General features: G+C 69.0%; 40 protein-coding genes and 10 pseudogenes. 14 read left to right on the forward strand and 36 right to left on the reverse strand.

What is annotated here, in order from left to right; translation table 11 throughout:
- The 18 genes and pseudogenes from ftsZ to A6302_RS04790 form a co-directional block, all read right to left on the reverse strand.
- Nucleotides 1-1,130, reverse strand: a pseudogene (gene ftsZ, locus A6302_RS04715) (cell division protein FtsZ); the annotation flags it as partial.
- A 165-nt stretch (nucleotides 1,131-1,295) separates the two neighbouring features.
- Nucleotides 1,296-2,579, reverse strand: coding sequence for a cell division protein FtsA (ftsA, locus tag A6302_RS04720; protein WP_210183259.1), 1,284 nt, complete (start codon nucleotides 2,577-2,579; stop codon nucleotides 1,296-1,298).
- A gap of 29 nt (nucleotides 2,580-2,608) precedes the next feature.
- The gene (locus A6302_RS04725; protein ID WP_141703412.1) at nucleotides 2,609-3,514 is read right to left on the reverse strand and encodes a cell division protein FtsQ/DivIB; all 906 of its coding nucleotides are present in this window, start codon (nucleotides 3,512-3,514) and stop codon (nucleotides 2,609-2,611) included.
- On the reverse strand, nucleotides 3,511-4,437 hold the full coding sequence (locus A6302_RS04730) for a D-alanine--D-alanine ligase (RefSeq protein ID WP_069306085.1): 927 nt from the start codon (nucleotides 4,435-4,437) through the stop codon (nucleotides 3,511-3,513). Before A6302_RS04730 ends, A6302_RS04725 begins: the two co-directional genes overlap by 4 nt.
- A gap of 40 nt (nucleotides 4,438-4,477) precedes the next feature.
- On the reverse strand, nucleotides 4,478-5,431 hold the full coding sequence (murB, locus tag A6302_RS04735; RefSeq protein ID WP_069306086.1) for a UDP-N-acetylmuramate dehydrogenase: 954 nt from the start codon (nucleotides 5,429-5,431) through the stop codon (nucleotides 4,478-4,480).
- A gap of 112 nt (nucleotides 5,432-5,543) precedes the next feature.
- Nucleotides 5,544-5,831, reverse strand: a complete 288-nt coding sequence (locus A6302_RS21045; RefSeq protein WP_083255523.1) for a GIY-YIG nuclease family protein — start codon at nucleotides 5,829-5,831, stop codon at nucleotides 5,544-5,546.
- Between the two features lie 114 nt (nucleotides 5,832-5,945).
- Nucleotides 5,946-7,363, reverse strand: a pseudogene (gene murC / locus A6302_RS04740) (UDP-N-acetylmuramate--L-alanine ligase).
- A gap of 67 nt (nucleotides 7,364-7,430) precedes the next feature.
- A complete protein-coding gene (locus tag A6302_RS04745; RefSeq protein ID WP_069306087.1) occupies nucleotides 7,431-8,525 on the reverse strand; it encodes a UDP-N-acetylglucosamine--N-acetylmuramyl-(pentapeptide) pyrophosphoryl-undecaprenol N-acetylglucosamine transferase in 1,095 nt (364 codons plus the stop codon).
- A gap of 14 nt (nucleotides 8,526-8,539) precedes the next feature.
- Entirely contained in the window at nucleotides 8,540-9,706 is a 1,167-nt protein-coding gene (locus A6302_RS04750; protein ID WP_069306088.1) for an FtsW/RodA/SpoVE family cell cycle protein, read from the reverse strand.
- Nucleotides 9,706-11,109 carry a UDP-N-acetylmuramoyl-L-alanine--D-glutamate ligase gene (murD, locus tag A6302_RS04755; RefSeq protein ID WP_069306089.1) on the reverse strand — a complete coding sequence of 468 codons (1,404 nt, stop codon included), beginning with the start codon at nucleotides 11,107-11,109 and terminating at the stop codon, nucleotides 9,706-9,708. Before murD ends, A6302_RS04750 begins: the two co-directional genes overlap by 1 nt.
- 7 nt (nucleotides 11,110-11,116) lie before the next feature.
- Nucleotides 11,117-12,199 (reverse strand): phospho-N-acetylmuramoyl-pentapeptide-transferase, encoded by a 1,083-nt coding sequence (gene mraY / locus A6302_RS04760; protein WP_069306090.1) that lies wholly within the window; start codon nucleotides 12,197-12,199, stop codon nucleotides 11,117-11,119.
- A gap of 162 nt (nucleotides 12,200-12,361) precedes the next feature.
- Nucleotides 12,362-13,834, reverse strand: coding sequence for a UDP-N-acetylmuramoylalanyl-D-glutamyl-2,6-diaminopimelate--D-alanyl-D-alanine ligase (locus A6302_RS24105; RefSeq protein ID WP_245293923.1), 1,473 nt, complete (start codon nucleotides 13,832-13,834; stop codon nucleotides 12,362-12,364).
- A pseudogene (locus A6302_RS24110) lies at nucleotides 13,814-15,258 on the reverse strand (UDP-N-acetylmuramoyl-L-alanyl-D-glutamate--2,6-diaminopimelate ligase); the annotation flags it as partial. The gene A6302_RS24105 and the pseudogene A6302_RS24110, both read right to left, overlap by 21 nt.
- A gap of 92 nt (nucleotides 15,259-15,350) precedes the next feature.
- A complete protein-coding gene (locus A6302_RS26035) occupies nucleotides 15,351-15,812 on the reverse strand; it encodes a penicillin-binding transpeptidase domain-containing protein (RefSeq protein ID WP_425349114.1) in 462 nt (153 codons plus the stop codon).
- Nucleotides 15,809-17,110: a peptidoglycan D,D-transpeptidase FtsI family protein gene (locus tag A6302_RS04775; RefSeq protein WP_425349115.1), complete on the reverse strand. Its 1,302-nt coding sequence runs from the start codon at nucleotides 17,108-17,110 to the stop codon at nucleotides 15,809-15,811. The genes A6302_RS26035 and A6302_RS04775 overlap by 4 nt, the downstream gene beginning before the upstream one ends.
- Before the next feature lie 5 nt (nucleotides 17,111-17,115).
- A complete protein-coding gene (gene ftsL / locus A6302_RS04780; protein ID WP_069306092.1) occupies nucleotides 17,116-17,514 on the reverse strand; it encodes a cell division protein FtsL in 399 nt (132 codons plus the stop codon).
- Nucleotides 17,515-17,521: 7 nt separating this feature from the next.
- A pseudogene (gene rsmH / locus A6302_RS04785) lies at nucleotides 17,522-18,540 on the reverse strand (16S rRNA (cytosine(1402)-N(4))-methyltransferase RsmH).
- Nucleotides 18,537-19,013, reverse strand: a complete 477-nt coding sequence (locus tag A6302_RS04790; RefSeq protein WP_069306093.1) for a division/cell wall cluster transcriptional repressor MraZ — start codon at nucleotides 19,011-19,013, stop codon at nucleotides 18,537-18,539. Before A6302_RS04790 ends, rsmH begins: the two are co-directional and overlap by 4 nt.
- Before the next feature lie 495 nt (nucleotides 19,014-19,508).
- On the opposite strand from A6302_RS04790, the gene A6302_RS04795 reads away from it, so the two are divergent.
- From A6302_RS04795 to A6302_RS25160, 3 genes are read left to right on the forward strand one after another with little or no spacing between them, the layout of a single operon-like run.
- Nucleotides 19,509-19,982, forward strand: coding sequence for a MaoC family dehydratase (locus tag A6302_RS04795; RefSeq protein ID WP_069306094.1), 474 nt, complete (start codon nucleotides 19,509-19,511; stop codon nucleotides 19,980-19,982).
- Nucleotides 19,972-20,445 (forward strand): MaoC family dehydratase, encoded by a 474-nt coding sequence (locus A6302_RS04800; protein ID WP_069306095.1) that lies wholly within the window; start codon nucleotides 19,972-19,974, stop codon nucleotides 20,443-20,445. The genes A6302_RS04795 and A6302_RS04800 overlap by 11 nt, the downstream gene beginning before the upstream one ends.
- A gap of 34 nt (nucleotides 20,446-20,479) precedes the next feature.
- A complete protein-coding gene (locus tag A6302_RS25160) occupies nucleotides 20,480-20,608 on the forward strand; it encodes a hypothetical protein (RefSeq protein ID WP_280938832.1) in 129 nt (42 codons plus the stop codon).
- A gap of 34 nt (nucleotides 20,609-20,642) precedes the next feature.
- Here the strand turns inward: A6302_RS25160 and efp are convergent, their stop codons facing one another.
- Nucleotides 20,643-21,212 (reverse strand): elongation factor P, encoded by a 570-nt coding sequence (gene efp, locus A6302_RS04805; RefSeq protein ID WP_069306096.1) that lies wholly within the window; start codon nucleotides 21,210-21,212, stop codon nucleotides 20,643-20,645.
- Between the two features lie 111 nt (nucleotides 21,213-21,323).
- Here efp and epmA point away from each other — a divergent pair, with 111 nt between their 5' ends.
- The 3 genes from epmA (at nucleotide 21,324) to A6302_RS04820 (ending at nucleotide 23,425) form a co-directional block, all read left to right on the forward strand.
- A complete protein-coding gene (gene epmA / locus A6302_RS04810; RefSeq protein ID WP_069306097.1) occupies nucleotides 21,324-22,373 on the forward strand; it encodes an EF-P lysine aminoacylase EpmA in 1,050 nt (349 codons plus the stop codon).
- Between the two features lie 236 nt (nucleotides 22,374-22,609).
- Nucleotides 22,610-22,939 carry a hypothetical protein gene (locus A6302_RS04815; protein WP_069306098.1) on the forward strand — a complete coding sequence of 110 codons (330 nt, stop codon included), beginning with the start codon at nucleotides 22,610-22,612 and terminating at the stop codon, nucleotides 22,937-22,939.
- 153 nt (nucleotides 22,940-23,092) lie between these two features.
- Nucleotides 23,093-23,425 (forward strand): Rdx family protein, encoded by a 333-nt coding sequence (locus tag A6302_RS04820; RefSeq protein ID WP_245293920.1) that lies wholly within the window; start codon nucleotides 23,093-23,095, stop codon nucleotides 23,423-23,425.
- Nucleotides 23,426-23,452: 27 nt separating this feature from the next.
- On the opposite strand, the gene A6302_RS04825 is transcribed toward A6302_RS04820, so the two are convergent.
- On the reverse strand, nucleotides 23,453-24,682 hold the full coding sequence (locus tag A6302_RS04825; RefSeq protein WP_069306100.1) for an MFS transporter: 1,230 nt from the start codon (nucleotides 24,680-24,682) through the stop codon (nucleotides 23,453-23,455).
- Nucleotides 24,683-24,837: 155 nt separating this feature from the next.
- Between A6302_RS04825 and A6302_RS04830 the strand changes: the two genes are divergently transcribed.
- Nucleotides 24,838-25,671: an AraC family transcriptional regulator gene (locus tag A6302_RS04830; protein ID WP_069306101.1), complete on the forward strand. Its 834-nt coding sequence runs from the start codon at nucleotides 24,838-24,840 to the stop codon at nucleotides 25,669-25,671.
- Here A6302_RS04830 and A6302_RS25625 read toward each other — a convergent pair.
- From A6302_RS25625 to A6302_RS04840, 3 genes and pseudogenes are all read right to left on the reverse strand, one after another.
- Nucleotides 25,664-25,936 (reverse strand): peptidoglycan-binding domain-containing protein, encoded by a 273-nt coding sequence (locus A6302_RS25625; RefSeq protein ID WP_342586214.1) that lies wholly within the window; start codon nucleotides 25,934-25,936, stop codon nucleotides 25,664-25,666. The two genes, A6302_RS04830 and A6302_RS25625, sit on opposite strands and share 8 nt — an antisense overlap.
- Before the next feature lie 2 nt (nucleotides 25,937-25,938).
- Nucleotides 25,939-26,853, reverse strand: a pseudogene (locus tag A6302_RS04835) (lytic murein transglycosylase); the annotation flags it as partial.
- A gap of 123 nt (nucleotides 26,854-26,976) precedes the next feature.
- Nucleotides 26,977-27,504: an adenine phosphoribosyltransferase gene (locus A6302_RS04840; protein ID WP_069306113.1), complete on the reverse strand. Its 528-nt coding sequence runs from the start codon at nucleotides 27,502-27,504 to the stop codon at nucleotides 26,977-26,979.
- Nucleotides 27,505-27,724: 220 nt separating this feature from the next.
- Between A6302_RS04840 and A6302_RS04845 the strand changes: the two genes are divergently transcribed.
- Nucleotides 27,725-28,897, forward strand: coding sequence for a sensor histidine kinase (locus A6302_RS04845; RefSeq protein ID WP_069306102.1), 1,173 nt, complete (start codon nucleotides 27,725-27,727; stop codon nucleotides 28,895-28,897).
- Nucleotides 28,898-28,904: 7 nt separating this feature from the next.
- On the opposite strand, the gene A6302_RS04850 is transcribed toward A6302_RS04845, so the two are convergent.
- From A6302_RS04850 to A6302_RS24125, 8 genes and pseudogenes are all read right to left on the reverse strand, one after another.
- A complete protein-coding gene (locus tag A6302_RS04850; protein ID WP_069306103.1) occupies nucleotides 28,905-29,783 on the reverse strand; it encodes an S-methyl-5'-thioadenosine phosphorylase in 879 nt (292 codons plus the stop codon).
- Between the two features lie 155 nt (nucleotides 29,784-29,938).
- Nucleotides 29,939-30,820, reverse strand: a complete 882-nt coding sequence (locus tag A6302_RS04855) for a cytochrome c1 (protein ID WP_069306104.1) — start codon at nucleotides 30,818-30,820, stop codon at nucleotides 29,939-29,941.
- A gap of 24 nt (nucleotides 30,821-30,844) precedes the next feature.
- A pseudogene (locus A6302_RS26040) lies at nucleotides 30,845-32,114 on the reverse strand (cytochrome b).
- A gap of 26 nt (nucleotides 32,115-32,140) precedes the next feature.
- The gene (gene petA, locus A6302_RS04865; RefSeq protein WP_069306105.1) at nucleotides 32,141-32,704 is read right to left on the reverse strand and encodes a ubiquinol-cytochrome c reductase iron-sulfur subunit; all 564 of its coding nucleotides are present in this window, start codon (nucleotides 32,702-32,704) and stop codon (nucleotides 32,141-32,143) included.
- A gap of 360 nt (nucleotides 32,705-33,064) precedes the next feature.
- The gene (locus A6302_RS04870) at nucleotides 33,065-34,942 is read right to left on the reverse strand and encodes an ABC transporter ATP-binding protein (RefSeq protein ID WP_069306106.1); all 1,878 of its coding nucleotides are present in this window, start codon (nucleotides 34,940-34,942) and stop codon (nucleotides 33,065-33,067) included.
- Between the two features lie 55 nt (nucleotides 34,943-34,997).
- Nucleotides 34,998-36,847 (reverse strand): annotated as a pseudogene (locus tag A6302_RS04875) (ABC transporter ATP-binding protein).
- 416 nt (nucleotides 36,848-37,263) lie between these two features.
- Entirely contained in the window at nucleotides 37,264-37,347 is an 84-nt protein-coding gene (locus tag A6302_RS26045) for a hypothetical protein (protein ID WP_425349116.1), read from the reverse strand.
- Nucleotides 37,314-38,054, reverse strand: a complete 741-nt coding sequence (locus tag A6302_RS24125; RefSeq protein WP_069306107.1) for a hypothetical protein — start codon at nucleotides 38,052-38,054, stop codon at nucleotides 37,314-37,316. Before A6302_RS24125 ends, A6302_RS26045 begins: the two co-directional genes overlap by 34 nt.
- A 226-nt stretch (nucleotides 38,055-38,280) precedes the next feature.
- On the opposite strand from A6302_RS24125, the pseudogene A6302_RS04885 reads away from it, so the two are divergent.
- Both A6302_RS04885 and hemF read left to right on the forward strand, forming a co-directional pair.
- Nucleotides 38,281-38,750 (forward strand): annotated as a pseudogene (locus A6302_RS04885) (tRNA (cytidine(34)-2'-O)-methyltransferase).
- Between the two features lie 79 nt (nucleotides 38,751-38,829).
- Nucleotides 38,830-39,734: pseudogene (hemF, locus tag A6302_RS04890) on the forward strand (oxygen-dependent coproporphyrinogen oxidase).
- 118 nt (nucleotides 39,735-39,852) lie between these two features.
- Here hemF and A6302_RS04895 read toward each other — a convergent pair.
- The 5 genes from A6302_RS04895 to A6302_RS25640 all read right to left on the reverse strand — a co-directional run bounded on the left by A6302_RS04895 (nucleotide 39,853) and on the right by A6302_RS25640 (nucleotide 42,905).
- Complete coding sequence (locus tag A6302_RS04895) at nucleotides 39,853-40,242, reverse strand: I78 family peptidase inhibitor (RefSeq protein WP_069306108.1); 390 nt, start codon at nucleotides 40,240-40,242, stop codon at nucleotides 39,853-39,855.
- Nucleotides 40,243-40,614: 372 nt separating this feature from the next.
- Nucleotides 40,615-41,637 (reverse strand): CCA tRNA nucleotidyltransferase, encoded by a 1,023-nt coding sequence (locus A6302_RS04900; protein WP_141703415.1) that lies wholly within the window; start codon nucleotides 41,635-41,637, stop codon nucleotides 40,615-40,617.
- A complete protein-coding gene (locus tag A6302_RS04905; RefSeq protein ID WP_083255526.1) occupies nucleotides 41,637-42,290 on the reverse strand; it encodes a CoA pyrophosphatase in 654 nt (217 codons plus the stop codon). Before A6302_RS04905 ends, A6302_RS04900 begins: the two co-directional genes overlap by 1 nt.
- Nucleotides 42,283-42,459 (reverse strand): DUF1285 family C-terminal domain-containing protein, encoded by a 177-nt coding sequence (locus A6302_RS25635; protein ID WP_342586216.1) that lies wholly within the window; start codon nucleotides 42,457-42,459, stop codon nucleotides 42,283-42,285. Before A6302_RS25635 ends, A6302_RS04905 begins: the two co-directional genes overlap by 8 nt.
- Nucleotides 42,417-42,905, reverse strand: coding sequence for a DUF1285 domain-containing protein (locus A6302_RS25640; RefSeq protein WP_069306110.1), 489 nt, complete (start codon nucleotides 42,903-42,905; stop codon nucleotides 42,417-42,419). Before A6302_RS25640 ends, A6302_RS25635 begins: the two co-directional genes overlap by 43 nt.
- A 291-nt stretch (nucleotides 42,906-43,196) precedes the next feature.
- Between A6302_RS25640 and A6302_RS04915 the strand changes: the two are divergent.
- The 4 genes and pseudogenes from A6302_RS04915 to A6302_RS04925 form a co-directional block, all read left to right on the forward strand.
- Nucleotides 43,197-44,203 (forward strand): annotated as a pseudogene (locus A6302_RS04915) (AAA family ATPase).
- A 71-nt stretch (nucleotides 44,204-44,274) separates the two neighbouring features.
- Nucleotides 44,275-44,946, forward strand: a complete 672-nt coding sequence (locus tag A6302_RS04920) for a DUF58 domain-containing protein (RefSeq protein WP_342586217.1) — start codon at nucleotides 44,275-44,277, stop codon at nucleotides 44,944-44,946.
- Nucleotides 44,880-45,152 carry a hypothetical protein gene (locus A6302_RS25645; protein ID WP_342586218.1) on the forward strand — a complete coding sequence of 91 codons (273 nt, stop codon included), beginning with the start codon at nucleotides 44,880-44,882 and terminating at the stop codon, nucleotides 45,150-45,152. Before A6302_RS04920 ends, A6302_RS25645 begins: the two co-directional genes overlap by 67 nt.
- On the forward strand, nucleotides 45,149-45,688 hold a 540-nt coding region (locus A6302_RS04925; protein WP_210183261.1), incomplete at its 3' end, for a BatA domain-containing protein. The genes A6302_RS25645 and A6302_RS04925, both read left to right, overlap by 4 nt.

The raw sequence follows: 45,688 nt of genomic DNA on the forward strand, positions 1-45,688 counted from the left end.
CACCGTGGCCTGCACCGGCTGCGGCGCGGGGCGCGCAGCCGGCTGGCTAGGGCGGATGTCGGCCACCGCCGCTGCGGCCGGGGCCGCGGCGCCGCCGCGCATCTGGCTCAGGCGCTGGTTGACGTCCGCCATGCGCGCTTCAGCATTGCGGGTGATCTGGCTCGCCTCCTGGTCGATGCCGGTGGCGACCACCGACACGCGGATGACGCCCTCGAGCTCGTCGTCGAAGGTGGCGCCGAGGATGATGTTGGCGTCCTGGTCGACTTCCTCGCGGATGCGGGTCGCGGCCTCGTCCACCTCGAACAGGGTGAGGTCCTTGCCGCCGGTGATCGAGATGAGCAGGCCCTTGGAGCCCTTCATCGACACTTCATCCAGCAGCGGGTTGGCGATGGCGGCCTCGGCGGCGAGAATCGCGCGGCGCTCGCCGGAGGCCTCGCCCGTGCCCATCATCGCCTTGCCCATGCCGCGCATGACGGAGCGGACGTCGGCGAAGTCGAGGTTGATCAGGCCTTCCTTGACCATCAGGTCGGTGATGCAGGCGACGCCCGAGTAGAGCACCTGGTCGGCCATCGCGAAGGCGTCGGCGAAGGTGGTGCGCTCGTTGGCGATGCGGAACAGGTTCTGGTTCGGGATGCAGATCAGCGTGTCGACCGCGGCCTGCAGCTCCTCGATGCCGGCATCAGCGATCCGCATGCGGCGCTGGCCCTCGAACTGGAACGCTTGGTGACGACGCCGACGGTGAGGATGCCATGCTCGCGGGCCGCACGGGCCACGACAGGAGCAGCGCCGGTGCCGGTGCCGCCGCCCATGCCGGCCGTGATGAAGACCATGTGGCTGCCGGCCAGGTGGTCGTTGATCTCGTCGATCACTTCCTCGGCGGCCGCGCGGCCGACCTCCGGCTGCGAGCCGGCGCCGAGCCCCTCGGTCACGGCCACGCCCATCTGGATGATCCGTTCGGCGCGCGACATCATCAGCGCCTGGGCGTCGGTGTTGGCCACGACGAACTCGACGCCCTGCAGACCGGCGTTGATCATGTTGTTGACGGCGTTGCCGCCGGCGCCGCCGACGCCGAACACCGTGATGCGCGGCTTCAGTTCCGTGAGGTCGGGTATCTTAAGGTTGATCGTCATGGCACCCTCGTCATCCTCGGCCGGAACGTCGTCACCGGACCGCGTGCAGTCTCAAGATTGATGGCGGTTCATCACCGCCGATTCGCTCGCCGCGACCCCGAATCATCCTTATGACTCATCGGGCTCGCGGTAAAAAGATCCTCGGGTGCCGATCGCGCGGAACCGTCAGAAACTCTCCCGGATCCACTGGCCGACCCGGGACAGATACCCGCCGTTGGCGGAATAGCTGCCACGGTGCCGTGACCGGCCGACTTCCATCTGCGCGACCTGCGGATAGATCAGCAGGCCGACGCCGGTGGCGAACGCCGCCCCGCGCGCCGCGTCCGGCAGACCGGCAACTCCCATCGGCCGTCCGAGACGGACGTTGCGGCCGAGGATGCGCCGGGCAAGCTCGCCGAGGCCGGTGAGCTGGCTGGCGCCACCGGTCAGGACCACGCGGCGCCCGACCCGGGCGGCAAAGCCGCTGGCGTTGAGGCGGTCGCGGATCAGTTCCAGCATCTCTTCGACGCGCGGCCGGATGATCTCGACGATCTCGGCGCGCGGGATGTGGTTCGGAACGTCGTCGTCGCCGACCGACGGCACCGCGACGATCTCGCGCTCGTCGGCATCGGTCTTGATCACGCTGCCATGCAGCGCCTTGATCCGTTCGGCATCCGCAAGCCGGGTCGAGAGGCCGCGGGCCAGGTCCATGGTCACGTGGTGGCCGCCAAGGGCGAAGCCGTCCACGTGGACGAGGCTGCCGTCGGCGAACACCGAGACGGTGGTCGTGCCGCCGCCCATGTCGACGCAGGCGACCCCGAGCTGGGCCTCGTCGTCGACCAGCGTCGCAAGGCCGCTGGCGTAGGGGGTCGCAACCATCGTCTCCACCTCGAGGTGGGCGCGGTTGATGCAGATCTCGAGGTTGCGCAGCGGCGCGGGGTCGGCGGTGACGATATGGGTGTCGACCGACAGGCGCTGGCCGAGCATGCCGCGCGGATCGCGGATGCCGCGGTTGCCGTCGAGGGCATAGCCGATCGGCAGGGCGTGAACGACCACCCGGTCGTCGCCCTCCACCGAATGCTGGCTGGCCGCGTCGAGAACCCGCTGGATGTCCGCCTCCCCGACCTCCTTGCCGGCCAGATCGAAACCGGCACTGAACGTCTCGCCGCCGAGACGGCCGCAGGACAGGGACACGATAAGCGATTCGACCGTGAGGCCGGCCATGCGCTCGGCGGCATCGACCGCAAGACGCACAGCTTTCTCGGCCTGTTCCAGATCGACCACCTGGCCGGCCTTGATCCCGCGCGAACGCTGGTAGCCGAAGCCGAGCACGTCGACGTGGTGGGTGCGGCCGGGCAGCACGTCGCCGACCGCGCGCGGCGTCAGCCGGGCGATGATGCAGCAGATCTTCGAGGTGCCGACGTCCAGCACGGACACGATGGTCGCCCGGCGGGCGGGCATCGGCCGCATGGGAGGAATCCGGGGTTCGCCATGCCGGGTCATGCGCGGCGCTCCTTCTTGCGGGCCTTGGCCTGTTCGGCGAGGAGCTTGTCCCGCGCCGTCTTCGCCTCGTCGGTGAGGCGGACCACCATGCGGTCCGCAAGCCGCATGTCGACGATGGTGATGTCACGGCCCAGAAGACCGCTTTCGGCATCGAGCCGGGCAATCTCGGCCAGCGCCCGGCCGGGCTCCTTCTCCGGCAGCATCAGCCGCACGCCGTTGTCGAGGAACACGTCCCAGCGCAGGCCGGACACCAGCACCGCCGCCTTGACCTTGTCCTTCAGCGCCGGCGCGGCCTCGACCAGATCGACCGCCTCGTGCGCCCGGCTTTCCGACCCGACGCCGATCACCCGCGGCAGGCGGGCAAAGCGCGGGTCGACGCCGGTGGCGACGATGTCGCCGCTCTCGTCGACGAGGGCGGGACGCACGGTCGCGTCGGGCTGCCAGATGGCATAGGGCACACGCTCGGTGATCTGCACCGACAGCTTGTCGGGAAACAGCTTCATGATCGACACGTCGGAGATCCACGGGATCGCCTTGAGGCGGTCACGGGCCTTGTCGACGTCGTAGAGCAGCAGCGAGACATGGCGCGAGACGCCGAGAAGGTCGAGGACCTCCTGCTCGTCGGTCTCGCGCTGGCCGGAGATGCGGACCATCTGCACGCCGAAGCCGAGGCTGGTGGTCACTTCGTTGGTCACCTCGGCCGTGCGGCCAGAGATCACCATGCCGTAGGCGGAGAAGGCGGCGAGATAGAGCACGGAGGCGACGATGCCGGCGCCGCGCGGCAGCCGGCCGATCCAGCTCTCCTGCCGCCAGGCCGGTTCGAGACGCAGGCGCGAGACGCGGCGCGAGAAGGGCCAGGTCCTGCGACCAGCCTCCGCAACGTCTCCGAATCCGCGTCTCACGATCGACCGCAACTCGCGTCCTCCACCATCCAGCTCACAAGAGCGGGGAAATCGTGTCCCGCGTGCGCCGCCATTTCAGGCACCAGCGACGTCGGGGTCATGCCGGGCTGGGTGTTGACCTCGAGGCAGATCAGTTCGCCTTCCCCGTTGCCGCGGTCGTCGAACCTGAAATCCGCCCGGGAGACGCCCCGGCAGCCGAGCGCCTCATGCGCCCGTACAGAGAGCTTTTGTATAGTTTGGTAAATAATCGGTGAAAGCGGAGCCGGGAGCAGGTGCCGCGATCCGCCCGGCGCGTATTTCGCCTCGTAATCGTAGAAGGCGTTGCCCGTCGGCACCACTTCGATGACGCCCAGCGCCGTGCCGCCCATCACCCCGCAGGTGAGCTCGCGGCCGGGCACGTAGCGCTCCACCATCACCTCGTCGCCATAGGGCCATTCGGCCGTGCCGACCGACTGCGGCGGATGCGGCGCGCCCTCCGGCACGATGACGACGCCGAAGCTGGAGCCCTCGCGCGGCGGCTTCACCACATAGGGCGGCACCATCGGATGCGCCTTGGCCACGGCGAAGCGGTCCGCCAGCACATGCTCGGTCACCGGCACGCCGGCGGCCTTCATCACGGCCTTGGCGCGCGGCTTGTCCATCGCAAGTGCCGAGGCGAGCACGCCCGAGTGGGTGTAGGGAATGGCGAGCAGTTCCAGCAGGCCCTGGATCGTGCCGTCCTCGCCGAAGGGCCCGTGCAGCGCGTTGAAGGCGACATCCGGCCGCAGCGCGGCGAGCACCTCGGCGATGTCGCGATCGACATCGACCGGCGTGACCCGGTAGCCGGCGGTCTCCAGCGCCGTGACGCAGGCCTTGCCGGAGTTGAGACTGACGGGGCGCTCGGACGACCATCCGCCCATCAGCACGGCCACGTGTCTGGTCATTCCTTGACCTCCTCATGCTTGTCGGTGCTGCCCGCGGCGGTCAGCGACCCAGGAATTCCTCGATCTTCACGCTCTCGGGGAACACCCCGAGGCGCTTGATCTCCCATTCGAGCCGGATGCCGCTCGCCTCGACCACCCGCGCCCGCACCATTTCGCCGATCATTTCCAGATCGGTCGCGGTGGCCTCATCCACGTTGAGCAGGAAGTTGCAGTGGAGTTCCGACACCTGCGCGCCGCCGAGGCGCAGGCCCCGGCAGCCGGCAGCATCGATCAGCTTCCAGGCCGAGTGCCCGTCCGGATTCTTGAAGGTCGAGCCGCCGGTGCGCGCCTTGACCGGCTGGGCCGCAAGGCGGTGCGCCTCCACCGCGTCCATGTCGCGGCGGATCGCCTCGCGCTCCTCCGGGATGCCCGCCATCACCACCGAGGTGAAGATCAGGTCCGGGGCCGCCGACGAATGACGGTAGGCGTAACCCATGTCGGCCGGCGACAGCGTCACCTCTTCGCCGGCACGGGTCACGGCCGTGACCTCGACCACCCGGGCGGCGGTGTCGGTGCCATGGGCGCCGGCGTTCATGCGCAGCGCGCCGCCGATGCCGCCGGGGATGCCGTGGTAGAAGGCAAAGCCCGACAGGCCGTGCTCCAGCGCCGCCGCCGCAAGCCGCTTGTCCGGCACCGCCGCGCCGACCTTCAGTCGCGTGGCGCCGACCGGCTCGACGCCGCCGAAGCCCCGCGCCGACAGCCGCACGACCACGCCCGGCAGGCCGCCGTCGCGCACCAGCAGGTTGGAGCCGAGGCCGACCACCGTCACCGGAATTTCGGCCGGCAGGCGCTGGAGGAAGGCGGAAAGATCGGCGGCATCCGCCGGCTGGAACAGCAGCTGCGCCGGCCCGCCGACGCGGAACCACGTGAGGTCCGCGAGCGGACGGTTGACGTCGATCGCGCCGCGGATGGCGGCAAGCTCGGGAATCTGCGGGCGGAGGTCGGGGAAGGTCATGGCTGGGGCCTTACGACGAAAGCCTCGCCGTGCATGGCGGCTTCGCCATGGCGTTCAGCCATTCCACCGTCATCGCCGGGCTTGACCCGGCGACCCATTGGCCTTGCGGCATCTACATGTTGAGCGTGTCGAAGAGATCGGTCCAATGAGGATTGTCGCGCTCGACAAGCGCGAGCTTCCAGGCCCGTGTCCATTTTTTTAAGGATTTTTCCCGACTGATCGCCTCTGTGATCGTCGGGAATTCCTCGGTCCAGACCAGACGCCTGCAGCCGTGTCTTGAGGCGAAACCGGGCGTAAGACCTTCCCTGTGCTCGTAGGCACGACGCGGGAGATCGCTCGTCACGCCGATGTAAAGCGTGCCGCGCATTCGGTTCGCCATGATGTAGACCCAGCCCGCCATTTGCCGGATTGCACTGCCAATGGGTCGCCGGGTCAAGCCCGGCGATGACAGTGGATGGTCCAACTCTTCTCGACCCACCCTCTGCATCTGCCGCAAGATCGCATACCACGCCCATCACCCCTGCCCTCCCGCCAGCGTCTCCAGCTGGCCGGGGAGCGCGTAGGCCCACTGGGTGATGTTGCCGGCGCCGAGGAAGACGACGAAGTCGCCGGGCTTGGCCATGGCCGAGATCATCGGCGCGAGCCGGTCCGGACTTTCGAGGGCAATCACGTTGCGGTGGCCGGCCGCGCGGGCGCCGCCGACCAGCGTGTCGCGGCTGACGCCCTCGATCGGGGCCTCGCCGGCGGCGTAGACGTCGGCGACGATCACCGTGTCGGCGTCGTTGAAGGCGACGCAGAAGTCGTCGAACAGGCTGGCGAGCCGCGAGTAGCGGTGCGGCTGGACGATGGCGATGACCCGCCCCTCGTTGGCGGCGACCCGCGCCGCCTGCAGCACGGCCCGGATCTCCACCGGATGGTGGCCGTAGTCGTCGAACACGGCGATGCCGTTCCAGGCACCGGTGCGGGTGAAGCGGCGCTTGACGCCGGAAAAGCCCGCGAGGCCCTTGCGGATCGCCTCGTCGGACAGGCCGAGCTGGACCGCGACGGCGATGGCGGCGGTGGCATTCGAGACGTTGTGCTTGCCCGGCATCGGCAGTTCGAGCGCCGCGATCCGGCGCTCCTCGCCGGTGACGCGGTCGCGGATCAGCACCGCGAACTGCGAGGCGCCGGCTTCCGTCTTGAGGTCGACGAAGCGGGCGTCGGCTTGCGGGTTGTCGCCGTAGGTGATGATCCGCCGGTCCTCGATGCGGCCGACGAGGGCCTGCACCTCCGGGTGGTCGAGGCACATCACGCAAAGCCGTAGAAGGGCACGTTCTCGACGAACTGGCGGAAGGCGGCCCGTGCGGCGTCGAAGGTGCCGTAGTGGTCGAGATGCTCGGGGTCGATGTTGGTGACGATCGCGACGTCGGCCGGCAGCTTCACGAAGGTGCCGTCGCTCTCGTCGGCCTCCACCACCATCCAGTCGCCGCCGCCCATGCGGGCGTTGGTGCCGTAGGCGTTGATGATGCCGCCGTTGATCACGGTCGGATCGAGGTTGCCGGCGTCGAGCAAAGCGGCCACCAGCGAGGTGGTGGTGGTCTTGCCGTGGGTGCCGCCGACGGCTATCGCCTGCTTGAAGCGCATCAGCTCGGCCAGCATCTCGGCGCGGCGCACGATCGGCAGCGCCTTCTCGCGCGCGGCGACGAGCTCCGGATTGTCGCGCCGGATCGCCGACGAGACGACCAGCACGGCAGCGCCGTCGATGTTCTCGGCGCGGTGGCCGACGGTCACCGGAATGCCCTTGGCGCGCAGGCGCTCGACGTTGGCGCTCTCGGCGACGTCGGAGCCCTGCACCCGGTAGCCGAGGTTGAGCAGCACCTCGGCGATGCCGCTCATCCCGATGCCGCCGATGCCGACGAAATGCACCGGGCCAATGTCACGAGGCATCTTCATGGTCTGGTTCCAGCCCTTTCTGGTCGTCGCCGCCGGCGCGTCGCGCCCGGGCGGATGTCAACGGATGTCAGGTGTGCGCGCCGGCGGTGCGCTCGGCGAGATCGGCAAGGCGGAGGACGGCGTCGGTCCGTCCGGTGACGGCCGCGGCGGCCGCCATCAGGTCGAGCCGCGAGGGAGCGGCCATCAGGTCGCCGATCAGCCGCGCAAGGCTGCCCGGATCAAGGCTGGCCTGTTCGGCGACGATCGCTCCGCCGGCCCGCTCCAGCCAGCGGGCGTTGGTCCGCTGGTCGTTGTCGAGCGCATGGGGCAGCGGCACGAGGATCGACGGGCGGCCGAGCACGCCGAGTTCGGCGATGGTGGAGGCGCCGGAGCGGCAGACGATCAAGTGACCGGCGGAAATCCGCTGCGGCAGGTCGGTGAAGAAGGGCGCGATCTCCGGGGTCACGCCCATGGCCGCATAGGCCGACGCCACGCGCTCGCTGTCCTCGGCCCGCACCTGCTGGACGATGTGAAGCCGCGCGCGCGTGGCCGCATCCAGCAGCGCGATCGCCGGCGGCACGAGGTCGGAGAACACCCGCGCGCCCTGGCTGCCGCCGAACACCACCAGACGGAACGGCTCGTCGGACAGCGGCGCCTCGTAAGGTCCTGCCGCCTCCAGCACCTTTGCCCGCACCGGATTGCCGGTGTGGACGACGATGCCGGCCGGCTTCGTGTCCTTGAAATCGGTGTCGGCAAATCCGGTCGCGACCGCCGTGACCCGGCCGGCGAGGAAGCGGTTGGCCCGCCCCATCACCGCATTCGCCTCGTGGACGATGGTGGGAATGCGCAGCGACACCGCCGCCGTCAGCGGCGGAACCGTGGGATAGCCGCCGAAGCCGACCACCGCCGCCGGACGCAGGCGCCGCAGCAGGCGCCGGGCCGACAGGTAGCCCTTGCCGAGCCGGAGCGCCGAGCGGGCAAGCCCGAGCGGCGAGCGGTCGCCGAAGGTCGCGGACGGGACCACATGGATGGTCCGCGCGGGGAAGTCGCGGCCATAGTCCGCGACGCGTTCGTCGGTGGCGAGTTCCACCGCGTGGCCGCGGCGCGCAAGTTCGAGCGCCAGCGCTTCGGCCGGGAAGAGATGCCCGCCGGTGCCGCCGGCCGCGAGGAGGAAGGTGGCCATCGTCTCCCTGCCCCTCAGGCCGCGCCGTGGGCGACGCGCGGCGCGCCGAAGCCGATCGGCGCGACGTAGCGCGTCTGGTCCGGACGGCGGCGGGTCAGCGCCAGCAGCATGCCCATGGTCAGCGCCGCCGACAGCAGCGACGAGCCGCCGTAGGAGATGAACGGCAGCGTCATGCCCTTGGAGGGCATCATGTGCAGGCTGACGGCCATGTTGATGCAGGACTGGATGCCGAACAGAACCACCAGGCCGGCGGAGGCGAGGCGGATGTAGGCGTCGCTCTCACGCGAGGCGTGGGCCAGCCCGCGCAGGACGATGAAGGCATAGATCGACACCAGCATCAGGCAGAGCACGATGCCGAATTCCTCGGCCGCCACCGCGAAGATGTAGTCGGTGTGGCTGTCCGGAAGGATCCGCTTGACGATGCCCTCGCCCGGCCCGCGGCCGAGCCAGCCGCCGCCGACGACGCTCTCGATCGCGGTGTCGACCTGGAAGGTGTCGCCGGATTCGGGATTGAGGAAGCGGTCGATGCGCGAGCGCACGTGGTCGGCGAATTCGTAGGCCGCGAGGATGCCGACGACGCCGGTCGCCGCGATGCCGCCGATCCAGATCCAGCTCATGCCCGACATGAACAGAAGGGCCGCCCAGACGATGCTGACGAGCATGGTCTGGCCGAAGTCCGGCTGGAGGACCAGAAGACCCGCGAGAGCGGCCAGAAGGCCGAATGCGAGCAGCCGGCCCGGCACGTCGCGCCGGCGCATGCCCTCGGCAAAGAGGAAGCCGCAGACCACCGTGAACACCGGTTTCACGAATTCGGACGGCTGGATCGACACGCCGGCCAGGCTGATCCAGCGCCGGGCACCCTTGACCTCCGGGCCGAGGAACAGGGTCGCCACCAGCAGGACGAGGCAGATCATCAGCACGCCCATCGAGAAGCGACGGACGGTCTTGGGGTCCAGGAAGGACACGCCGAACAGGATGACGATCGCCGGAACGCAGTAGATCGCCTGGTTCTTCACGAAATGATAGGTGTCGGCGATGCCGATCCGCTCGGCCACCGGCGGGCTGGCGGCCAGCGACAGCACGATGCCGATGAAGATCAGCGACAGGCAGGCGACGAGCAGCAGCTTGTCGACCGTGAACCACCAGTCGGCCAGAAGGCCGCGTTCGGCACGCGATACCATCACTTCGCCTCCGTGAAGGGGACAACGCCGTCCTGGCCAAGCGCGATCGCCCGGAAGGCATCGCCGCGGATCTCGAAATTCCTGAACTGGTCGAAGCTGGCGCAGGCCGGCGACAGCAGCACCACGCCGCCGCTGCCGGTGGGATCGGTGAGCGCTTCCTCGATCGCGGTCGGCACGGCGACGTCGAGCGTGCCGCAGATCTCGTAGGGCACCCGGCCCTCGAGCGTCGCGGCGAAGGCCTCCGCCGCCTCGCCGATCAGGTAGGCCTTGGCGATCCGCGGGAAGAAGGGCGCGAGACTCTCGATGCCGCCGGTCTTCGGCTTGCCGCCGGCGATCCAGCGGATCTGCTGGAAGCTGGCGAGCGCGCGGGCCGCGGCATCGGCGTTGGTCGCCTTGGAATCGTTGACGATGGTGACGTCGCCGATCCGCCCGACCGGCTCCATGCGGTGCGCAAGGCCCGGGAAGGACATGATGCCGGAGCGGACCTCGTCGAGGCCGAGGCTGACCGCGCGCGTGGCGGCGACCGCGGCGGCGGTGTTCTGGGCATTGTGGACGCCGCGCAGCACCGGATGCTGCGACAGGTCGAGGATCACGGTCTGCGCCAGGCCGATCGGCTCCACCACCCGCTGGCCGATCGCCCAGATGCCTTCCTTGACCGAGCCGCGCGTGGAAATGCGCTTCAGCGGCTTGCCCGAGGCTTCCCGGCGGTCGGCGATGGCGGTCGAGTATTCGTCGTCGATGCCGATCACCGCGAGCCCGGCGTTCTGGATCAGCCGCTCCTTGACGGCCGCGTAGTGCTCCATAGTGCCGTGACGGTCGAGATGGTCCTCGGTGAGGTTGAGCAGCACGCCGACGGTCGGATCGACGGTCGGCGACAGGTCGATCTGGTAGGACGAGCACTCGATGACGTAGCTGCGGTCCGGGGCCAGCGGATCGAGCTCCAGCACCGGCACGCCGATGTTGCCGCCAAGCTGCACGTCGCGGCCGGCCGCCCGCAGCATGTGGGCGATCAGCGCCGTGGTGGTCGACTTGCCGTTGGTGCCGGTGATGGCGATGAACGGGCTCGCCGGCGAGACCTTGCGGCGCTCGCGGGCGAACAGCTCGATGTCGCCGATCACCTCGATGCCGGCGGCCTTGGCCTTGTCCACCGTCCAGTGCGGCTTGGGATGGGTGAGCGGCACGCCGGGCGACAGCACCAGCGCCACGAAGGCGCTGAAGTCGGCGTCCGTGAGATCGGCGGTGGGGATGCCCTCCGCCGACGCCTTGTCCACGCTTTCCGCATTGTCGTCCCAGGCGGCGACGAGCGCACCGCCGGCGACGAGGGCGCGCGCCGTGGCGAGCCCCGATCCGCCGAGACCGAAGACGGCCACGCGCAGGCCTGCGAAACTGGTGATCGCGATCATGTCGTCCTCACCTCAGCTTGAGTGTTGCGAGCCCGACCAGCGCGAGGACCACGGCGATGATCCAGAAGCGGATCACGACCTGGGCCTCGGTCCAGCCGAGATGTTCGAAGTGGTGGTGGATGGGTGCCATCTTGAAGACGCGCTTGCCGGTCAGCTTGAACGAGGCGACCTGGATGATCACCGACACGGCCTCCAGCACGAACAGGCCGCCGATGATCACCAGCACGATCTCGTTCTTGGTGGCGACCGCGATGCTGCCGAGCATGCCGCCGAGCGCCAGCGAGCCGGTGTCGCCCATGAAGATCGCCGCCGGCGGCGCGTTGAACCAGAGGAAGCCGAGGCCGGCGCCGAGCATCGCGCCGCAGAGCACGGCAAGCTCGCCCGAACCGATCACGTAGTGGATCTGCAGGTAGTCGGCAAAGATCTTGTTGCCGGCGAGATAGGCGATCAGGCCGAAGCTCGCCGAGGCGATCATCATCGGCACGATGGCAAGACCGTCGAGGCCGTCGGTGAGGTTCACCGCGTTGCCGGCCGAGACGATCACGAAGGCGCCGAAGGGGATGAAGAACCAGGAGAGGTCGAGCAGGAAGTCCTTGAGGAACGGAAAGGCCAGCGACGAGGCCAGCGGCTGCTCGCCGATCCGCACCAGCACGTAGCAGGCGATGCCGGCGACCACGAACTCGATGCCGAGCCGGGCGCGCCCAGAGAAGCCCTTGTGCGACTGCTTGGTCACCTTCAGGTAGTCGTCGTAGAAGCCGATCGCCCCGAAGCAGAGGGTGACGAAGATCACCGCCCAGACATGCGGGCTCCGGAGATCGGCCCAGAGCAGGGTCGACACCATCAGGCCGGACAGGATCATCAGGCCGCCCATGGTCGGCGTGCCGGCCTTGAGCAGATGCGACTGCGGCCCGTCGGCCCGGATCGGCTGGCCCTTGCCCTGGCGAAGGCGGAGCGAGGAGATGATCATCGGCCCGAACAGGAACACGAACAGCAGCGCCGTCATGACGGCGGCGCCGGTGCGGAAGGTGATGTAGCGGAACACGTTGAGGACCGAGACCTGTCCTGCGAGTTCTGCCAGGAAGACAAACATGGGTGCGCACCTTTCCGCCGTCCGGCGGTCTCTCCGGATGGGCGCCGGTTCGTCCGTCGCCGCATCCCGTCCGGTTGTCTCAAGTCGGCGCCCCGTTGCGGGTCGCCCATCGATCGTGTTGCCGGCCGGCGCAGGGGGAAAGCCCGGCGCCGGACGCGGCCGTCAGTGGGTCTCGGGTTCCGTGCCGTAAGCCTCGATCAGCGCCTCCACCAGCGGCGCCATGCGGCTGCCGAAGGAGCCCTTGATCATCACCACGTCCCCGGCGCGCAGGCCGGCAAGCAGCGGCTTGCGCAGACGTGCCGCGGCCTCCTCGTGCAGGCCGCGCATGCCTTCCGGCAGCGCGTTGTGAAGGGCGGACATGTGCCGGCCAGCGGTGTGGACAAGATCGATGGCGTTCTCGCGCACGACTGGCGCAAGGCGCCGATGCAGGCGCGGCGATTCCTCGCCGAGTTCCAGCATGTCGCCGAGCACGGCAATGCGGCGGCCCGTGCCCGTCGGCACGGAGAGGCCGAGAAGGCGCAGCGCCGCCCGCATCGAGGCCGGATTGGCGTTGTAGCTTTCGTCGATCAGCGTCGCCTCGCCGGTCGGCAGCCGCAGGCGATGGCGGCGACCACGGCCCTTGGGCTGCTCCAGATCCTGCAGCGAGAGACAGGCGAGGCCGATGTCGGCGCCCGCGAGTTTCACCGCCGCCAGAACGGCAAGGCTGTTGTCCACGAGATGCGCGCCGGGAGCGCCGATCTTGTAGGTCATCGTCTCGCCGAGGATCTCGGCGGTCACCGCGGAGAAGCTGTCGCCGAGCGACGATTTCACGACGCGCGCGTCGCTGCCCTCGGACGCGCCGAAGGAGACGATCCGGGCCCCCGCTTCGCCCGCAACCTGGGCAAGCCGGCGGAAATGGGCGTTGTCCGCATTGATGATCGCGATGCCGCCCGGCTCGAGGCCCGAGAAGATCTCGGCCTTGGCCTCGGCGATCGCCTTGACGCTGTCGAAATGTTCCAGATGGACGCGGTCGACCGTGGTGATGATCGCGATATGCGGCCGCACCAGCTTGGTCAGCGGCGTGATCTCGCCGGCATGGTTCATGCCGATCTCGAACACGCCGAAGTCGTCGGTTTCCGGCAGGCGGGCGAGGCTGAGCGGCACGCCCCAGTGGTTGTTGAACGACGCCGACGAGGCGTGCACCGAGCCGCTTTCGCCGAGGGTCCGGCGCAGGGCCTCCTTGGTGGACGTCTTGCCGACGCTGCCGGTGACGGCGATGATCCGGCCGGTCGAGCGCGCCCGCGCGGCGGCGGCCAGACGTTCCAGCGCCGGCAGCACGTCGCCGTCCACCACCAGCAGCGGGCCGACGCCGTCCGGAATTTCGTGGCGCTTGGCCGCACTCACCACCGCGATCGCCGCCCCGCCGGCCAGCGCGTCGGCGACGAAGGCATGGCCGTCGAAGCGGTCGCCGAGGATCGCGAAGAAAGCCTCGCCGCTGCCGATGCTGCGGCTGTCGATCGAGATGCCCTCGATCCGGGCCGGCACATCGCCTTCCAGCCGTCCGCCGATGGCGGCGACGAAGGCCTCGCCCGTCCACAGCGGCGGCTCCACGACGGAGACCGGCGCCTCCGGCGACCCGGCGATGGCCGCGCGCACCTCGTCGTGGTCGGAAAACGGCAGGACGCTGGCGCCGACGATCTGGCCGGTCTCATGGCCCTTGCCGGCCACGAGCAGCACGTCGCCATGGTGAAGACCCTCGATCGCGGTGCGGATCGCCTTCGCCCGGTCGCCGATCTCCAGCGCGTGCGGGCAGGCGGCGAGGATCTCGGCGCGGATCTCGGCCGGCACCTCGGAGCGCGGGTTGTCGTCGGTGACGATCGCGACATCGGCGATCCGCGCCGCCGCCTCGCCCATCAGCGGGCGCTTGCCGCGGTCGCGGTCGCCGCCGGCGCCGAAGACGACGACAAGGCGCTTCTTCACATAGGGCCGCAGGGTCGTCAGCGCCGTTTCCAGCGCGTCCGGCGTATGGGCGTAGTCGACGAACACCGGCGCGCCCTCCCCGGTCTTGGCGACGAGTTCGAGCCGGCCGGAGGCGCCTCGAGGGTTTCGACCGCATCCAGCGCGTCGTCGGGCGCAACGCCGGTGGCGATCGCGAGGCCGACGGCGACCAGCGCGTTGGAGGTCTGGAAGGCGCCGGTGAGCGGCACGCGCACGCTGCGCGGCCCGCGTCCGAGGTCGACGGTGACGATCTGGCAGAAGCCGTCGCGTTCTACCTCGACGAGGCGGATCGCCTTGCCGTTGCGGCCGACGCTGCGCACGTCGAGGCCGTTGATCCGGGCCGCCGCGGCAAAGGTCTCCGCGTGGCGGTCGTCCATGTTGATCACCGCCGCCGCGCCGTCCTCCAGCACCGTCTCGAACAGGCGCAGCTTGGCGGCCATGTAGGCCTCGAAGGTGCCGTGATAATCGAGATGGTCGCGGGTGATGTTGGTGAAGGCGCCGGCCTTGAGCCGCAGGCCGTCGAGCCGGCGCTGGATCAGGCCGTGGCTGGAGGCCTCGAGCGCCACGTGGTCGATGCCCTCGGCCTTGAGGTCGTGCAGGGTCCGGTGCAGCGTCACCGGGTCGGGGGTGGTGAGGTTGCCGTAGCGGCTCTCGCCCTTGACCACCACGCCGACGGTGCCGACGCTGGCCGCGTCACGGCCGGCGGTCTGCCAGATCTGCCGGACGAAGGAGGCGACCGAGGTCTTGCCGTTGGTGCCGGTCACGGCGACGACAGTTTCGGGCTGCGGCGCATAGAAGCGGGCGACGAGGCGGGCGAAGCGGCGCTGCGGATCGGCGTCGCGCAGCACCGGCACCGGCATGTCGGCGGGGACCTGCTCGTCCAGGCCGACCAGCACCACGGCGGCGCCGGCCCGGACGGCCTCGGTGATGAACTGCGATCCCTTGACCTTGCTGCCTGGCAGGGCCGCGAACAGGCTGCCCGGCGTCACCAGGCGGCTGTCGGCCGTGACGCCGCTGATCGACAGCCGGCGGACTTCCGGCCGATGGGTCAGGATGTCGGGGGCAAGATCGGTCAGGTTCATCACGTGTCCTTTTCGGCCAGTCTGGAAGCGGCGCGAAACTGCCTGCGCTTTACGTCCGAAATCGGTCCGGCGCCCGCATTCCCGCCGTTGTCTCAGAAGCTCGTCTTGATCACCTGGTCGACATCGGCATCCACCCGCGGCATCAGGCCCAGCATCGGCGCCGCCCGCCGGATGATCGCCCCGACGGTCGGAGCGGCGTTCATGCCGGCGGTGGCCGGCAGGCCCGGCTTTTCCGACTCCGGCTCGTCGATCACCACCAGCACCACATACTGCGGGTCGTCGATCGGGAAGGCGGCGATGAAGGCGTTGCGCCGCTTGCTGGACGAATAGCGCCCGTTCACGACCTTTTCCGCCGTTCCCGTCTTGCCGCCGACGTAATAGCCCGCCACCTCGGCGCGCTTGCCGGAGCCGCCCGGCGCCACCGCGTTGAGGCGCATCAGGTAGCGCATCTCCTCGGAGGTCTGCTCGCTGATGACGCGCTTGCCGATCGCCTTCGCCTCCGCCTCGCTGCGCGGGAAGAAGGTCGGCGGCAGCAGGTAGCCGCCGTTCATCATCGCGCTGGCGCCACCGCGGTGGCGAGCGGCGACACCGAGATGCCGTGGCCGAAGGACACGGTGATGCTGGTGAGCTCGGCCCAGCGGCGCGGCAGGATCGGCGCGGCCACCTCGGGCAGTTCCGTCGGCACCTTGTCGAACATGCCGATCTTCTTGAGGAAGGCCTTCTGTCCCTCGACCCCGACCTTCAGCGCTTCCTTGGCGGTGCCGATGTTGGAGGAGTAGATGAACACCTCCGGCACCGTCAGCGGGCGGTACTTGCCGTGGAAGTCGTGGATGGTGAAGCCGCCGACGCGAATCGGCCGGCTGGCGTCGATCACGTCGGTGATGCGGATCGCGCCCGCGTCCAGCGCCATCGCCGTCGTGAACAGCTTGAAGGTCGAGCCCATCTCGTAGACGCCCGCCGACGCGCGGTTCATCCGGTCCGGATCGAGCGCCTCGGCGGGGTTGTTCGGGTCGTAGTCGGGCACCGAGGCCAGCGACAGGACCTCGCCGGTCTTGGCGTTGAGGATGATGCCGACCGCCGACTTGGCGTGATAGCGCGTCAGGGCGCTGGCGATCTCGCTGTGCACCACATGCTGCACCCGCGCATCGACCGCGAGCCGGATCGGCTCCAGATTGCGGTTCGAGGCAAAGCCGAGGCTGTGCAGGTCGCCGAGCCACTGGTCGTCGATGTATTTCTCGATGCCGGCGATGCCCGCGTTGTCGATGTTGACGTGGCCGGTGATGTAGGCGACCTCGTTGCGCGCCGGATAGAAGCGGCGGTTCTCGCTGTCGAAGTAGATGCCCGGGATGCCGAGGTTGAAGATCTTTTCCTTCTGCTCCGGGGTCAGTTCGCGCTTCAGCCACTGGAAGCCGGCGTCGCTCGCAAGCCGCGCGCGGGTCTTGTCGTCGCCAAGCTCGGGAAACACGGTCGCCAGCTTCTCGGACGCCTCGTCGGCGTCGATCACGCGGCGCGGCTCGGCGTAGAGCGAGGCGGTCTTGATGTCGGTGGCGAGGATTTCGCCGTTGCGGTCGAGGATGTCGGGACGCGACGCGGCCACCTGGCCGCGCGGACCCGCGCCGGGCTTGGCCTCCTCGGCGATGCCGAGCTGCACCAGCCGTCCGCCGATCGCGCCGTAGACGAGGATGAAGGCGCACATCGTCAGCACGACGCGGGTGCGCATCGTGTCGCCCGGGCCGCGCGCGCGGCGGGTCGCCATCTTGAACACCGCCGTCGGCGCGGCCTTGCGACCGATCGGGGTGGCGACCGGAGGCTTGACGCGCTTTCGGAAGCGGAAGGCGGACAGGAAGGTCATGACGGTCACTCCACTCCCTCGTAGACGTCCTCGGGCTCCGGTGCGGGGGCGGCGGGCTTTGCCTTGACCGAACCGGTGACGATCTCGTCCTTGTCGCCGGCCAGCAGTTCCTCTTCCGGCTTCTTTTCCGGAACGTCGGCGATGGTGCCGAGCTGGGTCAGTTCCATCGGTGCCAGGTTGAGGTCGGGGGCATGGCGCTCGACGAGATCCTGCATGCGGCGCGGCTGGGTCAGCGCGCTCCACGTGGCCCGAAGCATGCTGATCCGCTCCTGCTCGGCCGCGACCTGGCGCTCGAGGCCGGCGACACGCTCGGCGGCGGCCTCGGCCTCGTATTTCATGTCGTAGACGGCCGCGGCGCCGAGCACCATCAGGCAGACCAGCAGTATGTTGACGAGCCGGGTCATCGACGGGTCATGCTCCTTGGCGGGGCGGTTCGGGCAGCACCGGCACGCCGATGTCCGCAAGGTCGAGGGTGCGCGCCGGGTTGGCGGTGCGCACGGCAAAGCGCAGCCGCGCCGAGCGCGAGCGTGGATTGGCGGCAACTTCCGCCTCCGACGGCTCGGTGCCGGAGCGACGGCCGAGCGTGAAGGTCGGCGGCGCCACGGCGACGTCCGCCATGTGCCGCGAGCCTTGCGCCGTGGTGCGGCTGCGCTCGGCCAGGAAGCGCTTGACGATGCGGTCTTCCAGCGAATGGAAGGAGACGATGGCGAGGCGCCCGCCCTCGGCGAGCATTTGCTCGGCCGCGGCCAGCGCCATTCCCAGTTCGTCGAGTTCCCGGTTCACGTAGATGCGGATTGCCTGGAAGGTGCGGGTCGCCGGATGGCTTTCGCCGACGCGCTTGCCGCCGAGCACGCTCTCGATCACCGAGACGAGGTCGCCGGTGCGCTCCAGCGGGGCGGTGTCGCGGCGGCGCACGATGGCGCGGGCGATCTGCCCGGCGCGGCGTTCCTCGCCGAGCACGGAAATGATGCGGGCGATCTCGCGGCCGTCCAGACGGTTGACCACGTCGGCTGCGGACGGCCCCTCGCGGCTCATCCGCATGTCGAGCGGGCCGTCGAAGCGGAAGGAGAAGCCGCGCTCGGCCTCGTCGATCTGCATCGACGAGACGCCGACGTCGAGCACGATGCCGTCGATGCCGGCAAGTTCCAGCGCCTCGGCGTGTTCTTCCATGTCGCCGAACCGGCCGTGGACGAGGCGCAGCCGTCCGGCCGCCTCGGCAAGCAGGCCGGCGCCGCCGGCGATCGCGGTCGGGTCACGGTCGATGCCGATCACCTGGCCGGCGCCCGCCTCGAGAAGCGCACGGGTATAGCCGCCGGCGCCGAAGGTGCGTCGACGAAGGTGCCGCCCTCGATCGGCCCGAGCGCGGCGATCACCTCGTTCAGAAGGACCGGAACATGACGGCGGGGCGCCGCCTCGAAGGTCGCGGTCACGACGCGCCCTCCCCGGGGTTCGGGTCGGCAACGCGGCCGGTGCCACGGCGCAGGGCGACCAGCCGGCGCTGGGCCGCCTCGCGGTGCGCGGCAAAGCGGGTGGGCTCCCAGATCTGGAACTTGTAGCCGAGGCCGACGAAGGTGAGCTCGTCGCCGATGCCGGCCGCTTCGCGGTGGGCGTCGGTCAGCGCCACGCGGCCCTCGCCATCCATGACGAGATGCGACGAGGCACCGTAGAAGGCGGCCGACAGCAGGTCGTGGTCTTCGCTGAAGGGCGTGAAGGCGGCGAGCTGCCGCTCGATCTCCATGAGAAGACCGTGGCCGCCACAGTCGAGCGCGGAAAAATCGAGCGAGGGATAGCAGTAGAGCCCCTCGAAGCCATCGCGGGCGAGCACCTGACGGAACGGTGCCGGCACCGACACCCGCCCCTTCCGGTCGATCCGGTTGGTGAAACTCGACACGAAGCCGTTCATCGCATCCTTCCTGGAACGCACGAGACGGCGTGACCGGCACTCCGGCGACGCAGATTGCGAGACCGCCGCCATCCGGCGGCGCGACGCCAACACCCTGCCCCTGCGGCGCGAGGCCACGAGAGCGACCCGTTGAAAACACGGGTCAATTCCGTCAATGGAACAGGATGACTTGGGATAACATGGGCATTCATGGGCGTCAATGGAATCGCTCGGGCTGCCGCCGCTGGCACGCGCCGTTACCGCATTGAAACACTGTTAAGCTTAACGATCCGTTGCCATCCGTTAACCGAATGCCCCTCCGGTAAGGCCCTCGGCACGTAGCGCACAGCTTGCATCAAACGCCATGCGCCCGGCGCAGACGAAACCTTGACGTTTTCATGACAGCCTTGCTGCCGCCTTCCCGCGGGGCCATGTCACAGGGGGCGTCGAAGCCCTCGACGCCGTCCATGACCTGCCGGGAGCCCGATACGAGCCGACAGGGGAAAGCGCGCGACGATGAACGACACGGCCGAGTCCAAGCGAGCCTTCGAGGACTTCTCGCCCGGCGAGGCGGCGCTGCTCGGCAGCGTCGACGTCCAGCCCGCCGACATGATCGCCTTCGCGGAGCTCTACGATCCCCAGCCGTTCCATCTCGACGCCGAGGCGGGCGCGGCCTCGCCGCTCGGCGGCCTTGCGGCCAGCGGCTGGTACACCGCAGGCCTCGCCATGCGCCTGCTCGCCGAAGGGCTCCTGAACCGCAGCCTGTCGATGGGGTCCGGCGGCGTCACCGACCTGAAGTGGGTGCGTCCGGTGCTCGGTGGCGACCGGCTGACTGCGGGCTACGAGGTGCTGGCGACCCGCCCCTCCACCTCGCGGCGCGACCGGGGCTATGTCGACATCGCCCTCAGCGTCGACAACCAGAACGGTGAGCGGGTCTTTTCCTATTTCTGCTCGGTGATCATGGGTCGGAGGCCAGCCGATGCGGCTTGAAGACATCGAGATCGGCAAGATCGCGGACATCGGCAGCCATCTCTTCAGCGCGGAGGAGATCGTGCGCTTTGCCCGCGCCTTCGATCCCCAGCCCTTCCACCTCGACGACCGCGCCGCCGCCGCAACCCATTTCGGCGCGCTCTGCGCCTCCGGCTGGCACACCTGCGCGGTCTGGATGCGGCTCACGGTCGACTATTCGCGCACCTACGGCACGCTCGCGGGCATCTCGCCGGGCATGAAGGCGATCCGCTGGCTGCGGCCGGTCCACGCCGGCGACACCATCCGCTACTTCAACGAGGTCCGCGCCAAGCGCCGCCTGCGCAGCCGCCCCGGCTGGGGCATCATCGACACGCTGGCCCGCGCGGAAAACCAGCACGGCGAGACCGTGCTGGAGATGGAGGGCTCGGTGCTTGTGCCGGCGCCATCAACGGGGGATGGGAAGGACAACGGCACGGAACGCTGATCGCCCTGGTCATTTCTCCGACATCGTCGCCCACATGATGGTGGTCGATGCCAAGAACGACGAAGCCGCGGCGTTTTATCGACACCACGGCTTCCGGCAGGATCCGGTCGAGGCCGGACGGCTGATGATCGCGCTTGCGCCTCTGGCTGCCAGCACGAAGTGACCGCGGCCGGCGCGAGCGCCTAGCCGCCGTGTCCTCAGTCCTTGGCGCGCTCCACATAGGAGCCGTCTTCCGTCTGCAGCACGATGCGGGTCCCGGCCGAGATGTGCGGCGGGACCATGGTGCGGGCGCCGTTGTCGAGGATCGCCGGCTTGTAGGACGACGTGGCGGTCTGGCCCTTCATCGCCGGCTCGGTCTCGACCACCTCGAACACCACGCGGGCGGGCAGTTCGACGGAGATCGGCGCCTCGTTGAAGCGGCTGATGCGGACGGTCATGCCCTCCTTCAGCCAGACCTTCTGGTCGCCGATGATGTCTTCCGGCACCTGGATCTGCTCGTAGCTTTCCATGTTCATGAAATGGAAGCCGTCGCCGTCCTCGTAGAGGTAGTTGAAGTCGTGGTCCTCGATGAAGGCCCGCTCGACCTGCTCGGTCGTCTTGTAGCGCTGGGTCGTCTTCACGCCGTCCGAAATTCGGCGCATGTCGATCTGCGTCGTCGGCGTGCCCTTGCCGGGATGGAAGTTCTCGGCGGTGAGAACCACGTAAAGCTGGCTCTCCAGCTCGAGGACGTTGCCCTTGCGGACCTGGCTGGCGATGACCTTGACCATGTCTTGCCTTCGTTTTCTTCTCTGACTATTGCGTGGGGCGGAACCTTGCGCGGGTTCCGGCGCGAATTGCGCTTTTCCTTGCATTTTCGGCCGCCGAAGGGAAGCCCCTAGATGACCCGAGCCTCGCCCTGGTGGTCGAAAGACGTGCACGAGGACCGTCGGCCCTTCCTTCTCGCCCGTGGCCGGATCAAGACCGCGATCCGCAACTGGTTCGAGGCGCGGGGCTTTACCGAGACCGAATGCGCCGCCCTGCAGGTCTCGCCCGGCAACGAGGCGCATCTTCATGCCTTCGAGACTCGCCAGCTCGGACCGGACCTTGCCGCCGCCACGCGCTATCTCCACACCTCGCCGGAATTCTCCATGAAGAAGCTGCTCGCCGCCGGCGAGGAGCGCATCTTCGACTTTGCCCGCGTCTGGCGCAACCGCGAGCGCGGCGCCCTGCACCATCCCGAATTCACCCTGCTCGAATGGTACCGGGCCCGTGCGCCCTACGAGACGCTGATGGAGGATTGCGCGGCGCTGCTGGCGCTGGCCTGCGCGGCGGCGGGGACCGACAGGCTGGTCTATCGCGGCATCGAGGCCGATCCCGCCGTCCCGCCGGACCGGGTGACGGTCGCCGCCGCCTTCCGCGATCTCGCCGGTCTCGACCTGCTGGCAACGCTCGCGCCTGATCCCGCCGCAGCGCCCGACCGCGATGGCCTTGCCCAACAGGCCGAGGCCGCGGGCTACCGCGTTGCCGCCGACGACAGCTGGACCGACATCTACAGCCGCGTCCTCGCGGAGCGCATCGAGCCGGCGCTCGGCCGCGGCCGGGCGACCATCCTCTGCGAGTATCCCGTCTGCGAGGCGGCGCTGTCGCGTCCGACCGCCCACGATCCGCGCGTCGCCGAGCGCTTCGAGCTCTACGCCTGCGGAGTGGAACTCGCCAACGCCTTCGGCGAACTCACCGACCCGGCCGAGCAGCGCCGTCGCTTCGGCCTCGAGATGGACGAGAAGCAGCGCGTCTACGGCGAGCGCTATCCGCTGGACGAGGATTTCCTTGCCGCGCTTGCCCACATGCCGCCGGCCTCGGGCATCGCGCTCGGCTTCGACCGGCTGGTGATGCTGGCCGCCGGCGCGTCGCGGATCGTCCAGGTGGTATGGACGCCGCTGGCGCCCTGATCATGCGGACGCCAGCGAGATTCTCCTTGAAAATCATCCGGCCGTGAGGAACATCGCCCCTGCGGCTGATATCTGGTTTCGGGGGATATTTTGATGTTTCGGATCACGAAGACCATTCTCGTTGCGCTGATGATCGCCGCCGCCTCGCCGGCGGCGCGACCGACTGGCCGGATTTTCAGGCCGGCCTCAAGGCGTCCAAGTCCGCCAGCCCGGTCAAGGCCGGACTGCCGGGCGACGTGAAGATCGCCAAGCCCGCCAAGGACGTTCCGGCCGCGCTCGCCAAGCTCTCCGGCAAGTGGAGCGGCTGGATGTGCGACAAGAAGGCCTGCGACGTGAAGGTTGCGGTCGAAAGCGTCAGCGCCTCGTCCGTCACCTTCGTCTACGCCTTCGCCGACGCCAAGACGGCGCCCACCGCCAGCCGGCTGACCGGCAAGGTCAGCGGCGGCGAGGTCGTCGCCAAGGCCGGCGGCAGCACGATCACCATCCGCCTTCGCCCGGACGGCAAGATGGACATCCTGTGGCAGAAGGGCCGGCGCTGGGCGAGCGGCATCCTCGCCAAGGGTTGAGCCGGAGGCGCAGGGCAAGGCAATGCCGGGGTGGGGCCTTCAGTGTCCCTGCCCCGGCCCCTCGCCTTTCTCAGGCCGGCCGGCCCTTGCGGAGTGCGGGCGTCTTCGACAGTCTGGGCGTACGTCGCGCCCGCCCGCGACCGGAGAAGTGCCATGTCGCCTGAAATGCCTCCCGAATTGCCGCCGGAAATGCCCGTCGTCACCATCTTCTACTGCCGACAGTGCCACTGGCTGCCGCGCGCGGCGTGGATGGCGCAGGAACTGCTCCACACCTTTTCCGAGGAAATCGGCGCGGTCACCCTCGTGCCCGGCACCGGCGGCATCTACGAGGTGCATTGCGATGGCGACCTCGTGTGGGAGCGCAAGCGCGACGGCGGCTTCCCGGACGCCGCCGAACTGAAGCGCCGCATCCGCGACCGCATCGACCCGACCCGCGACCTCGGCCATGTCGACCACAAGGAAGGTCCGGCCAGCAGCCACGCCTGACCTGAAACCCCGGCCCCCTGACCAGCGTCAGCGGCGCTTCCTGCCCTCCACATCCGGCAGGAACACGGTGAGCAGGCCGATCGCCGGCAGGAAGGCGCAGATCTGGTAGACGAAGGCGATGCCGAACGCATCGGCGACCTCGCCGAGCGTTGCCGCGGCAATGCCTGCCACGCCGAAGGCAAAGCCGAAGAACATGCCGGCGACCATGCCGACCCGGCCCGGCACCAGTTCCTGCGCATAGACGACGATCGCCGGGAACGCCGAGGCCAGCACCACGCCGATGACGACGCTGAGCACGCCGGTCCACCAGAGGTCGACATGCGGCAGCAGCAGCGTGAAGGGCAGCACGCCGAGGATCGACACCCAGATCACGATCCGCCGGCCGATCCGGTCGCCGATCGGCCCGCCGAGGATCGTGCCGGCCGCGACCGCGCCGAGGAAGGCGAACAGGTGCAGTTGCGCCGATTCCACCGAGAGGCCGAAGCGCTCGATCAGGTAGAAGGTGTAGTAGCTGGTGAAGCTCGAGGTGTAGACGAACTTGGAGAAGACCAGCAGGCCGAGCACGAACAGCGTCGCCACCACCCGCGCCTTCGGCAGCGCCGCGCGCACCGGGGCCGTGGAGGCCACCGCCGGCCGGTCGAGATGGGTGCGCTTGTACCAGCCGCCGACCTTCCACAGCATCGCCATGGCGCCAAGCGAGATCACCGCGAACCACGCGACGCTCGACTGCCCGTAGGTGAGCACCACCAGCGCCGCGGCCAGCGGCCCGAGCGCGGTACCGAAATTGCCGCCGACCTGGAACAGCGACTGGGCAAGGCCGTGGCGTCCGCCCGAGGCCAGCCGCACCATGCGCGAGGCATCCGGGTGGAAGATCGCCGAACCGATGCCGATCGAGACCGCCGCGACGAGCAACACCCCGTAGCTTGGCGCCGCCGCCAGCAGCAGCAGCCCCGCCGTGATGAAGCCCATGCCGACGAACAGCGCATAGGGCAGCGGCCGGCGGTCGGTGTAGAGCCCGATCACCGGCTGCAGCAGCGAGGCGGTGATCTGGTAGCTCATGGTCAACACGCCGATCTGGCCGAAATCGAGGGCGAAATTGACTTTCAGCACCGGATAGATCGCCGCCACCAGCGACTGCATCATGTCGTTGACGAGATGGCCGGCGGCTAGGACGGCAAGGATCAGGAACGTGGTGCTCTCGGCCGCGGCAGGGGGAGTGGCAACGGGCGAGACCGCAACGGAAGGCGCCGCGGGCATGGCTGTGTCGGACAAGGCGGACGCTCCGGATCTGGCGCCGGCCGCCGGTGGCCGTGCGCGGCGCGTCATCGCGCGTTTCCCATGCCTATCAGCTTGCCTTGCGATCTGCTTTCGGGGGAATATCGATTTTCATCGAGAATGGGTCACGAGAGCGCATGCGTGAACTGGTTCAGAACGACTCGCTGGGCGAGGTTGCCCGGCGCGAGGCATCGACGCGGCCGGTGATCGCCTGGATGAACCGCTATCCGGCGGGCCATGAGGTTCCGCTCCACCGTCATGGCCGCGGCCAGCTGCTCTGCGCCTTCCGCGGCATGGCGGTCGTCGCCGCCGAGGACGGTCGCTGGCTGGTGCCTGCCGGCCACGCGCTGTGGATCCCGGCGGGCGTGACCCATTCGCTGGAGGTGTTCACCGACTTCGAACTCGGATCGGCCTATCTGCGCCCCGAGGCGCTCGCCGCTCCGCCCCGGCCCGGGCGGGTGATGCGCACATCGCCGCTGCTCGGCGCCCTTCTGCCCGAGGCGACCGCCATGGCGCCCGACATCCTGCCGCACGAGACCGAGGCCGGGCATCGCGAGACGCTGATCATGGCGCTGATTCTCGCCGAGATCCCGCGGCTGGTGGAGGCGCCGCTCAGCCTGCCGCTGCCGCGCGAGCCGCGCCTCGCGGCGCTGTGCGCCCATTTCGCGGCCGCGCCCGACGCCCACGACACGATCGACCGCTGGGCGGCGTCGCTGGCGATGAGCCGGAGCACCTTCACCCGCGCCTTCCGCCGCGAGACGGGGCTGAGCTTCTCGGCCTGGCGGCGGCAGGCAAGCCTGCTGGCCGCCCTGCCACGTCTCGCCGCCGGCGAGAGCGTGACGGCGATCGCCCTCGATCTCGGCTATGACAGCGCCGCCGCCTTCACCACCATGTTCCGGCGGCTGCTGGGCGTGCCGCCTCGCGCCTACCGCGCCGAGGCCGCCGCCGCGGTGTCGGCGTTCGTCACCTGACGGCGGCGAGCAGTTCGCGTGTCGGCCAGGCGTCGGCCGGCAGCCCGGACTTCAGCTGCACCTCGCGGATCGCCGCCCGGGTGGCGCCGCCGATGATGCCGTCGACCTTTCCGACCGGATAGCCCATCTCCGCAAGCCGCGCCTGCAGGGCCTTGACGTCCTCCACCGGCAGCACCTCGCATCGCCGCGCTTCAGCTTCGGCGCCCCGGCCAGCAGGGTGGCGTAGTAGGCCGCCGTCGTCGAATAGACCAGCGACCGGTTCCATTCGAGATAGAGGTCGAAATTCGGATAGGCGAGGAAGGCCGGGCCGCTCCGGCCCATCGGCAGCACCAGCGACACCGGAATGTCGTCAGGGGCCAGATCCCGGTCGCGGGCGGTCACGCCCTTGTCCACGAAGAAGGACCGCGGATGCTTGCGCAGCACGTCGGCCTCCTCCCACGGGAAATCCGCCGGCACCGTCACCTCCTGCAGCCACGGCTCGCCGCGCCGCCAGCCGAGGTGGGAGATGTAGTTGGCCGAGGAGGCGAGCGCGTCGGCGGTGGAGCGGATCATGTCGATCCGGCCGTCGCCGTCGAAGTCGACGCCGAATTCGATGTATTTGGAGGGCAGGAACTGGGTCTGGCCGAGTTCGCCGGCCCAGGGGCCGCGCATCTCGACGAGTTCGAGGTCGCCCCGGTCGAGGAGCTTCAGCGCCGAGAGAAGCTCGGTGCGGAACATGTCCGGCCGGCGACAATCGAAGGCGAGCGTCGACAGCGAGGTGAGCGTCGGCAGGTCGCCGATGTTCGCGCCGAAGTCCGTCTCCAGCCCCCAGAAGGCGACCAGCACCGCGGCGGGAACGCCGAACTGCTCCTCGATCCGCGAGAACAGGCCGGCGTTGCCGGCAATCCGGCTGGCGCCGACGCTGAGCCGGTTCTTGGAGATCATCCGGTCGGAGAATTTCAGGAAGTCCTGGGAGAAGACGCCCTGCGCCCGGTCGCGCTTCACGACGCCCGGATCGAAGCGCAGGTCGGGAGCCGCGATCTGGAGCGTGGCCGCCGAAATCCCGGAGGCCGCCGCTTCCTGCCGCAGACCCTCACGCCAGGCGGAAAAGTCGCCGTGGCCGCAGTCGGCCTCGGCCGCGCCAATGCCCGCCGCGAGCATCACCATACTCCCGGCGAGACCACGAAATCCGAACTTGCCCATTCACAGACCCCGACCGCAGACAGCAGCGCCCGCGCGAGGCGAACGGCGGGATCCCGCGCCCGGCGCGCCCGCCCGGCCACCCAACATGCCGATTGCGGCCACAATGCGCCCCGTGCGCGCCGTTCAGTGACCTGAAAAGCTCACCAGCGTGCGAACCGGCACGCCGGCATCCCCGAGCCGGGCTGCCCCGCCAAGATCCGGCAGATCGATGATGAAACAGGCGGCGACAACCTCGCCCCCGAGCCGGCGGATCAGTTCGACCGCGCCAAGGGCCGTGCCGCCGGTGGCGATCAGGTCATCAACCAGAATCACCTTCTCGCCGGGCGCGATCGCGTCGCGGTGAATCTCGATCTCGTCGAGCCCGTATTCCAGCGAATAGGCGACGCTCACGGTATCGTGCGGCAGCTTGCCCTTCTTTCGGATCGGCACGAACCCCGCCGAAAGCTGATGGGCGACGGCGCCGCCGACAATGAAGCCGCGCGCCTCGATGCCCGCGACCTTGTCGATTTTCGAGCCCGCCCATGGCTGTACCAGTTCGTCGACGGCGCGGCGGAAGGCACGGGCATCGCCGAGAAGGGTGGTGATGTCGCGAAACATGATCCCGGGCTTCGGATGGTCCGGAATTGTACGTATTGCATCTGCAAGCTGCATCATGCCCCCTTTGTCCGCCGTCGCGTCTTTTGTTTCCGTCCAGACACATTCCACTGCCGGCGACGGCAGGGCAGCCTGATCGACGCGCCGCCCTGTCGTAGCCGTCCCGGCGATGCGCGGCAACAGCATCAGATTGCCCGTCATCCGACTGGACGCGGCATGCCAGCCAGTCCCTGCCGTGGGCGATCCCGCCGTCCGGTACCACCGACCGAGTCGCCCGATGACCGAGATCAGGCCACAGCGTCATTATCTGGAGGAAGAGCTCTACAAGCTCGTCCGGCAGGATGAGCGCATCTTCGGCTTCCTTCAGGACGGTTCGCTCGACGGGGTGTGGTACGCCGACCTTCTGGACGGCGACGCGGAATGGATGAGCCCCCGCTACAAGCACCTGCTCGGATATGCCGACGACGAGGTGGAGAACCGCAGCAGCTGGTGGAAGGAGCGGATGCACCCGGACGACCTGCGGGAGTCCGAGGAGAATTTCCGCCTGCATGTGCGCGATCCGGCGCACCCCTATGACCAGATCGTCCGCTTCCGCCACAAGAACGGGTCGACGGTCTGGGTCCGCTGCCGCGGCATCGTCATCCGCGACGACGAGGGCAAGCCGGTGCGGATGCTGGGCGCCCATACCGACGTGACCGACCTGAAGATGGCCGACGAGCTCGTGCGCGCCAATGCCGAGCTCACCGACCGGAACGAGGCGCTGCGCCGCTTCGCCGGCATCGTGTCCCACGACCTGCAGACGCCGATGCGCCACGTCAGCATCTACGCCGGTCTTCTGCGCGAGGAGCTCGGCGACAGCCTGAACGGGGCGGCGCGCGACTATCTGGAAGTGATCGAACGCGGCGCGCTGCAGATGCGGCGCATGGTCCAGAGCCTTCTGGAATATTCCCGGCTCGCCTACGCCACCGTCCGCGCCGAGCCGACGGCGCTGTCCGAGGTCGTCGCCGACGCGCTCGCCCTCCTCGACGTGCAGATCCGCGAGGCCGGCGCCACCATCACCGTCGGCGCGCTTCCCGAGGTCTACGGCGAGCGCACGCTGCTCGTGCGGCTGCTGCAGAACCTGATCGCCAATGCGGTCAAGTATCGCTCGGAGCGGCCGCTCGAGATCCGCATCGACGGGGTCGAGACCGAGGACGGCTTCCATCTGGCCATCACCGACAACGGCATCGGCATCGCGCCCGCCAACCGCGACATCATCTTCGAGATGTTCCGCCGGCTGCACCGCGACGAGAAGACCTACGAGGGCCTCGGCGTCGGCCTCGCCATCTCGCGCCAGATCGCCGAAAGCCACGGCGGCCGGATCTGGCTCGACACGACCCGGGAGGAGGGAAGCTGCTTCTGCGTCGCCCTGCCCCGCACCAAGGCCGAGTTCGAGGCCCGTCGCGCCTGAGCCGCCCTCAGTCCCGGTTCAGCACCCGGCCGGCAACCGCATCGAGCCTTGCGACCAGATCCGGATCGCGCGCGGCTTTGGCGGTGAGGATCGCGTGGTCGAGCGCGGTGTCGGACCCGACCGGGCATTGCGGATGCGTGCGGGGCATGTCGCGGGCAAGGCGGGCGACCAGCGCCTGGGCGCGGTCGCGATTCTCGTGCAGCACGCGGATGATCGAGGTGATGTCGACCGCGCCGTGGTCGGGATGCCAGCTGTCGTAGTCGGTGACCATGGCGACGGTGGCGTAGCAGATCTCGGCTTCGCGGGCGAGCTTGGCCTCCGGCATGTTGGTCATGCCGATCACGTCGCAGCCCCACTGACGGTAGAGCCGGCTCTCGGCGAGCGACGAGAACTGCGGGCCCTCCATCACCAGATAGGTGCCGCCGCGCACGGCCCTGATGCCTTCCGCCTTCGCCGCCGCTTCCACCGCATCCACCAGTAGCGGGCTGACCGGCTCGGCCATGGAGACATGGGCGACGCAGCCGGTGCCGAAGAAGCTCTTCGCGCGCGCAAAGGTCCGGTCGATGAACTGGTCGACGAGCACGAAGGTCCCCGGCGACAGGTCCTCGCGCAGCGAACCCACCGCCGAGACCGAGACGAGGTCGGTGACCCCCGCCCGCTTCATCGCGTCGATGTTGGCGCGGTAGTTGATCTCCGAGGGCGGCACGCGGTGGCCGCGGCCGTGGCGCGGCAGAAACACGACCTTCAGCCCGTCGACCTCGCCGATGCGAAGTGCGTCGGAGACCTGTCCCCACGGGCTTTCCACCGGCACCCAGGGAGCGTCTTCCAGCCCGGGCAGGTCGTAAAGCCCCGATCCGCCGATGATGCCGAGCACGGTCGTGGTCATGTCGCCTCCTTCATGGCCGGGAAATGTCGCCGGCGCGAAGCCGAGCGCTTGTGGATCCTCAATGACCTGAAATCCATGTGACCTTCATGACATGAAAAACCCCGCGTTCCGGAGGACCGCGGGGTTGATCGATGTCGTCATTGCCGCAAGCACCCTCAGTGGGCAGCTTCCCAGATGCGGCGCTTGGTGATGTAGAGCAGGCCCGCGAAGATCGCGAGGAAGATCATCACCTTGAAGCCCATCGACTTGCGTTCGACGAGGTGCGGCTCGGCAGCCCACATCAGGAAGGCCGCGACGTCGCGCGAATACTGGTCGACCGTCTGCGGCGTGCCGTCGGTGTATTCGACCTGGTCGTCGGAGATCGGCGGCGGCATCTTCAGCGACATGCCGGCGATGAAGTAGGGATTGTAGTAGGTGCCTTCCGGCACCTCCACCCCTTCCGGCGGCTCTTCATAGCCGGTCAGCAGCGCGTGGAGATAGTCGGCCCCCTGCTCCTGGTAGGGCAGGAACATGTCGAAGATGAACCACGGCAGACCGCGCTCGACGGCGCGCGACTTGGTGATCAGCGACAGGTCCGGCGGTACGGCGCCGCCGTTGGACGCGGCTGCGGCGAGATCGTTCGGATAGGGCGAAGGGATGAAGTCCTTCGGCTCGGCCGGACGCTGGAACATGTCGCCCGCTTCGTCCGGATCCGCGTTGGTGACTTCGTATTCCGCCGCAAGCGACTTGACCTGCGCCTCGCTGAAGCCCGGGCCATGCTCGGACCCCAGCGTGCGGAAGGCGACGCGGCTGAGGCCGTGGCAGGCCGAGCAGACCTCCCGGTAGACCTTGAAGCCGCGCTGCAGCTGGCCCTGGTCGTACTTGCCGAACACGCCGGCAAAGGTCCAGTCCACATATTCCGGCTTCTTGAGCGGATAGTGGACCGCGTGCGCCTCACCGCCTTCGGCGGCATGCTCTTCTTCGGCAGCCTGCGCCAGGCCGGCCGCACCGAGACCCAGTGCGGAGGCGACAGCGAGACGGATGATCGTCGATTTCATGAACTGGCCTTTCATCATCCGACCTCAACCATGGCTGCCGGCAGGAGCGACACCGACCTGCATCCCGGTCTTCTTCTGCTTTGCCAGGACGTCGTCGGCGATCGACAGCGGCAAGGGCTTTGGTGTCTCGACGAAGCCGAGCACCGGCAGGATGACCAGGAAGTGGATGAAGTAGTAGGCCGTCAGCAGCTGCGAGGCGACGACATAGCCGCCTTCCGCCGGGCGCGAGCCCAGCCAGCCGAGGGTCACCGCCACCGCCGCGAAGATCCAGAAGAAGATCTTGTAGAGCGGACGGTAGGTGGCCGAGCGGACCTTGGAGGTGTCGAGCCAGGGCAGGAACACCAGCACCGCGATCGAGGCGAACATCGCGATCACGCCGCCAAGCTTGTCCGGCACGCGCGCAGGATCGCATAGAACGGCAGGAAGTACCATTCGGGCACGATATGCGCCGGGGTCACCAGCGAGTTGGCCGGAATGTAGTTGTCCGGATGGCCGAGGAAGTTCGGCTGGAAGAACACGAACCAGGCGAAGAACAGGCAGAAGCAGGCGATGCCGAACAGGTCCTTCATCGTCGCGTAGGGCGTGAAGGGAACGGTGTCCTTGTCCGACTTGACCTCGATGCCCGCCGGATTGTTCTGGCCGACCACGTGCAGCGCCCAGATGTGCAGGATCACGACGCCCGCGATCATGAAGGGCAGCAGGTAGTGCAGCGAGAAGAAGCGGTTGAGCGTCGGGTTGTCGACGGCGAAGCCACCCCAGAGCCAGGTCACGATCGGCTCGCCGACGATCGGCAGCGCCGAGAACAGGTTCGTGATCACGGTGCGCCCCAGAAGCTCATCTGGCCCCAGGGAAGCACGTAGCCCATGAAGGCGGTGGCCATCATGAGGAGGAAGATCACCACGCGAGGATCCACAGGACCTCACGGGGTTCCTTGTAGGACCCGTAGTAGAGACCGCGGAAGATGTGGATGAACACCGCGACGAAAGAACATCGACGCGCCGTTGGCGTGCAGGTAGCGCAGCAGCCAGCCGTAGTTCACGTCGCGCATGATGCCTTCGACGGAGCTGAAGGCGAGGTCGACGTGTGCGGTGTAGTGCATCACCAGCACGACGCCGGTGACGATCTGGACCACCAGCATGAACGTCAGGATCGCGCCGAACGTCCAGAAATAGTTGAGATTGCGCGGTGTCGGATAAGAGACCGCAGTGTCGTGCAGGAGCCGGATGATGGGAAGGCGCCGCTCGAGCCACTTCTCCGCACCCGTCCTGGGCTCATAGGTCGAATGACCGGACATAGATGAAACCTCCTGACCCGTCGCGCTCAGCCGATCTTGATCCTCGTGTCAGACACGAAAGAGTAGACGGGGATGTGCAGATTTTCCGGCGCCGGACCTTTGCGGATGCGACCGGCCGTATCGTAATGGGACCCGTGGCAGGGGCAGAACCACCCGCCGAAGTCGCCCTGCTGGCCCAGCGGAATGCAGCCGAGATGGGTGCAGACGCTGACCATGACGATGAGGTTTTCCTTGCCGTCGACCGCGCGGTTCGCGTCCGTCGCCTCGCTGCCGTCGGGCAGGTTGGCGTTGCGCGAGGCGGTGTCGATCAGGTCGGACAGCGGAACGGCCTTGGCCGCCTCGATCTCCTGCTCCGTCCGGTTGCGGATGGTGACCGGCTTGCCGCGCCATTTGGCGGTCATCGACTGACCGGGTTCGATCGCGCTGACGTCAACCTCGATCGAGGCGAGCGCCAGCGTCGAGGCGTCCGGGTTCATCTGGTCGATGAAGGGCCAGATCGCCGCGGCAACGCCGACAGCGCCGACCGCACCGGTGGCCAGAAACAGAATATCGCGGCGCGTGGGTTCGGCCGTGTCGTGGGTCGCAGCCAATTGTGGCTCCTTTCGAACTCGATCCTGACGCCGTCCGGTCGCGAAGGGAGGCACGCGAGCGCCCGGCGCGGCGCGCGTCGTCCCCCGGAAGGGACGGCGGCACACACTGCTCTCTACATCAAAAACGGAGGAGACGGGGACTTCGGGCCCCTGCCCCCGCCGCTGAATCGGCGTTGTTCTTGCACCGTTTCGCCACCTTGTCCAGAGACGGGAGGCGGCAGCACACCGGCGCGCGGCTCACCTTAGGCGAAGAGATCGGCGGGCCACAATCTCCTCTTTGGCACAATTCGAAAGAAATCAGGGCGGTCGAAACAAAAGGGCGAGGCTGTTGCATTCATTCCTCGCTTTTCGCGAAAGGCGTTATTCCGCTGCGTATCGATCGGGGTGCTCGGCGGCCTCGCCGAGGAAGCCGCCGGTCTGCCGCGCCCACAGCCGGGCATAGAGTCCGCCCTGCGCCAGAAGCTCGTCATGGGTGCCGGATTCGGCGATTCTCCCGGCGTCCAGCACCACCAGCCGGTCCATGCGGGCAATCGTGGACAGGCGGTGGGCGATCGCGATCACCGTCTTGCCCTGCATGAGCGTTTCCAGACTCTGCTGGATCGCCGCCTCCACTTCGGAATCGAGGGCCGAGGTCGCCTCGTCGAGCACGAGGATCGGCGCGTTCTTCAAGAGCACCCGGGCGATGGCGATCCGCTGGCGCTGGCCGCCGGAGAGCTTCACGCCGCGCTCGCCGGTGTGCGCGTCATAACCCTTCCGGTCGCGGGCATCGGTGAGGTCGGCAATGAAGCCGTCGGCCTCGGCGTTGCGGGCCGCCTCGATCATCTCCGCGTCGCTGGCGTCCGGCCGGCCATACTTGATGTTGGCGCGGATCGAGCGGTGCAGCAGCGAGGTGTCCTGGGTGACGACGCCGATCGCCTCGCGCAGCGAGGTCTGCGCCACCTTCGACACATCCTGGCCGTCGATGGTGATCACCCCGCCCTCCACGTCGTGGAAACGCAGCAGCAGGCTGACCAGCGTCGACTTGCCGGCCCCCGACGGACCGACGAGGCCGATCTTCTCGCCGGGCCGCACGGTGAAGGTGGCGTCCTCCACCGCGCCGGACTCCCGGCCGTAGTGGAAGCGGACATGGTCGAAGCGGATCTCGCCGCCGGTGACGACCAGCGGCGGGGCATTGGCCGCATCCGTCACCTGATGCGGCACGACGATGGTCTCGAGCGTGTTGTCGAGCGTGCCGACCGCCTCGTAGAGATCCGACAGGTTGCCCATGGTCACCTGCGACATCGCATGGATGCGCGACAGCATGGCGACCGCGGCGGCGATCGCCCCCGCGGTGATGTCGCCCGACTGCCAGAGCCGCAGCGCGATCAGCGTGACGCCCGCCACCAGCGCGCCGTTGAGCAGCCAAAGCGTCAGCGACATGCCGGTGGTCAGGCGCAACTGCTCGTAGGAGCGATCGAGGCCGCTCTGCATCGCATCGAGAATGTAGTCGTCGTCGCGCGCCTGGCCGGAGAACAGCTTGACGGTCTGGTGGTTGGTATAGCTGTCGACGAGCCGGCCGCTGGTGATCGACGTCGCCTCGGCGAGCTTGCCGGCATTGTCGCGCTTCTTCGGCAGCACCCGGCGCAGGAACACCACATAGGCGCCGAGCCAGACGAGAACCGGCAGCACCAGCCACGGATCGCTCGCGGCGAGCAGGATGATCGCGCCGATCACGTAGATGACGACGTTCCAGATCTGGTCGGTGCAGAGCCGGATCAGCGTACGGAAGGCGTTGCCGGACTGGGCGACCTTGGCGGCGATGCGGCCGGCAAAGTCGTTCTGGAAATAGCCGACCGAATGGCGCGAGACATAGGCATGCAGCCGCCAGCGCACCATGGTGCCGACGCTCGCCCCGAAGGCCTGGTTGCGGAAGAGAAGCTGCATCAGCCCGACCAGCGGACGGGCGATCAGCAGCAGGATCACGTAGCCGGCGATCGTCCAGCCGTGGGTGGCCAGGAGATCGGCCCGGTTCTCGGGCACCAGCAGGTCGACGAGCTGGCCGAGATACCAGAAGATCACGATCTCGATGCCGGCCATCGCCGCCGAAAAGGCGGCAAGACCCAGCACCACCGGCCAGATCTCGACGAGAACCCCGAGCACGAAGCGCCACAGGCTGTGCCCGGGGCGGATGTCCGAGCGCCCCTTTGCCGGACGGAAGGGATCGATCAGGGCTTCGAAGGCGCGGAAGAGACGGATCATCAAGGTTATGTAGCACGCGACAACGGCGGGGACAGGGCGCAGGATGTCCTGCCTGCTATTCCGCCGCCGCACTTTCCTCGTTGTCCGTGACGAAGCCGCCGGTCTGACGGGCCCAGAGGCGGGCGTAGAGGCCGCCGCGGGCCAGAAGCTCGTCGTGGGTGCCGGTCTCGACGATGCGGCCCTTGTCCATGATCACCAGCCGGTCCATCCGGGCGATGGTCGACAGGCGGTGGGCGATGGCGATCACCGTCTTGCCCTCCATCAGCGTCTCCAGACTCTGCTGGATCGCCGCCTCCACCTCCGAATCGAGCGCCGACGTTGCCTCGTCGAGGACGAGGATCGGTGCGTTCTTCAAGAGCACCCGTGCGATGGCGATCCGCTGGCGCTGGCCGCCGGACAGCTTCACGCCGCGCTCGCCGGTGTGGGCGTCGAAGCCCTGCCGGCGCGCGCATCGACGAGGTCGGGAATGAAGGCATCGGCCTCGGCCAGGCGGGCGGCCTCGGCCATCTCCTCGTCGCTGGCGCCCGGCCGGCCATACTTGATGTTGGCGCGGATCGAGCGGTGCAGCAGCGAGGTGTCCTGCGTCACCACCGCGATCGCCTCGCGCAGGGTCTCCTGCTGCACGGTGGCGATGTCCTGCCCGTCGATCAGGATGCGGCCGCCTTCGAGGTCGTAGAAGCGCAGCAGCAGGTTGACGAGCGTCGACTTGCCGGCCCCCGACGGACCGACGAGGCCGATCTTCTCGCCGGGCCGCACCACCAGCGAGACGTCCTCCACCGCGCCCTTGTCGCGGCCATAGTGGAAGCGGACATTCTCGAAGCGGATCTCGCTGCCGGCAATCGCCAGCGGCGGCGCGTCCGGGACGTCCACCACCTGATGCGGCCGCGAAATCGTCAGGATGCCATCCTGCACCGTGCCGACATTCTCGAAGATGCCGGTGATCTCCCACATGATCCAGCCGGACATGTTGACGACGCGGATGACGAGGCCGGCGGCGAGCGCGATGGCGCCGACGCTGATCGCGCCCGCGCTCCACAGCCACACCGCCATCACGCCGACGGCGAGCAGCAGCGCCGAGTTCATCAGGTTGACCGTGATCGTCATCTTCGAGATGGCGCGCATCTGGTCGTGGAACACCGACGTGTGCTCGGCCAGCGCATCGCGGGCGTAGCCGTCCTCGCGGTCGGTATGGGCGAACAGCTTGACCGTGGGCATGTTGGTGTAGCTGTCGACGATCCGGCCGGACAGCATCGAGCGCGCCTCGGACATTTCCGCCGACTTGCGCGCGACGCGGGGCACGAAATAGACCAGCGCGCCGACATAGGCCGCCACCCAGATCATGAGCGGCAGGGCCAGCCGCAGGTCGGCCTCCAGGAACAGCACCACCGCGCTGATCGTGTAGATCATGACGAACCACACCGCGTCGGCCGCCTCGGTCAGCGAACCACGGAGCGCGGGGCCGGTCTGGATGATGCGGTTGGCAACCCGGCCGGCAAAGTCGTTGGCAAAGAAGGCGATCGACTGGCGCAGCACCCAGCGGTGGTTCTGCCAGCGGATCAGGTTGGTGAAGCCGGGGGCGATCGCCTGATGGCGCATCAGGTCGTGGAACAGGCTCGCCAGCGGCCGGGCAACGATCACCACCGCCGCCATCCACAGGAAGTCGTCGCCGTGGTCGGTCCACAGCTGCTCGGGCGTCGTGGTCTTGAGGATGTCGACGATCTCGCCGATGTAGCGGAACAGCGACACCTCGATCAGTGCCACGATCAGGCCCGAGACCATCAGCGCGACATAGACCGGCCAGACCTGGCGCAGGAACGACCAGTAGAAGGCGAGCAGCCCCTCGGGCGGGCGTTGCGTCTCGTAGTCCCGGAAGGGATCGATGAGACTTTCGAACCAGCGAAACATCATGACCTGTCCTGGAGCGGGCCTCTGTCGGCCTCACGCTCCGGCTTGCTGTCGGGCTCGCGGTGGCACCCGTGACGGCCGGGCTGTTGCCCCGGCACCGCGACGTTCGAGATTGGATCGAGGGGCGGGAACCCCGGTTTGGCCACGCTCCGTCCACCGGACGGACCGCTTCACCTCACAGGGCGCCCGGAGTCCCGCGCGCCTCACCCCTGCCTGCGAAAGTCGTTCTTGTTGCGGCAAAACGCCGACCCGCCCTGCGTCAGCCGGCAATCGACTGGCGGCGGGGCGCTGTTCATAATGCGATCGCAAACGCCTGACCAGCCTTGCTGCGGAAAAGATCCGGCCGGTCCTGTGCTATCCGCCCGGCACCGCGATGCGGGATACCGGGCGGCGGTCCAGCAGATGTCCGCCCAGCCTCAGCCGCATTCGACGCCGGTGATCCGGCGGTCCGGTCCGACGATGATGTTCAGCCGGTTGCTCTTGAAATTGTTCTGGTCGATCTCGCCGGGCTTGACGATCCGCACCTCGCCGCGCCCGAGGCCTGCTGCGCCTCGATGATCACGCTCTGGGAATTGGGCTTGCCGACCACGCCGCCGGCCTTGCCGCGCCGCAGCTTCCCGCGCGCTTGGGCGGCGCCGATCCGGCGTCCGGCTGGCCGGTCTGGCCCCGGCCGGGCCGTTCCGGATCCTGTCCGCCGCGATCGGGCCTGTTCGCGTCCGGACCACCCGGGCCGGTCGGCGCCGGGCCGATCGGCGCACGGGGCGACATCGCGCTCCCGGCGGTCGACGGGCGGCGTGCCGTCGCGCCAGGGTTCCTGGGGCGGGCGCTGGAAGGTGCCGGCGGCGGGCGGCGGATAGCCGTAGGGCGAGAAGGTGCCGGCCGGCGGCGCGGCGGCCTGTCGGCGACGCTCCTCGCGCAGCCGCTCCTGCTCGGCGCGGGCATAGACCTCCTGCCGGGCCGCCTCCTCGCGCCGGCGCTGGGCCTCAAAGCGCGGGTCACCGTAACGGGGATCGCCATAGCGCGGGTCGCCGTAGACCGGAGCCGGCGCGCCGTAGACAATGGCCGGGCTGCCGTAGACGACCGGCGCGCGGCCGCGCGCCTGCGGGCTGCCCATCTCCGGCACCGGAGCCGGAGGCGGCGGCGGCGCGCCATAGTCCGAATAGCCCGTGCCGACGCAACCGGCCACCATGGCGCCCGCCAGCGCCACGAAGCTGACCCGTCCCCATCGCCCACGTCCTGCTCCGCTCGATTGCGTCCGCATACTCGTCACTCCCTGCGGGACCGTCTCCGCCAGCACGACCCTGGCCCCTGGTCATGCCAACGGTTCCCGATGTTTCCGGGTTCCGACATGAACCGAAGCTTAACGAGTGTGGCGAGCGGTTGCACCAGCGGAATCCTGCAAGACCCTGGCCTCGCCGTGTATATGTGCGCCGATGCTGCACCTTGCCCTCTACCAGCCCGACATTCCCCAGAACACCGGCACGCTGCTCCGCCTCGGCGCCTGCCTCGGCGTGCGGGTCCACATCATCGAACCCGCCGGCTTCGACGCCTCCGACCGCACCCTGCGCGCGCGGGCCTCGATTATCTTCCCTTCGTCGATCTCGTTCGCCACGACGACTGGGCGGCCTTCCTTGGCCATTGCCGCGGCGAGGGCCGCCGCATCGTGCTGGCGACGACGAAATCGGCCGAGGCCTACACCGGGTTCACCTTCCGCGACGACGACGTGATCCTGCTTGGCCGCGAGAGCGCCGGCGTGCCGGACCATGTCCACGCAGCCGCCGACGCCCGGGTCACCATCCCCATGCGGCCGGGCCTGCGCTCGATCAATGTCGCGGTCGCCGGCGCGATGATCCTCGGCGAGGCGCTGCGCCAGACCGGCGGCTTTTCCGCGGGCGACGCGTGACGGGCAGCCCATGCCGATTCCCGGCCGGCGCCGATTGGTCTAAGCAAGGCGCCGACATGAGCACGCGAGCGAGGCCGAGATGACGGACACCAAGGAATTCCACGCCCCCCTGCCCGAGGATCTGGAGGGCAAGAAGGTCCGCGCCGCCGCGTGGTTCGCCGAACTGCGCGACCGGATCTGTGCCGCCTTCGAGGATCTGGAGGACCGGCTTGCCGGATCGGACGACGCCCCCGGCCGCTTCGAGCGCACGCCGTGGCAGCGCGCCGACCATTCCGGGGCGCCCGGCGGCGGCGGCGTGATGTCGATGATGAAGGGCCGCGTCTTCGAGAAGGTCGGCGTCCACGTCTCCACCGTCCACGGCGAATTTGCGCCCGAGTTCCGCGGCCAGATTCCGGGCGCGTCGGAAGACCCGCGCTTCTGGGCCGGCGGCATCTCGCTGATCGCCCACCTGTGGAATCCCAACGTGCCGGCCGTGCACATGAACACGCGGATGGTGGTCACCTCGCGGCAGTGGTTCGGCGGCGGCGCCGACCTGACCCCCGTGCTCGACCGTCGCCGCACCCAGGAAGATCCGGACACGATCGCCTTCCACGGCGCGATGCAGGCCGCCTGCGAGGGCCACGCCCCGGCGGACTACCCCCGCTTCAAGGCCTGGTGCGACGAGTATTTCTATCTGAAGCACCGGGCCGAGACGCGCGGCGTCGGCGGCATCTTCTACGACTATCTGAACTCGGGCGACTGGGAGGCCGATTTCGCCCTGACCCAGAGCGTCGGGCTCGGCTTCCTGGACATCTACCCGACGCTGGTCGCCGCCAACATGGCGACCCCGTGGACGGAGGCCGACCGCGAGGAACAGCTGGTGCGGCGCGGCCGCTACGTGGAGTTCAACCTGCTCTACGACCGGGGCACGATCTTCGGCCTGAAGACCGGCGCAACATCGCCTCGATCCTGTCGTCGATGCCGCCGGTTGCAAAATGGCCGTGACGAAAAACATGAAGGGCGGGAGGGTTTCCCCTTCCCGCCCAGCATGTTGACGACAGATCCGGATTCGCTTTTCGAGACACCGGACTCAACTTGCGAGCCGGCTTCTGCCGTGAACGGCTTAGCCGCAGGACAGGTTGCGGATGCGGTCGCGGTTGTTGACCTCGATGTTCAGGCGGTCGGCGCGGTAGTCGCGGGTGGTGAACTCACCTGGACGGATGACGCGGACGGTGCGGGCACCAGAGGCGTTCTGGGCATCGCGGACCACACGGCCGACTGCGCGCTCGCCGATGACGAAGCGGGCATTGCGGGCATCACACCGGCCACGCGGCGGGCGCACGACGATCGGCGACGGGTCGCGCGGCGGACGCACGATGATCGGACCGCGGTCCGGCTGCGGGCGTATCACGACCGGCCTCGGGCCCTGTTCGGGCGGAACGTAGACGGAGGTGTTGCAGCCCGCGAGCAGCAGGCTGCCACCGAGCAGCAGCATGACGGCTTTGATATTCATGTGACCCGTTTCCTTATCCCTCACCCGGCCGCGCCACCCGTTCGGAAGCGCGCACACGCCGCGTGCGCATCATCTAACGCCGAGGACGGCGTATCGATCCAGAAATATCATGCAGGATGAACGGAAGCTGAATTCTCCTGCAATACCGTCGTCTGGTGGCGACCTCATCTCACGGCGCTTCCGCTGCCGGAATCTCCGGAAGAACTTCAAAATCCGAAGAAACCCATTGATCTTCCAAGGACTTGAAGACACGTCCCAGATCCGGCCCCGGACGATGCCCTGCGGCGATCAGGGCCGCTCCGTCGATCGGAAACCGCGGCAACGGCCATGAGCCTGCCAGGGCAAGAAGGTCCGGGTCGGGATTCGCCCCGCTCACCGCCGCCGCCAGATCGAGCCCGGCGAGAACCCCCTCGCGGCCGTGCCGGTAGATCGCCGCGCGCAGGACTTTCGGCATGGGGCGGGGACCGAGCCGACGGGCAAGACGGGACGCTGCGGCGATCGCCGTCTCCTGCGCCCGCGACAGCCGCAGGCAGCGGGCAAGCCGCGGGGCATCCTCCTCGGTGAAGGTGCAAAGCGCCGCAAGCGCCGTCGTCGCACGGACCTCGCCGCCCGCCTCCCGTGCGAAGACCAGCAGGCGGCCGAGCACCTCGGCCGGCCGACCCCGGCGATCACGGGACCGAGCAGCCCAGCCTCCTGCATCACGGCCGCGATCGCGCCGGCGCGGCGCCCGGTGACGAGCTTCAGCATCTCCTGGCCGATCCGCTCGCGCGAGAGGATGTCGAGGCCGCGCCGGGCGCGGATCGACGCCGCCAGCCCCTCCGCATCGGGTTCGCCGCTGCCGTAGACCGCGTGGAAGCGGAAGAAGCGCAGGATGCGCAGATAGTCCTCGGCAATCCGCGCCGCCGGATCGCCGATGAAACGGACCCGCCCGGCGAGCGCATCCGCGATGCCGCCGCAGGGATCGAACAGCGTCCCGTCGCGGTCGGCATAGATCGCGTTCATGGTGAAGTCGCGCCGCCCGGCGTCGGCCGCCCAGTCGTCGGTGAAGGCGACGGTCGCCCGCCGCCCGTCGGTGGCGATGTCCGCGCGCAGCGTCGTCACCTCGAAGGCGCAGCCGGCGACGACGACCGTGACCGTGCCATGGTCGAGGCCGGTCGGATGGACGGCAAGACCGGCGGCGCGGGCGCGCTGCATCACGGTTTCAGGGGCGGCGTCGGTGGCGAGATCCACATCGGCCACAGCCACGCCGATCAGCGTGTTGCGCACCGCCCCGCCGACCGCGCGCAGCCGCGTGCCCGGGGTCTCGACCACGTCGAACAGCCGTTGCAACGCCGGATCAGCGAGGAAGGCCGCACCGGCGATGCTGCGCGGCGGGATCTGCGCTTCGCCCGGCATCAGGCAAAGACCTGCTCGTAGAACAGCCGGACGATGCCGGCCGTCACACCCCAGATCCGCCGCTCCTCATAGGGCATGGCGTAGACCCTGCGCGTCAGGCCCTTGTACTCGCGCATCTCGAACAGGTGGTTGTCCGGCGCCATCAGGAAGCCGAGCGGCACCTCGAACACGTCGGCCACCTCGTCCGGATTGGGCTGCAACGGTGGATCCGGCTGGACGAGGCCGACCACCGGCACGATCTCGTAGCCGGAGTTGGAGATGTAGCTGTCGAGCTGGCCGAGCGGCTCGACCAGTCGGCGGTCGAGGCCGATCTCTTCTTCCGCCTCGCGCAGGGCCGCGACCAGCGGGCCGCCGTCTTCCGGGTCGATCTTGCCGCCGGGAAAGGCGATCTGGCCCGCGTGGGCGCGCATGTGGTCGTTGCGCCGGGTGAAGATCACCGTGGTGCCGCTCTCGCGCAGCACCAGCGGGATCAGCACCGCCGCCGGCCGCAGCGTCAGCCCCTCGATCATCGACGCGAGCGAGGGCTCGGTGACATGGTCGCCCCAGAGGCTGCGCCGCACGGCGGTGACGCCCTCGACCGGATGCATGCGCCCGATCCGCGAGCGGAGATCCGCCTCGTCGAACCCCATTGCCGAGGCTGGCCGGTCATGCATCGCCCGCCTCCTCCTCTCCCACCTCTTCATGGCCGCCGAGCAGGTGGAAAGTGCCCCCGGCCCAGACGCCGGCGACCCCGTCCTCCTCTTCGACGAGCGCGGCAAGGTCATAGGCGAGCGCGCGGGTCAGCCGGGCGTCCAGCCCACGCCGCACGTGGACATAGGGCACGAAGGCTCGCCCCTCGCGGCCCGAAGGCGATGCTCCGGCCCGGCCTCGACCACGTCGCCGAGATTGGTGCGCAGCACGATCCGCTGCCCGGCGCCCGTCCCGGAGACATGCATCTCGACCCCAAGGAACGGCACGTCGTCGACGGCGATTTCCAGCTTCTCGGCCGGGGTGACCAGCAGGTAGCGGTCGCCCTCGCGCATCAGCACGGTGGAAAAGAGCCGCACCAGCGCCTCGCGGCCGATCGGCGAACCCATGTAGTGCCAGCCGCCGTTGGCATCGATCCGCATGTCGATCGCGCCGCATTCGGGCGGGGTCCAGCGCTCGACCGGAGCAAGGCGCTCGTGGCCGGGCGCCGCCCGCGACAGCAGCGCCGCAAGGCCGGCCAGCCGGTCGTCGTCCTCGCCGGATTTGCTCGCCGCGTCGTCTGCCTGCGTCCTCGCCGTCATCGCCCTTCGCTCTCCCGTGGCTCGCGACACGCGGCCCTCCGCGCGGCCGGTCCCAAAGTCGCCCCATTGCCCCTGTCCGATGGCCTCGACATGTCGCCGGGACGCTGGACGGCGGCCGCATCAACTCTATGTGCATTTCTTGTCGCACGTCGCGCTGACAGGATGCGCCGAGGGGGCGAAGATGTCAGACTGGTCCGGCGAACGCCATGGGGCATGCGGGAAGAGCACCTTCGACGCAAGCCGGCGCGCGGCGCGGCCGCTGGCGGAACCGGCAGAGGAGAAAGCACGGTCATGAGCGCACCTGTCACTGGTCTGCCCGTCGACGAACAGGCGATCCTCGCCGAGGCCGAGGCCGCCACCGGCCGGATCATCGCCGCCCGCGAGGCGATTGCGCGCATCATCTTCGGCCAGGAACAGGTGGTCGAGCGCACGCTGGTGACGATCCTGTCCGGCGGACACGGGCTTCTGGTCGGCGTGCCCGCCTTGCCAAGACCCGCCTCGTGGAAACCCTGGGCACCGTGCTCGGCCTGTCCGAGCGCCGCGTCCAGTTCACGCCCGACCTGATGCCCTCCGACATTCTCGGCTCCGAGGTGATGGAGCAGGCGCCGGACGGCTCGCGCGCCTTCCGCTTCATCCGCGGCCCGGTGTTCGCCCAGCTGCTGATGGCCGACGAGATCAACCGCGCCAGCCCGCGCACCCAGTCGGCGCTGCTGCAGGCGATGCAGGAGCGCCACGTCACCGTCGCCGGCCAGCGCCACGACCTGCCCGCACCCTTCCATGTGCTCGCGACCCAGAACCCGCTGGAGCAGGAAGGCACCTATCCCCTGCCCGAAGCCCAGCTCGACCGCTTCCTGATGCAGATCGACGTCCACTATCCGGACCGCGAGTCGGAGCGGAAGATCCTGCTGGAGACCACCGGCATGACCGAGGCCAAGCCCCAGAAGGTGCTGGACGGCGGCGAGATCATGAAGCTGCAGAAGCTCGTGCGCCGGGTGCCCGTCGGCGCCTCGGTGGTGGAGGCGATCCTCGATCTCGTCCGCTCCGCCCGCCCCGGCGGCACCACCGGCCGCTATGCCGATTCGATCGCCTGGGGCCCCGGCCCGCGCGCCAGTCAGTCGCTGATGCTCACCGTCCGCGCCCGGGCGCTGGCCCAGGGCCGGCTCTCACCCTCGGTCGACGACGTCAAGGCGCTGGCCGAGCCCGTCCTGCAGCACCGCATGGCGCTCACCTTCGCCGCCCGCGCCGACGGCATCACCATCCGCGACGTGATCGCCGAGCTCGCCGGAGGCATCGGATAGCATCGATGGCCACCCGCCCGACGTCCGCAGCGACCGCGTCCACGACGACCACTCCGCTTCTCCGTCCTGCGATGACGGCCGATGCCCGGGCCCTGGCGGCGGCGCTGCCCGACCTGCTGGTCGAGGCGCGGCAGGTGGCCAACACGGTCGCTTCCGGCTGGCACGGCCGGCGCCGGGCCGGCGTCGGCGAGGACTTCTGGCAGTTCCGCCCGTTCCATTTCGGCGAACCCGCCCGGCGCATCGACTGGCGTCGCTCCGCCCGTGACGAACACCTCTATGTTCGCGAGCGCGAGCTCGAGACTGCCCACACCGTCTGGCTGTGGGGCGACCTGTCCGCCTCCATGCGCTTCCGCTCGGGCCGCAACGGCGCCACCAAGCGCGACCGCGCCGTGATCCTGCTGATTGCGCTCGCCGAACTGCTGGCCCGTTCCGGCGAACGGGTCGGCCTGCTCGGCCATGGCCGCGCCATCTCGAGCCGCGACGCCGCCGAACGGCTGGCCCTGACGCTGTCCCATGTGGACGAGGAGACGGTCCGGCCGGCGAGCGACGCCGTCCGTCGCTTCAACGAGGTGGTGCTGTTCGGCGACTTCCTCGAAGGCGCGACGAGGTGGCGGCGGATCTCGCCCGCCTCGCCGGCACCGGCGCGCGGGTGCATCTCGTCCAGGTGCTCGATCCCGTGGAGGAGACCTTCCCCTTCGACGGCCGCACCGAATTCCGCGATCCGGAGACCGGCGCGCGGCTGACCGCCGGCCGCGCCGAGGCCTGGCGCGAGGCCTATCTCGCCGAACTTGCCGCCCTGCGCGACCGGTTGCGGCTGGAATGCCGCCGGCCCGGCTGGAGCTTCCTCGCCCATCACACCAGCCGCCCGCCGACCGAGGTGCTGCTGGCGCTGCATGCCCGCCTTGCCGCCATGGCGCCGCACGCCGGCGTGGCCGGAGGTGCCTCATGAGCGGATTTCCCCTCGCCTTCGCCGCGCCCTGGGCCCTGGTCGGCCTGCTGGCCCTGCCGGTGCTGTGGTGGCTGCTGCGGGTGACGCCGCCGCGCCCGAAGTCCGTGACCTTCCCGCCGCTGCGCCTGCTGCTCGGCCTGCGCGTCGACGACGAGACCCCCTCGCGCACGCCGTGGTGGCTGACCGCGCTGCGGCTGGCGCTCGCCGCCTTCCTGATCTTTGCGCTCTCCGGCCCGACCTGGCGACCGGAGGGTGCGGTCGTGTCCGGCGACGGCCCGTTGTGGGTGCTGGTCGACAACGGCTGGTCCTCCGCCCCGGACTGGGAACTGCGCCAGCGCACCGCCCGCGCGGTGCTGGCCGATGCCGGCGACGGCGACCGGCCGGTCGTGCTGATCGCCACGGCCGACGGCCCGTCGCAGGATCTCGCGCTCGGCACGCCGCAGACGGCGTTGCAGCGGCTCGCCGCCCTCACGCCCCGCGGCTGGATGCCGGATCGCGCTGCCCTGCTGACGCCGCTGGCGGAGGCCGCCGCCGCG

The organism is Methylobrevis pamukkalensis, from assembly GCF_001720135.1.
GTDB lineage: Bacteria > Pseudomonadota > Alphaproteobacteria > Rhizobiales > Pleomorphomonadaceae > Methylobrevis > Methylobrevis pamukkalensis.

Bases quoted from the DNA above. Each gene is read 5' to 3' on its own strand.
- A6302_RS04775 (WP_425349115.1), bottom strand. From the start codon at position 17,110: ATGACCTTCCTGTCCGCCTTCCGCTTCCGAAAGCGCGTCAAGCCTCCG.
- murB (WP_069306086.1), bottom strand. From the start codon at position 5,431: ATGACCTTCCCCGACCTCCGCCCGCAGATTCCCGAGCTTGCCGCCATC.
- A6302_RS04850 (WP_069306103.1), bottom strand. From the start codon at position 29,783: ATGACCACGACCGTGCTCGGCATCATCGGCGGATCGGGGCTTTACGAC.
- A6302_RS04870 (WP_069306106.1), bottom strand. From the start codon at position 34,942: ATGATCCGTCTCTTCCGCGCCTTCGAAGCCCTGATCGATCCCTTCCGT.
- A6302_RS04900 (WP_141703415.1), bottom strand. From the start codon at position 41,637: ATGCCGGGCGAAGCGCAGATCCCGCCGCGCAGCATCGCCGGTGCGGCC.
- A6302_RS04905 (WP_083255526.1), bottom strand. From the start codon at position 42,290: ATGCATGACCGGCCAGCCTCGGCAATGGGGTTCGACGAGGCGGATCTC.
- A6302_RS04745 (WP_069306087.1), bottom strand. From the start codon at position 8,525: ATGGCCACCTTCCTCCTCGCGGCCGGCGGCACCGGCGGGCATCTCTTC.
- A6302_RS04830 (WP_069306101.1), top strand. From the start codon at position 24,838: ATGCGTGAACTGGTTCAGAACGACTCGCTGGGCGAGGTTGCCCGGCGC.
- A6302_RS04895 (WP_069306108.1), bottom strand. From the start codon at position 40,242: ATGAATATCAAAGCCGTCATGCTGCTGCTCGGTGGCAGCCTGCTGCTC.
- A6302_RS04790 (WP_069306093.1), bottom strand. From the start codon at position 19,013: ATGAACGGCTTCGTGTCGAGTTTCACCAACCGGATCGACCGGAAGGGG.
- A6302_RS25160 (WP_280938832.1), top strand. From the start codon at position 20,480: ATGATGGTGGTCGATGCCAAGAACGACGAAGCCGCGGCGTTTTATCGA.
- A6302_RS26035 (WP_425349114.1), bottom strand. From the start codon at position 15,812: ATGATGAACGGCGGCTACCTGCTGCCGCCGACCTTCTTCCCGCGCAGC.
- A6302_RS04920 (WP_342586217.1), top strand. From the start codon at position 44,275: ATGACGGCCGATGCCCGGGCCCTGGCGGCGGCGCTGCCCGACCTGCTG.
- A6302_RS25640 (WP_069306110.1), bottom strand. From the start codon at position 42,905: ATGACGGCGAGGACGCAGGCAGACGACGCGGCGAGCAAATCCGGCGAG.
- efp (WP_069306096.1), bottom strand. From the start codon at position 21,212: ATGGTCAAGGTCATCGCCAGCCAGGTCCGCAAGGGCAACGTCCTCGAG.
- ftsA (WP_210183259.1), bottom strand. From the start codon at position 2,579: ATGCGGCCGATGCCCGCCCGCCGGGCGACCATCGTGTCCGTGCTGGAC.
- A6302_RS04730 (WP_069306085.1), bottom strand. From the start codon at position 4,437: ATGACCAGACACGTGGCCGTGCTGATGGGCGGATGGTCGTCCGAGCGC.
- A6302_RS04795 (WP_069306094.1), top strand. From the start codon at position 19,509: ATGAACGACACGGCCGAGTCCAAGCGAGCCTTCGAGGACTTCTCGCCC.
- A6302_RS21045 (WP_083255523.1), bottom strand. From the start codon at position 5,831: ATGGCGGGCTGGGTCTACATCATGGCGAACCGAATGCGCGGCACGCTT.
- A6302_RS04845 (WP_069306102.1), top strand. From the start codon at position 27,725: ATGACCGAGATCAGGCCACAGCGTCATTATCTGGAGGAAGAGCTCTAC.
- A6302_RS25625 (WP_342586214.1), bottom strand. From the start codon at position 25,936: ATGGAACCGGTCGCTGGTCTATTCGACGACGGCGGCCTACTACGCCAC.
- A6302_RS04750 (WP_069306088.1), bottom strand. From the start codon at position 9,706: ATGGTATCGCGTGCCGAACGCGGCCTTCTGGCCGACTGGTGGTTCACG.
- epmA (WP_069306097.1), top strand. From the start codon at position 21,324: ATGACCCGAGCCTCGCCCTGGTGGTCGAAAGACGTGCACGAGGACCGT.
- murD (WP_069306089.1), bottom strand. From the start codon at position 11,109: ATGATCGCGATCACCAGTTTCGCAGGCCTGCGCGTGGCCGTCTTCGGT.
- A6302_RS04840 (WP_069306113.1), bottom strand. From the start codon at position 27,504: ATGCAGCTTGCAGATGCAATACGTACAATTCCGGACCATCCGAAGCCC.
- A6302_RS04820 (WP_245293920.1), top strand. From the start codon at position 23,093: ATGTCGCCTGAAATGCCTCCCGAATTGCCGCCGGAAATGCCCGTCGTC.
- mraY (WP_069306090.1), bottom strand. From the start codon at position 12,199: ATGTTTGTCTTCCTGGCAGAACTCGCAGGACAGGTCTCGGTCCTCAAC.
- ftsL (WP_069306092.1), bottom strand. From the start codon at position 17,514: ATGACCCGGCTCGTCAACATACTGCTGGTCTGCCTGATGGTGCTCGGC.
- A6302_RS04800 (WP_069306095.1), top strand. From the start codon at position 19,972: ATGCGGCTTGAAGACATCGAGATCGGCAAGATCGCGGACATCGGCAGC.
- A6302_RS04825 (WP_069306100.1), bottom strand. From the start codon at position 24,682: ATGCCCGCGGCGCCTTCCGTTGCGGTCTCGCCCGTTGCCACTCCCCCT.
- A6302_RS04855 (WP_069306104.1), bottom strand. From the start codon at position 30,820: ATGAAATCGACGATCATCCGTCTCGCTGTCGCCTCCGCACTGGGTCTC.